The organism is Dietzia aerolata (assembly GCF_014144865.1).
Classification (GTDB): domain Bacteria; phylum Actinomycetota; class Actinomycetes; order Mycobacteriales; family Mycobacteriaceae; genus Dietzia; species Dietzia aerolata.
Genome location: NZ_JAALDM010000067.1, coordinates 1 through 42,293, shown reverse-complemented (window position 1 = coordinate 42,293; position 42,293 = coordinate 1). Strand labels below are relative to the sequence as shown.

General features: G+C 66.8%; 39 protein-coding genes, 1 tRNA gene and 2 pseudogenes. 20 read left to right on the top strand and 22 right to left on the bottom strand.

Annotation, left to right across the window (positions count from 1 at the left end; all coding sequences use genetic code 11):
* Positions 1-352: pseudogene (locus tag G6016_RS05295) on the top strand (hypothetical protein); the annotation flags it as partial.
* Positions 353-484: 132 nt separating this feature from the next.
* Here the strand turns inward: G6016_RS05295 and G6016_RS05290 are convergent.
* Entirely contained in the window at positions 485-1,726 is a 1,242-nt protein-coding gene (locus G6016_RS05290) for an amidohydrolase (protein ID WP_182631646.1), read from the bottom strand.
* Positions 1,726-2,808, bottom strand: a complete 1,083-nt coding sequence (ku, locus tag G6016_RS05285) for a non-homologous end joining protein Ku (protein WP_182631645.1) — start codon at positions 2,806-2,808, stop codon at positions 1,726-1,728. The genes G6016_RS05290 and ku overlap by 1 nt, the downstream gene beginning before the upstream one ends.
* A 186-nt stretch (positions 2,809-2,994) precedes the next feature.
* Here ku and G6016_RS05280 point away from each other — a divergent pair, with 186 nt between their 5' ends.
* From G6016_RS05280 to G6016_RS05270, 3 genes are read left to right on the top strand one after another with little or no spacing between them, the layout of a single operon-like run.
* Complete coding sequence (locus G6016_RS05280) at positions 2,995-4,203, top strand: Ig-like domain-containing protein (RefSeq protein ID WP_182631644.1); 1,209 nt, start codon at positions 2,995-2,997, stop codon at positions 4,201-4,203.
* 26 nt (positions 4,204-4,229) lie between these two features.
* On the top strand, positions 4,230-5,480 hold the full coding sequence (locus G6016_RS05275; protein WP_182631643.1) for an Ig-like domain-containing protein: 1,251 nt from the start codon (positions 4,230-4,232) through the stop codon (positions 5,478-5,480).
* A 43-nt stretch (positions 5,481-5,523) separates the two neighbouring features.
* A complete protein-coding gene (locus G6016_RS05270) occupies positions 5,524-7,680 on the top strand; it encodes an Ig-like domain repeat protein (RefSeq protein ID WP_182631642.1) in 2,157 nt (718 codons plus the stop codon).
* Between the two features lie 74 nt (positions 7,681-7,754).
* Here G6016_RS05270 and cynS (G6016_RS05265) read toward each other — a convergent pair whose 3' ends face one another.
* Positions 7,755-8,204, bottom strand: coding sequence for a cyanase (cynS, locus tag G6016_RS05265; RefSeq protein ID WP_182631641.1), 450 nt, complete (start codon positions 8,202-8,204; stop codon positions 7,755-7,757).
* Positions 8,205-8,427: 223 nt separating this feature from the next.
* Here cynS (G6016_RS05265) and G6016_RS05260 point away from each other — a divergent pair, with 223 nt between their 5' ends.
* The 3 genes and pseudogenes from G6016_RS05260 (at position 8,428) to G6016_RS05255 (ending at position 10,419) form a co-directional block, all read left to right on the top strand.
* Positions 8,428-9,318 (top strand): excalibur calcium-binding domain-containing protein, encoded by an 891-nt coding sequence (locus G6016_RS05260; protein ID WP_338403523.1) that lies wholly within the window; start codon positions 8,428-8,430, stop codon positions 9,316-9,318.
* A 169-nt stretch (positions 9,319-9,487) separates the two neighbouring features.
* Positions 9,488-9,760, top strand: a pseudogene (locus G6016_RS17660) (NADP-dependent oxidoreductase); the annotation flags it as partial.
* Positions 9,761-9,861: 101 nt separating this feature from the next.
* Positions 9,862-10,419, top strand: coding sequence for a hypothetical protein (locus G6016_RS05255; protein ID WP_241729777.1), 558 nt, complete (start codon positions 9,862-9,864; stop codon positions 10,417-10,419).
* A gap of 45 nt (positions 10,420-10,464) precedes the next feature.
* Here G6016_RS05255 and cynS (G6016_RS05250) read toward each other — a convergent pair whose 3' ends face one another.
* Positions 10,465-10,914 carry a cyanase gene (gene cynS / locus G6016_RS05250; protein WP_182631638.1) on the bottom strand — a complete coding sequence of 150 codons (450 nt, stop codon included), beginning with the start codon at positions 10,912-10,914 and terminating at the stop codon, positions 10,465-10,467.
* 40 nt (positions 10,915-10,954) lie between these two features.
* Positions 10,955-11,842, bottom strand: a complete 888-nt coding sequence (locus G6016_RS05245; protein ID WP_182631637.1) for a formate/nitrite transporter family protein — start codon at positions 11,840-11,842, stop codon at positions 10,955-10,957.
* A 378-nt stretch (positions 11,843-12,220) separates the two neighbouring features.
* Here G6016_RS05245 and G6016_RS05240 point away from each other — a divergent pair, with 378 nt between their 5' ends.
* Positions 12,221-14,971, top strand: coding sequence for an ATP-dependent DNA ligase (locus tag G6016_RS05240; RefSeq protein ID WP_182631636.1), 2,751 nt, complete (start codon positions 12,221-12,223; stop codon positions 14,969-14,971).
* 185 nt (positions 14,972-15,156) lie between these two features.
* On the opposite strand, the gene G6016_RS05235 is transcribed toward G6016_RS05240, so the two are convergent.
* From G6016_RS05235 to G6016_RS05215, 5 genes are all read right to left on the bottom strand, one after another.
* Complete coding sequence (locus G6016_RS05235; RefSeq protein WP_182631635.1) at positions 15,157-15,705, bottom strand: hypothetical protein; 549 nt, start codon at positions 15,703-15,705, stop codon at positions 15,157-15,159.
* A gap of 49 nt (positions 15,706-15,754) precedes the next feature.
* Positions 15,755-16,111 carry a hypothetical protein gene (locus G6016_RS05230; protein ID WP_182631634.1) on the bottom strand — a complete coding sequence of 119 codons (357 nt, stop codon included), beginning with the start codon at positions 16,109-16,111 and terminating at the stop codon, positions 15,755-15,757.
* Between the two features lie 334 nt (positions 16,112-16,445).
* Positions 16,446-17,150: an EcsC family protein gene (locus G6016_RS05225; protein ID WP_182631633.1), complete on the bottom strand. Its 705-nt coding sequence runs from the start codon at positions 17,148-17,150 to the stop codon at positions 16,446-16,448.
* Between the two features lie 129 nt (positions 17,151-17,279).
* The gene (locus tag G6016_RS05220; RefSeq protein ID WP_182631632.1) at positions 17,280-18,263 is read right to left on the bottom strand and encodes an SRPBCC family protein; all 984 of its coding nucleotides are present in this window, start codon (positions 18,261-18,263) and stop codon (positions 17,280-17,282) included.
* 68 nt (positions 18,264-18,331) lie between these two features.
* On the bottom strand, positions 18,332-18,679 hold the full coding sequence (locus G6016_RS05215; RefSeq protein ID WP_182631631.1) for an ArsR/SmtB family transcription factor: 348 nt from the start codon (positions 18,677-18,679) through the stop codon (positions 18,332-18,334).
* Positions 18,680-18,786: 107 nt separating this feature from the next.
* Between G6016_RS05215 and G6016_RS05210 the strand changes: the two genes are divergently transcribed.
* Positions 18,787-19,332, top strand: a complete 546-nt coding sequence (locus tag G6016_RS05210; RefSeq protein WP_182631630.1) for a hypothetical protein — start codon at positions 18,787-18,789, stop codon at positions 19,330-19,332.
* Between the two features lie 67 nt (positions 19,333-19,399).
* Here G6016_RS05210 and G6016_RS05205 read toward each other — a convergent pair whose 3' ends face one another.
* Positions 19,400-19,825, bottom strand: a complete 426-nt coding sequence (locus tag G6016_RS05205) for a winged helix-turn-helix transcriptional regulator (protein WP_187354334.1) — start codon at positions 19,823-19,825, stop codon at positions 19,400-19,402.
* A gap of 122 nt (positions 19,826-19,947) precedes the next feature.
* On the opposite strand from G6016_RS05205, the gene G6016_RS05200 reads away from it, so the two are divergent.
* From G6016_RS05200 to G6016_RS05170, 8 genes are all read left to right on the top strand, one after another.
* Positions 19,948-20,943, top strand: a complete 996-nt coding sequence (locus G6016_RS05200; RefSeq protein WP_182631629.1) for a zinc-binding dehydrogenase — start codon at positions 19,948-19,950, stop codon at positions 20,941-20,943.
* Positions 20,940-21,836 carry an alpha/beta fold hydrolase gene (locus G6016_RS05195; protein WP_182631628.1) on the top strand — a complete coding sequence of 299 codons (897 nt, stop codon included), beginning with the start codon at positions 20,940-20,942 and terminating at the stop codon, positions 21,834-21,836. The genes G6016_RS05200 and G6016_RS05195 overlap by 4 nt, the downstream gene beginning before the upstream one ends.
* Positions 21,833-22,687, top strand: coding sequence for an alpha/beta fold hydrolase (locus G6016_RS05190; protein WP_338403522.1), 855 nt, complete (start codon positions 21,833-21,835; stop codon positions 22,685-22,687). The genes G6016_RS05195 and G6016_RS05190 overlap by 4 nt, the downstream gene beginning before the upstream one ends.
* Before the next feature lie 115 nt (positions 22,688-22,802).
* Positions 22,803-23,132: a PaaI family thioesterase gene (locus G6016_RS17160; protein ID WP_241729785.1), complete on the top strand. Its 330-nt coding sequence runs from the start codon at positions 22,803-22,805 to the stop codon at positions 23,130-23,132.
* Positions 23,039-23,302, top strand: coding sequence for a PaaI family thioesterase (locus G6016_RS16960; RefSeq protein WP_241729781.1), 264 nt, complete (start codon positions 23,039-23,041; stop codon positions 23,300-23,302). Before G6016_RS17160 ends, G6016_RS16960 begins: the two co-directional genes overlap by 94 nt.
* A gap of 76 nt (positions 23,303-23,378) precedes the next feature.
* Positions 23,379-24,644 (top strand): MFS transporter, encoded by a 1,266-nt coding sequence (locus tag G6016_RS05180; RefSeq protein ID WP_182631627.1) that lies wholly within the window; start codon positions 23,379-23,381, stop codon positions 24,642-24,644.
* Positions 24,645-24,949: 305 nt separating this feature from the next.
* Positions 24,950-26,560, top strand: coding sequence for a carboxylesterase family protein (locus tag G6016_RS05175; protein ID WP_206682285.1), 1,611 nt, complete (start codon positions 24,950-24,952; stop codon positions 26,558-26,560).
* 49 nt (positions 26,561-26,609) lie between these two features.
* A complete protein-coding gene (locus G6016_RS05170) occupies positions 26,610-27,314 on the top strand; it encodes a TetR/AcrR family transcriptional regulator (protein WP_182631625.1) in 705 nt (234 codons plus the stop codon).
* A 120-nt stretch (positions 27,315-27,434) separates the two neighbouring features.
* Here the strand turns inward: G6016_RS05170 and G6016_RS05165 are convergent, their stop codons facing one another.
* From G6016_RS05165 to G6016_RS05145, 5 genes are all read right to left on the bottom strand, one after another.
* A complete protein-coding gene (locus G6016_RS05165; protein ID WP_182631624.1) occupies positions 27,435-28,070 on the bottom strand; it encodes a TetR/AcrR family transcriptional regulator in 636 nt (211 codons plus the stop codon).
* An 88-nt stretch (positions 28,071-28,158) separates the two neighbouring features.
* Complete coding sequence (locus G6016_RS05160; RefSeq protein WP_182631623.1) at positions 28,159-29,346, bottom strand: acetyl-CoA C-acyltransferase; 1,188 nt, start codon at positions 29,344-29,346, stop codon at positions 28,159-28,161.
* A gap of 4 nt (positions 29,347-29,350) precedes the next feature.
* A complete protein-coding gene (locus tag G6016_RS05155) occupies positions 29,351-30,157 on the bottom strand; it encodes an SDR family oxidoreductase (RefSeq protein WP_182631622.1) in 807 nt (268 codons plus the stop codon).
* Positions 30,154-31,686 (bottom strand): AMP-binding protein, encoded by a 1,533-nt coding sequence (locus tag G6016_RS05150; RefSeq protein ID WP_182631621.1) that lies wholly within the window; start codon positions 31,684-31,686, stop codon positions 30,154-30,156. Before G6016_RS05150 ends, G6016_RS05155 begins: the two co-directional genes overlap by 4 nt.
* The gene (locus G6016_RS05145; protein ID WP_182631620.1) at positions 31,683-32,573 is read right to left on the bottom strand and encodes an SDR family NAD(P)-dependent oxidoreductase; all 891 of its coding nucleotides are present in this window, start codon (positions 32,571-32,573) and stop codon (positions 31,683-31,685) included. The genes G6016_RS05150 and G6016_RS05145 overlap by 4 nt, the downstream gene beginning before the upstream one ends.
* Before the next feature lie 285 nt (positions 32,574-32,858).
* On the opposite strand from G6016_RS05145, the gene G6016_RS05140 reads away from it, so the two are divergent.
* Together G6016_RS05140 and G6016_RS05135 are read left to right on the top strand one after the other, a co-directional pair.
* Positions 32,859-34,370: a sodium:solute symporter family transporter gene (locus G6016_RS05140; protein ID WP_182631619.1), complete on the top strand. Its 1,512-nt coding sequence runs from the start codon at positions 32,859-32,861 to the stop codon at positions 34,368-34,370.
* 30 nt (positions 34,371-34,400) lie between these two features.
* The gene (locus G6016_RS05135) at positions 34,401-34,805 is read left to right on the top strand and encodes a hypothetical protein (RefSeq protein WP_182631618.1); all 405 of its coding nucleotides are present in this window, start codon (positions 34,401-34,403) and stop codon (positions 34,803-34,805) included.
* A 302-nt stretch (positions 34,806-35,107) separates the two neighbouring features.
* On the opposite strand, the gene ccsB is transcribed toward G6016_RS05135, so the two are convergent.
* Together ccsB and resB are read right to left on the bottom strand one after the other, a co-directional pair.
* Positions 35,108-36,106 (bottom strand): c-type cytochrome biogenesis protein CcsB, encoded by a 999-nt coding sequence (gene ccsB / locus G6016_RS05130; protein ID WP_338403521.1) that lies wholly within the window; start codon positions 36,104-36,106, stop codon positions 35,108-35,110.
* Complete coding sequence (resB, locus tag G6016_RS05125) at positions 36,103-37,767, bottom strand: cytochrome c biogenesis protein ResB (protein ID WP_241729776.1); 1,665 nt, start codon at positions 37,765-37,767, stop codon at positions 36,103-36,105. The genes ccsB and resB overlap by 4 nt, the downstream gene beginning before the upstream one ends.
* A gap of 392 nt (positions 37,768-38,159) precedes the next feature.
* Between resB and G6016_RS05120 the strand changes: the two genes are divergently transcribed.
* Positions 38,160-38,232: transfer RNA gene (locus tag G6016_RS05120), tRNA-Gly, on the top strand.
* Between the two features lie 94 nt (positions 38,233-38,326).
* Here G6016_RS05120 and G6016_RS05115 read toward each other — a convergent pair.
* The 4 genes from G6016_RS05115 to hemL are packed head-to-tail and all read right to left on the bottom strand — an operon-like array spanning position 38,327 to position 42,020.
* Entirely contained in the window at positions 38,327-39,187 is an 861-nt protein-coding gene (locus tag G6016_RS05115; protein ID WP_182631617.1) for a cytochrome c biogenesis protein CcdA, read from the bottom strand.
* A complete protein-coding gene (locus G6016_RS05110; RefSeq protein ID WP_182631616.1) occupies positions 39,184-39,795 on the bottom strand; it encodes a TlpA family protein disulfide reductase in 612 nt (203 codons plus the stop codon). Before G6016_RS05110 ends, G6016_RS05115 begins: the two co-directional genes overlap by 4 nt.
* A 9-nt stretch (positions 39,796-39,804) precedes the next feature.
* Positions 39,805-40,713, bottom strand: coding sequence for a histidine phosphatase family protein (locus tag G6016_RS05105; RefSeq protein WP_241729775.1), 909 nt, complete (start codon positions 40,711-40,713; stop codon positions 39,805-39,807).
* Complete coding sequence (gene hemL, locus G6016_RS05100) at positions 40,710-42,020, bottom strand: glutamate-1-semialdehyde 2,1-aminomutase (RefSeq protein ID WP_182631647.1); 1,311 nt, start codon at positions 42,018-42,020, stop codon at positions 40,710-40,712. The genes G6016_RS05105 and hemL overlap by 4 nt, the downstream gene beginning before the upstream one ends.
* Between the last annotated feature and the right edge of the window lie 273 nt (positions 42,021-42,293).

Below are 42,293 nucleotides of genomic sequence, written 5' to 3'. Positions count from 1 at the left end.
GCCGGATCAGGCCCGGCCAGGACCGTGGGCAGCGCCGACCGACGGACCGTCAGGCGGACCCGCCGCCGGCGCCCCGCCGCCTCGGACCGGACCGCTGCGCACCAACGTCCTGGGCGCGATCTCCCTGGTCCTCGCCCCGATCGGGACCGGATTGTCCCTGCGCATAGAGATCTTCCCCCTGGGCTGGTTGACGCTGGCGATTGCGTTGATTCTCGGCGTGATCGCCCTGTTCATCCCCGAGCGACAGCGGGGGTTGGCGATAGCGGGGCTCATCGCGTCCGGGCTGGGCATGGTCGTGGCAGCGGTTGTTGCTCTGATCTATGTGTTTGCCACGGTGTTCGGCCTCTACTAGTTCACCTCGTGAGGCCTCACGGATCGAGACGTGGGCACCTACAGACGAGCCCTCGCCAGCCATGTTCTTGCTGCGCGCGGCGCCGATCATCGCCACCGCCGACTGGTCGCTCCCGCTTGCCGGGAGGCCGTCTTATTCATGCGCGCCGAGGAAGGCCATCGCTGCCACCAGCTGGGCGCGGGCCGCTGTGAGCAGGGTCGGGTCCTCCAGTGGGGCGAACTGCGGCGAGTGGTTGGCGGGAATCTCCTGCGCGACGGCCCCGCGCGAGAGGGCGTCGCGGTAGCGGGCCGGATCGACCGAACCGACGGTCCAGTACGTATACGGCACCCCGAACGCGTCGGGGATATAGGAGAAGTCCTCCGACGCGGTTACCCGATCCGTCTCGAACACCGACCCCTGCCCAAAGTGATCGGCGAATGCCTGAGCGACTTCCTCGGTGACCTGCGGATCGTTCCGGGTGAGCGGGTACTGGTCGTAATACTCGAACTGCGGCTCCGCCGGCGCTCCGGCTGCCACGCACTCGGCGCGGACGATGCGTTCGATCGCCGTGAGGACCCGGTCTCGCACATCCAGGTCGTAGGTGCGGATGTTGAGCAACAGCTCGGCGTGGTCCGGGATGATGTTCGCCGTAGTCCCTGCGGTGAGCGAGCCGACCGTCACCACCGCGAACCTCCCCGGCTCCACCTCGCGGGAGACGACGGTCTGCAACCGCAGAACGATGGACGACGCCAACACCACCGGATCGACCGACGTGTGCGGCATCGAACCATGCGCCCCGCGGCCGTGGATCGTGATGCGGAGCGAATCTCCAGCCGACAGGACCGGGCCCGTCACGGTGCCGATCATTCCCGCCGGAGTGGGCATGACGTGCTGCGACAGTGCCACGTCCGGCTTGGGCACCTTCTCCCGCAATCCGTCGTCGATCATCGCGCGGGCGCCGGCAGCGGTCTCCTCCCCCGGCTGGAACACCGCGATATAGGTGCCGCTCCACGCATGGCGGTGCTCTGCCAAAATGCGGGTGGCGCCCAGCAGCGCCGCCGCGTGGGCGTCGTGGCCGCACGCGTGCATGACGCCCGCGGTTTGGGAGGCGTACTCCAGGCCGGTGCACTCCTGGATAGGTAGCGCGTCGATGTCAGCGCGGGCCAACACAGCGGGCCCAGCGCCGTTCTCGATCACCGTCACCACGCCCGTCCCAGCCAGACGCAGCGGAGTGAGGCCCAGCGCCGCGAGCTCCTGCTCGATCCGCTCGGCCGTCGCGTGCTCGGCCATGCTCAGTTCCGGATGGCGGTGGAAGTGACGGTAGAGGTCACGGATCCACTCCAGGTGCCCCTCGACGTAGCCGGCCACCTCGGCCGCGAATGCCTTGCCGGACATCAGGCGGACTTCTTTACCGGGGTCTTGCGAGCGGTGGACTTCTTCGCAGCTGTCTCCTTGGCCGGGGCCTTCTTGGTGGTCGACTTGGAGGCCGATTTCTTCGCTGGCTGCTTCTTTTCGGTGGACTTCTTTGCCGCAGGCTTCTTGGCTGGCTCCTTTTTCGCGGCAGCCTTCTTCGCAGGAGACTTCTTGGTGGACGACTTGGTTCTCTTCTTCGCGGTCGACTTCTTTTTTGAGCGCGAGCCCTTGTCGTCGTCGTTGTCGTCGTCGTCATCGGAATCGGATTCGCCCACCTCGCCGCCACGATCCTTCACGCTCGCGCGGAGGGCGGCCAAGAGGTCGGCAACCTCGTCGTCACCATCGTCGTCGCCGGAATCCTCCTTCTCCTCCACCGTGAACGCCTCACCGCCAGCAGCCGTTGCCTCGATCAGTTCCTTGAGCTGATTCTGGTAATCGTCCTCGTACTTCTCCGGCTCGAAGTCAGCGGCCATGGTCTCGATGAGCGACGCGGCCATCTTCACCTCCTGCGGCCGGACCTTCGCCTCCTTGTCCAACCCGTCCAGGATCGCCGGGCGGATCTCGTCCGGCCACAACAACGTCTGCAGCATCAGCACGTCCTTATACACCCGTAGAGCACACAGTCGCGTGCGGTTACGGAGTGTGAACGTGCAGATCGCCAGCCGGTCCGTCGACTGCAGTGCCTCCCGCATCAGCACGTACGCCCGGTTCGAGCGCGACGCCGGCTCCAGGAAGTAGGCGCTGTCAAAGGCCACCGGATCCACCTGGTCCGCCGGGACGAACTCGGTCACCTCGATCTCGTGGGACTGCTCCACCGGCAGGCTCGCCAGGTCCTCCTTGGTGAGGATGACCATCTCGCCGTCCTCGGACTCGTACGCCTTGGCGATGTCGGAGAACTCGACCTCCTCGCCATTGTCGTCCCGCACCTTCTTGTAGCGGATGCGCACGCCGTCCTTCTTATCGACCTGCCGCGCGTGCAGATCGTGGTCCTCCGTCGCCGAATACACCTTGACCGGCACGTTCACCAGACCAAAGGAGAGCTCGCCCTTCCAGATAGATCGCATGAGATGAGTATGCGACAGACGGGGGCTCGGGGAAGCCGGACGCCGGTGCCCACGGCCGCTGTCACTTGGACCTACCTGTCGGACAAAGGTGACAGATGCAACACCAGGATGGTGCGGATGCGATGTTCTCAGTGTTCCTATAAGCTCTTACTTAGCTTTCGGCCGACAACATTCGCGGAGACCACCATGAAGTCCTACCTCAAGCCAGCCGGCGTGCTCGCCAGCGTGCTACTCATCCCCGCCCTGGTACCTGCGGTGTCCACCGCGGCCACGATGCCCGTCACCTCCACGAAGTCCTTCGACATCACCTGCGAAGTAACGCCCTCCGCCTCCATCGTCGACCCGCTCACGGTGACGACGGAGGCAGCGATTCAGGTCACCGCTCCGGAATCGGTCGAGACCGGAGAGGTCTTCACCGTGGACCTCCAAGTCGACGGTGTCACCGTCCCGACATCGTTCGAGGGAATCAGCGCCACCGACGTCTCGCGGATCAAGCTCGACCTCGACGTACCCGACAACGCCGAGTTCATCAGCGCCCAGATTCTCGACCCGGGCTCGTTCACGGCGGGCGTGGCACCGAGCATCATCCGAATCGATGAGAACGGTGTCCCATCGACGACCGGTGACTACCTCCGACTGTCGGGGGCCAACCAGACCATCGGCAACGGGCCGAACGTGTCACGGACCTCCCCCGCGGGAATGGCGGTTCGGCCGTCCGGCGGCGACGAAACCACACTGAGTTTCCCCCGACTTCGGCTCGTGCTCGAGGCCGGTGAGCCGGGCGTCGTCGAGCCGGGCATCCGCACCGATGGACAAGCCGGCGTGTTCGGCTCGGACGAGTCGTTCGTCAGCCTTCTCGCCCGCGCCAACGCGCCGATCATCGGAACCGTCTCAGCTCCGGTGACCTGTCAGCCGCGCAGCTCGGCAACGGCTCCACTCAACGAGGGCGCGGGACCGCTCACGACGATCGACGTGCTCGAGCCCGGCCCGGTCGACCCCGGCTCCGTGATCACACGCCTCGAGGGCCCCGGCTCGACCGACGTCGGCCAGTCGGCGTCCTTCGCCGCGAATGTCGGGGTCGCGGAGGACGAAGACACCATCGCCGATGTCGACGGCGGCTCCATCCAGTTCTTTGCCGACGGCGCCCCCATCGGCGCCCCTCGGCCGGTCGTCCGCGGGATCGCACGCCTCGACATGACCTTCAACGTGGCCGGGACCAAACTCGTCACCGCCGAGTACACCGACGCCGACGGCAACAGCGCCCGAGTCTCCAGCCCGCACGTCCTCACGGTTGTCGGACCAGAGCCGGACCCCACCGACCCCGTGGACCCGGAGCCCTCCGAGCCTGCCAACGGTTCATTGGGCGCCATCTTCGGCAGCCTCTCCGCATCCTGACACCCAGACTTTCAAAGGAGTCACCGATGACAACTCGTCGATTCGGTACCGCACTTGCAATCCCGGTGCTCGCAGCCGGCCTACTCACCACCCTCTCCCCCGCAGCGTCCGCGCAGGAGGGGCAAACCCGCGAAGTTCCGGTGACGCATGCCTGCGTGGGGGTGCCGTACCCCAACCCGGATGAGGTGCTCCAGGATCCGCCGAGCTGGATTCCGACGGAGCTACTCGGCATTTTGCGCCCTCTCATCCAGACGGCAACCTTCAACACGAGCGAGATCTCCGACAACGTCACGGTGACCGCGCCGGAGCGCGTGGAACCGGGTGAAGAGTTCACCGTTCGTCTGCAGCCGGGGGCAATGTCGCGGGATCGCGAGGTTTCCCGTCTCAGTTACGACTTCCGAGTTCCGACCGACGCCACCCTGATCGATTACCAGATCGTCTCCGGCACCGCCCAGGGGCTCAGAGGCACTCCCACACTGACGCGGGTCAATGCGGCCGGTCAGCAGTCGGAGACCGGCGAGTTCCTCCGGCTCTCCGGAGGCGACGCGACGGTGAATAACCGGCCGGCATGGGACCGGACGCTCGACGGTGGTGGGTGGGGCGACGGTCTCGGAGCTCCCGAAAATGGTCAGTTCCGGCTGCCCGCCATCGATCTGACCCTCACCGCCGAGGACGGCGCTACGGTCACTACCGGACTGCGCACCGGGCCCGCAGCCCCCGCGGCGGGCCCGGACGCGAGCATGGGGTTCCTCACCGAATACCGCACCTACTCGATCAACGAGTCATTCTGGATCTGGAGCATCGACCTCGAGGCCACCGTCGGCCACGCGAACTACTGCTCGGCCACCGGCCTGGGCCGGCAGGCCCTGTCCACGACTCAGGTGCACGGGGTCTACCAGACCGCCACCGAGATCGACGTGCAACTCGAAGCCCTCACCGGCGACGAGGTCCGCATCACCGCCGACGTGACGCCGAACCCTGGTCGGGGCACGGTCGAGTTCTACGACGGCGAGGACCTGATCGGCACCTCCACGGTCGGCGAGGACGGCACCGCCGAACTCGTCTGGCGGTTCCGTGACCCGGGTACGCACCCGATCACGGCGCGGTATGTCGGAGACGCGGAGTACCTTTCGTCCGAATCCGATACGCGCACCGTCGGGGTGACTGTTCCCGGCGAGCTCGTCATCGAACCCGAACCCGAGGAGCCGGTCGACCCGGACTTCCCCGAACCGGATACCGGTCTGCTCGGCAGCCTCATGGGAAGCCTCGGCAGCTGATCCGTCGATCTGGCCCTTGGGCCCCAAGTTCTAGGAGCAATTCATGTCTCGCACCCATTCAGGCGCCCTGGCGGCGCCCCAAGCGGCGCCCACGTGGTGGGGTCGCGCTGCCCTCGTGATGGCGGCAACCTTCGCCCTCGTCCTGGGAGTCGTCCCGGGGCTCAGCACCCCCGCCGCTGACGCCGGAACGGCCACCCTCGGCAATTTCCGCACCACCGTCACGGTGAACCAAGGCCAGAGCGACCTGCGTCCCGGCGGGCACGTTCGGTACGACATCACGGCGACGAATACGCAGAGCCGCTCAGGCGGATGGGGTGGTTTGATTCCGTACTACACTGCGCTCGTCCTCTACGGCATCGATGCACCAGCCGGACTGACTTACCGCAGTTCGGGAGGACAAATCTACTCCCCGGGGAACTGGGAGCAGGGTGGAAACTTCACCGGCGGAACCTCGGGCGACGTCGGAAACATCAGCGGAATTGGGGACCTCTTCAGCCGTGTGGGGGATCTAACGGTGCGGGGCCAGGACTCCCGCACCGGCTGGATCTCTTTCGATATCCCGGCGAACGCCCAGGGCGGAACCACCTACCAGGCGGGTCTTCGCCTGATCGACGCGGAAGTCGCCCCGTCGCCTTCGACCCCCTCCACGCGCACATCAGCCAACATCGCCGCGTTCACACTCGGCGCGGTCAGCTCGCAGACGCAGGTGACCGTCCCGCCGACAGTCGCTCGAGTGGGCGAGCCGGTCGACCTCACCGCGACCGTCGCCGCTGCGGCCGGCTCCAACACCCCAGCCGGCACGATGACCTTCACCGCGGATGGCCAGACGCAAACAGCCCCGGTCGTCAACGGCGTCGCCAATACGACCATGACGTTCGACACGACCGGCCCCAAGCCGGTCACGGTGACCTTTACGCCTACGAACACCACGCAGTGGCAGGGGTCGACTGGTAACGGCACGGTCCAGGTTGAGTCCGAGGCAACCCAGACGAACCTCGAGCTCGATGCGGTGGAGATCATCTCTGGTGACACCATCTCGGCTACCGCCACCGTGACGCCTGCCGACGCCAATGGCGACGTCCAGTTCACCGTTGGTGACCAGTCGCAGACAGTGCCCGTCACTGCCGGGACTGCCAGCACCGAGTTCACGCTCGACGTCCCAGAGAACGCCACCGTGACCGCGACGTTCCTGCCCGCGAACCCGCAGCGCTACACCAGCTCGACGGACACTGAGACCGTCATGGTGAGCAGCGAGCAGACCGAGACGGCAGTGGAGGTCTCCCCCGAGATCACTCGCGTCGGCGAGGACTCAACCCTGCAGGCGAATGTCACACCAGCTGACGCTGCAGGCACCGTGACCTTCGCCGTCGAAGGCGAGACCTACGCCGTCGAGGTCGTCGACGGAGTGGCCACTACGGCCCACCAGTTCGGCACCACAGGAGAAATCCTGGTGACCGCGGAGTTCACCCCGGCCGACACCAACCGGTATGCACCCAGCACCGGTCAGACCACCGCGAACGTACAGACTGAGGCCACCGAGACCAACCTGGAACTCGACGCGGTGCAGATCATCTCCGGCGACACGATCTCAGCCACTGCGCGCGTCACCCCTGCAGACGCAGAGGGTGACGTCGAGTTCGCCGTCAGCGGTCAAACTGAGACGGTTCCAGTAGTTGGAGGGGTCGCCACCGCCGAGTTCACGCTCGACGCGCTCGGCGACGCGACCGTAACCGCGACCTTCCTCCCGGCCAACCCGGAGCGGTACACCACTAGCACCGACACCGAGAGCGTCTCCGTGGCCACCGCGGACACACAACTGGCGATCACGGCGGCCGACGGCATCGTCCTGGACGAGCCCACGACGATCACCGCCACCGTCGCCTCAACCGACGCGGAGGGGACCGTGACGTTCACCGTGGACGGGAAGGAGTACGTGGTGGATGTGGTCGACGGCGTGGCGGTTGCCGAGCACACCTTCACCGAGTACGGCGAGTACCCGGTGACCGCAGTGTTCGCCCCAACGAACCCGGATCGGTACTCAGCCAGCGAAGCCGAGACGACGATTGTGATCGACCCGGTCACGGGCTCGCTCGACCTCGGCTCGCTCGAGATTGGTGGCGGCTCTGCCGAATGGTTCGCAGCCCTCGACCTGGGCAGCCTCGACGCCCTGGTCGGTAGCGCCGCTCAGCTCCCCAACTAACGGCTACACCACCAGCGCACAACGCCGCCGGCCCTTTCCGGGTCGGCGGCGTTTGCCGTCTCAGTCGCTTCCCGTCACCACTGGTAGTCGAGGAACTTCCCGTCGAGTGTGATCACTACGCGGTCCCCGTCGGGATCTTCGCGGCGCTGGAAGTCGACCTGGAAGTTGATCGCACTCATGATGCCGTCGCCGAACTCGTCGTGGATAAGCGCCTTGAGGGCCGGCCCATAGACCGCAAGCGCCTCGGTGAAGCGGTAGATTGTCGGGTCTGCCATCTCCTCGGCTGACGTGCCCCGGCTCGGCTGCATGGTCAGACCCTCGGAGACGTCCTCGCCCAGGCCGAGCAGCTCGCACACCGACCGGGCCTGCTCCGCCGACATCGGGTGCTGACCGAGCAGCGCTGCGGTGGTCCAGACCAAGGGCGTACCGAGGTGGTCGGCCAGCTCCGCCCAGGTGCGACCCTGACGGATCCGGGCCGAATCAACGTGGGCGGCGGCGTCGCTCTTGGACATGATGGGCTTCATCGTGGTTCCTCTCGCGTTTGTGTTCGGGGCGGACAGCCATCGCGGCCCTGCGGCCGGACAGTCTCCTTCCCCTGCTGACCTCGCATTGGATCAACTCGCGCAGAGGCCTGCAACCATGGCCTAAAGTAAGCACTTGTTAAGTCTGCCGGAGCCGGGGCCAATCGAATCGGACGACCGAGGCAGGATTCAGCGGCCACGAAAAACGTGCTGGCAGAGGAGCAATGTGAGCAAGTTCGCGCGGTTGAGCAACCCGTTCCGCAAGTACGGATCTGATTCCAAGCGCGGTAAGGAACCGCTGCCGCCCGCCCCGTATCCAACTCCGCCGAGCCCGCTCCCCGAGCCCGCGCCGCGCAGATCTCTGAGGGCGCTGCTGCGAAAGAGCTCGCCAGTCGCCCAGTTGGCCGAACGTGTGGGCCTCTCCCCGACCGACCACACCTCTTCGGTCACCGAGCTCGCCGGGGACGAACCCCGAACGTGGCGCGACTGGCGGCCCGGTTTCGCGCTCAGAGGGCGAGGATCAACCCGTCCGGCTGAGCCGATCCTGATCCCGGAGCCAGAGCCCGAGCCAAAGCTGACGTTCGCGACCAAGCACGCGGTGGTCGCAGCTGTGGGCGCGGTTGCCGTGGCGGCGCTGGGCGTAGTGGGATTCGTCCAGCTCGGCGGTCCCGATGAGCCAGCGCCGCAGCCAGCCGCTGCGTACACCGAGGCCGACCCGGCGCCCCGCGAACCGGCCCGCGAGCCCGCACCGCTCCCGGCCGAGGACGTCGAACCTGCGCCGGACTCCGCGATCGCCCCCGAGGCCGCCGACCTTGTAGAGCCGGGACCTGCGCTGCCCGATGAGGCCCTCCCGGACACGCCCGCCGGTGAACCAGCCCCCGCAGCAGTGCCCCCACCCGCTCCGATCGCCGAACCGGCGCCTGCTGCCAACCCGGTGCCCGCCCCTGCACCCGACCCCGCGCAAGCTCCCGCTCCGGTACCTGCGCCGGCCGGGTTCATGTACAAGAATTGCGCCGAGGCCCGAGCCGCCGGCGCGACACCGATTCTGGCTGGAACTCCGGGCTTCGGGCCGCACCTGGACAAAGACGGAGACGGGGTCGGCTGCCAGTCGGGCTGACCCGGCACGGTGCGGTGGTTCTGGGGCTGAGGTCGTTGTCGTCGTCGTCAAATAAACACAGCGGCCGTCGCGGGGGCTCGTGGTCGTTTCGGGGTTGTGCGGCACGGGCCGGTAGTTTCCGTGCGGGAGAGCAGGCAATCGTGTCACCGACCACGTGGGAAGAGAAACCATGAACGCCCCCGCTGGCACCGTTCGCGCCGTCGGAGTGACCACCTACGGAGGGCCCGACGCGCTGCAGGTCGCCCACGTCCCCACCCAGAAACTCGGGCCGACCGACGCCCGCGTGCGCGTCTCAGCCGCCACCACCAACCCCACCGGCACCTACACCCGCAACGGATCCCGCTCCAAGACCGGCACCCCGCGCGGAGCTGCAGATGTGCCGGGCATGGATATCGCGGGAACGCTTCTGGAGATCGGCGAGGACGCGGCCACGGCCCTGGCTGTCGGTGACCGGGTGATGGGGATCGCCATACCCCGCGACGAGCACGGGGCGTATTGCGACGCGCCGCGGGGCCGTTCAGCTCGAGCAGACACAATGGAGCCATGGTTTCCCCGGAACAGCGCGCACGGTTCGAGCGTTTCGCGCCGCTCTTGGTCCGCGAGGGCGTCGATATACGCACTGCGGGCATCGCCGACCTCGAGGCCGGAATGCAGCGCGCACAGCAGCGCCACCGAGTTGCCGTCGAGCAGGTCCGGGCCGTCCTGGCCGCCCACGCGCGGGGCGACACCTCGGCCGCCGGCGAGCTCCTCGAGGCCCTGGAGATGACTGCCGATGCCTCTCCCCCGCCGATCCCCGACGCCCTGACCGTGGCCTCCCGCTTCGCCCAGCTCGCACAGTCGCTGGCGCCGCAGCTGCCCGCCGCAGTCATCGCCCAGACCCGCGACAGTGCCGGGCTCCCTGACGCCCCTGACGGCATGGCAGGCCTTTTCGATGCGGTCCTGCTCGACTGCGACGCCTCCACCGGCATGCGCACCGTGATCAGCGAGCACGGGCTGGCGTCCGCCCTCTACGCGGCCGCGGCCATGACCAGCGCGGTGTTCAGCCTGTGGTCGAAGCAGTCCGGCGAGTCGATGGACGAACTCATCAGCAGCCACGCCTGAGAGGGCTTCCCGCAGGGCGAGCGGCGGGCTCGTCTCTGTTCCCCCTCACCACTTGTAGTCGAGGAACTTCCCGTCCAGCGTGATCACGACGCGGTCGCCGTCCGGGTCGGGGCGGCGCGCGAAGTCGATCCGGAAGTTGATCGCGGACATGATGCCGTCGCCGAACTCCTCATGGATCAGTGCCTTGAGCGCCGGCCCGTAGACCGACAGCGCCTCGGTGAAGCGGTAGATCGTCGGATCCGCCATCAGCTCCGCGGGCGTGCCCCGACCGGGCTGGCGGACGAGCCCCTCCGCGACGTCCTCGCCGAGGCCCAGCAGTTCACACACCGACCGCGCTTGCTCCGTCGTCAACGGGTGCTGGCCGAGCAATGCCGAGGTGGTCCACACCAGCGGCGCGCCCAGGTGCTCGGCCAGCTCGGCCCACGTGCGGCCCTGGCGGATGCGGGCGGAATCGATATGCGCGGCGGCCTCGGACTTGGACATGATCGGGGACATCAACGACTCCTTGGAATATGAGGGCGGGGTGCTGACAACGTCAGGCCGCGGGGACCTTCGCGGCGGCTGCGGCGTCGCCACCGTTGTCGACTCCGGGGGCGCCACCAGCGGGGATCTCCTCGCACAGGCGCGGGGCCTTGGTGCGCGCGTGCGTGACGTACAGCGATAGTCCCACGAACACCAGACCTCCGACGACGTTCCCGACAACCGTCGGGATCTCGTTCCACACCAGGTAGTCGCCGATAGAGAAGTCTCCGCCCAGCATGAGCCCGGTCGGGAACAGGAACATGTTGACCACCGAGTGCTCGAACCCCATGTAGAAGAACAGCATCACGGGCATCCACATGGCCAGAGCCTTGCCGCTCACGCTGGTGGACATCATCGCGCCCACCACGCCGGTGGAGACCATCCAGTTGCACAGCACGCAGCGGAAGAACAGGGTCGCCATCCCGGCCGCCCCGTGCTCGGCGTAGCCCAGGGTCCGTGCTTCGCCGATCTCCCCGAGCCGCTGCCCCACCTCGTCCGGTGCGACGTTGAATCCGTAGGTGGTGATGAACGAGATGAGGAACGCCACGGTGAGGGCGCCGGCGAAGTTGCCCAGAAAGACCAGGCCCCAGTTGCGCAGAACCCCGCCAACCGTGGCTCCCCGACGCTTGTCGATCAGTGCCAGCGGCACCAGCGTGAATACACCGGTCAGCAGGTCGAAGCCCAGGAGATACAGCAGGATGAATCCGATCGGGAACAGCACCGCCCCGAGCAGTGCGCTGCCGGTCTGCACCGTGACAGTGACCGCGAACGCCGCCGACAGCGCCAGGATCGCTCCGGCCATGAAGCCGCGGATCAGGGTGTCGCGGGTGGACATGTGGACCTTCTTCTCCCCGGCGTCGATCATCGCGCGGGTGAAGTCCTGGGGTTGAACGTAGGACACGTGGCTTCCTCCATGTTGACCAAGGCCGCGGTGGCGACCTGGCCCAGAGTCTGGACCTGCTTCATGACGTGGTCGTTTCGTTCAAGCAGCGTGTGGTTACCGAAGACGCACAGCGCGGATGGGCAGCAGTGAGAGCGGACGGGCATCTGCGAGCGCTGATCTGATGAGACGGGCGACAGGTCGTGCGCAGGTGGCACCGACCGGGGGTTACGCGTCCGAAATGGTCCTTACATGACGCATAGGTGCGCTTCGAGCGGGCAGAGAGGACGCGCAAGCCGAAGCGGGCGCGTAACCCGTGGGCGTTCAGCGCTGCGGACGGCGCAGGGGCCTCGATTCGGGCCGGTCGCCGGTGTCGTACCCGAGTGACAGAGTGGGGGCATGGCGAGCAAGGGCAGCAAGGAGTCGGTCAAGGTCGACGGGCAGTCGGTGCGGTTCACGCATCCGGACAAGGTGCTGTACGACGCCACGGGCACCACCAAGGCCGACGTGCTCGAGTACTACCGGGCCGTCGCGCCCCTGCTCATCGAGTACGCAGGGAACCGGCCCGTCACCCGCAAGCGTTGGCCCGACGGCACCACCGACAAGTCCTTCTTCGAGAAGAACCTGCCGCAGCACGCGCCCGACTGGGTGCCGCAGGTGACAATCGAACACTCCAAACGCGACGTCACCTATCCCGTGCTCGACTCCCCCGCGACGCTCGCGTGGTTCGCCCAACAGGCCGCGCTCGAGCTGCACGTGCCGCAGTGGACCCTGTCGAACGGCGAGCCGGGGCGGACGCGGCGCATCATCATTGACCTGGACCCCGGCGAGGAAGTCGATTTGGATACGACGGCGAGGGTGGCCCTCCGCGTCCGCGACCTGCTGGACGAGACAGGACTCGAATCGTTCCCGGTCACCAGTGGCTCCAAGGGGATCCATCTCTACGCCCGCCTGGACAAGGCCGTCACTTCCAAAGGCGCCTCCGCGGTGGCCAAGCAGATCGCGCAGTCACTGGAAAAGCAGACGCCCGACCTGGTCACGGCCACCATGAAGCGCTCCATCCGCTCGGGCAAGGTGTTCGTGGACTGGAGCCAGAACAGTGGCGCCAAGACCACCGTCGCGCCGTACTCCCTGCGCGGGCGGGCCGAACCCTGGGTCGCGGCGCCCAGGTCGTGGGAAGAACTCGGCGACGGCGACCTCAAGCACCTGCACTGGGACGCGGTGCTCAAGCGCCTGGACTCCGACGGCGATCTGCTCGACGGCCTCGAAACATCCGGTTCTGGCTCTGGCTCTGGCTCCGCCAAGAAGAAGCCAGCCAAGAAGGCCGCGTCGAAAAAGGCACCCGCCAAGAAGACGGCTTCCTCTGCCGGTTCCGCCTCACGGACCAAGCAATCTGGGGGCGGCAAGAAGAGCTCGTCGTCGTCCTCGTCGTCTTCGTCGTCGTCCGATGACGAGGACCCCGAGCCCGCCGACGCCAGCTCCGTCGACGCCAGCTCAGCCGACACCTCCACCACCGACGCCTCCTCTAGCGACGCCGACCGCGCCGCCACGGATCCCGGCTGCGACGCCGAACCCGCCAGCGCGGAAGCTGTGGTCACCAGCCTGGCGGAATACCGGCGTAAGCGGGATCGTCGCAATACGCCGGAGCCGTTCGAAGGCGAGGTCGAGACTGATCGCGACGACGTCGACGGCCCGATCTTCGTGATTCAGGAGCACCACGCCCGGCGGTTGCATTTCGACCTGCGGCTCGAGCATCACGGGGTGTTGGCGTCGTGGGCCGTGCCCAAGAATCTGCCGACCGAGCCCAAGGACCGGCGGCTGGCCGTGAACACCGAGGACCATCCGCTCGGGTACGAGACGTTCGAGGGCACCATCCCCAAGGGCGAATACGGCGCTGGCCACATGACCATCTGGGATCACGGCTGGTACGAATGCGAGAAATGGCGGGCCGACGAGATCATCGTGTGGCTGCACGGTGAGAAGGTCTCCGGTCGGTACGTCCTCGTGCGTACGAGCGCGGAGAAGAATCAGTGGATCGTGCAGTACATGAAGGACCAGTCGCCGGACTCCTTCTATGGCGGGCGGGACAATCCGAAGTCGTCGTATCCGGCTGATCGCGCGGCTGCCGGCTCTGCGCCAGCCGACGCCGATTCCCCTGCGGACACCGGCCACGCCGCGCCTGTCATCGACGGCCCCGGCTCCGACCGGCCCGCCGCTCCCCTGCTTCCGATGATCCCCACCTCCGCCGACGTGACCGCGCTGCCCGAGGACAAGTGGGCATTCGAAGGCAAGTGGGACGGCTACCGGGTGACTGTCGCGTCGAACGGCGAGCAATCGCGCATGGTCAGCCGCAACGGCAACGCCATGGACTGGCTGACCGACGGCTTCCCCGGCCTCGCGCAGGCATTCGGCACATCGGCGGTCATCGACGCCGAACTCGTGGTGCTCGACTCCACCGGTGTCCCCGACTTCGCTGCACTAGCCAAGCAGGCCGGTGCCGGCGGCTCGGATGAGTCGATCGCGCCGGTGCACCTGTTCGTCTTTGACGTGCTGCAGTTCGACGGCGTGGACCTGCGGTCGCAGTCGTGGGAGCGGCGCCGCGAAGTGCTGGACCTGATCACCCCGCGGCTGGCCGACGTCCCGCGCGTGCAGGTGCCGGGTGTTCTCGACGGCCCCGGCGACCGCGCCCTGGCCGAGGCGGAGGAGTTCGGCTGGGAAGGCATCGTGGCCAAGCGCCGTGACTCCCGGTACGAGTCGGGGCAGCGGTCGCGGTCGTGGCTCAAGCACAAGCTGCTCACCACCACCGATGCCGTGGTGGGGGGCTGGAGACCCGGCAAGGGCGGACGCTCCGGCGGATTGGGCTCACTACTACTGGGCCTGCCGGCGGAGACCGGGCTGACCTACATCGGCCGCGTGGGCACCGGCTTCACGGACAAGCAGGCGCGTGCGCTACTCGACGAGCTCGAGCCGCTGAGCCGCAAGACCAGCCCTTTCGTGGCCGAACTCCCTTCCGACGCCCGCCGCGACGCGAAGTGGGTGCTGCCCAAACTCGTGGTGGAGGTCCGCCACCAGGGTTTCACCGACGACGGCCACATGCGCCAACCCTCCTGGCGCGACATCCGGCGGGACAAACTCCCCGGCGACCTGTAGTCCCCACCCGCAAGCCCGCCGTCGCAAGCCCACTGCCGCTCGCGGAATTCATCGTCGGAGCCCCCACCGATTTGGAAGCAACCACGGCGAAGTTGGCAGCAACCATGGCGCCGAAGTCGCCCGACTGTCGAACTGTGTGCTTCCAATTCAAGGTGCGCCGCCGCAGTCCCAGCCTGACCCGTCGACTACCTCTGGAACATGCGTCCGAACTTCCGGACACCCGGCGTCCGGTACTCGTAAATTTTCCGCCGGAGCTGCAGCGTCAGCGCGTCCACGGATGCCGTCCGCTCCACCAGCTCGCCCGCGGTCACCGCGGAGTCGGCGGCGGGGTCGGCCACAGCGCTTTGGGCGATGGCAAGAGCGGACTGAGATTGCTCGAGGGCGAGGTGAGCGCTCTCGAGCGCGTCGAGGAACTCAGAGTCGCGGGCGGCCTTGGCTTCGATCTCCGGAAACTCGCTGGCAAGCCGAGTCCCCACCGCGCGACTTTCCCGCAGTTCGTACCACTGCTCAACCGTCATCGAGAGAGCGGAGAGGGCCGCAGAGTGGGCGGCTTCTGCAGCGGAGCGCGTCTTCGCGGTCGTCGCCTGGAGCGGATCCACCCCGGCGACGAGCCGACGGCGGCGCGCGAGGTCCTCAATACCGGAGCGCACCAGCCAACTCGTGTAGCCCAGCCACCCCGCCACCACTGCGAGCAGCACCAACGCCACCACGAGCAGCGCGACCAGACGAATCATCAGTGTCCCCGCCCCGGGCCACGGGCGTGACAGTGGCTGCGCTCGGGCCTCACCGCCACTCCCCCACCACCAGCGACACGAGCAGTGCGAGAGGAATCCCCACCGAGACGGCGGCGCCGAGGAGCTTGGCGACCCCCGACCACCACAGTCGCGACACCTCCGCCCGCGCGCCGGCGGCGTCGAGCACCGCGGCGTGCTCGGCCTCGATCATCAGTCGCGCCGCGGTGACATCTGGCCACCCGCGCGGCACCCGGCGAAAAGGGTTGGCCCCGAGCTCGTCCGCGCCCAGGGCGTCGCGCTGCGCGGACCAGTCCCGCAGTCCCGAGTTCAGCGCGGTCCGAGCACGCTCCGCGGCTGCATATTGCTGCTGCCCAGAAGTGCGGACAACTAGCCCATCTGACGACATTCGGCACCCCTCCTGCGCAGTAGGTTTCCACTGTCGCACGTTCAGCGCCCGACTGTAGAGCACCCATCTGTCACTCCACGCCGCGCGCGGAGTTCGTCATCGCCGCTGCGAACCCTCCCGGCGTGACTTCGCGGCCGAATGACTCCCTCACAGATCGGCAACAAGTCAGCAGCAGAGCCCGCCCCCAGTGATTTGGAAGCAACCACGCCGCACTTGGCAGCAGCCATGGCGCCGAAATCGCCCGACTTGCGACCTGAGTGCTTCCAATTCGAGGGCCAGTGCACCAGAGAACGCGTGTGCCTCCGGAGACAGCGTGAGACCGGGCCAGCAACTGCTAGAGCACAGCGGCGGGTGCGTCTACCTGATCAATCGTCGGAAAGTTCCGCTTGGCGTAGCCAGCGATGGACCGGATCGCAGCAACATTGATCGTGCCGCCCACAGCGCCGCCGGCAACGGGAACAACCTTCACGAGGTTTATCGTGCCTTTTGTGCCGAACTTGGTGACGAGTCGGAACCCGACTGCCTTGTTTATTTTGGTCAGCGCCGAGCCTGGAACTTTCTTGAGCGCTGAGAGCGCGGTCTTGGTCCCTATCTCGACGCCCGCCTTGGACATCGCTTCGACTCCGGCCGAGCCGATCAGCGAGACCGCTATGACGCTGCGAACTTCCTCGCTGTCGACGTCATAGCCCTGAATGTGAGCGATTGCGGCGATCATCCTTGTCGCCCGCGTGTAAAGCACAGTGACGTCTGCAGGGATCGCGACGACCATCGTCGCCAAGCCACCGAGACCCGAGACAAAACCTGAGGCACCCACAACGCGAGTGTGCGTGGCAATAACCTTTTTGACCGCTTTGTCCCGATCATTTCCAGCATGTTTCAGTGCTTCTTCCGCGACGGTCTTGGCGCTCTTGACCGGGCCGAAGCCGTTGACGCCCGCGTCCAGAATGAGATTAATCGTGGCGGCCGAGGCGGCTTCAATATCCCCATCGGACAGGGATTGCTGGATCTCTTTTAACCGCGCACGGTTCTCTTCTGCCATGACCAGAGGCCCTTCTCCGTAGCCGCGGGAGCCGAAAATTCTCACCTCGGCTGCCGATGAGTTCGGTGCCTCGTGCCGCAGACGAGACTGATAAGAATTATCACACCAGACCGGCGGTATTCAGAAAATTCAGGCCCCAGCCAACACCCCCGCTTCGAGGCGCTCGTATCCGGCTTCCATGCCGTAGGTCATGCCGGTGCCCAGGATCATGTCGCGCTGTTCGAGGCTGTCATAGGTGATCACCAGCGAGATCAGAGTCCCGCCCTCGACCGGCGTGAGTGTCTGCTCGTTGTGGGTCGGCGGGCCGTCGACGCCTTCCATGGTTTCCAGGAACACCTCGCGGTGCGGCGGGTCGGTCTCCAACAGCTCGCCGGTCAGAGCGAACTCCTGCCCCTCGACTCCGTCCCGCGGCGCGTAGGCATAACGGTGGCGATCTCCGGGAGCCGTGGCCACCGTGCATTCGACAAAGTCCCAGCCGTCGGGGCCGTAGCACCACTGTCGCAGCAGCTCCGGCTGGTGATGCGCCGCCCAGACCTGCTCCGGCGTTCCCCGCACCACGCGACTGATCCGCACCCGCGTGTCGCTGAGCATCTGCGCCTGCGTGGCCCGGTCAGCGGCAAAGGTGCGGAGATCGGCCAGCACGTCGTCGATCTGCCCCATCGCCAGGACCGTGCCCTCCTCCATGCCCATGCTGACCAGCTGCTCGAGTTCGGTGAGGCTGTTGAAGTACGTGGTGGTGCGCAAGCGGGATCCGGTGTCGGTCTCCTCGAAGAGGAATACAGCGCGCATCCGCGGCAGGTCGGTGTTCGGGGTGCCGTCGTCGTGGGTGAATCCGTCGATCACCTCGAACGAGCGCCCCTCTTCCACCGCGAGGAACTCCCAGTAGCCGCCGGCGCGGCTGCCGTCGGGGCCGGTCATGTAGTAGTTCGACAGGCCTCCGGGGGTCAGGTCGTGGCGGTCGAAGGTCGCGGGCCAGGTGGGCGGGCCCCAGAATTTTTCGAGTTGGCGGGGGTCGGCGTAGGCGTCCCACAGGCGCCTGACGGAGACCGGAAAGTCGGCGACGATCTCCATCGTCAGCTTCTCGAGATCCTTGTCGACGGACGTGACTGGCATGGTGTGCCTCCCTGGGTTGCCGAGCGCTGACGGCTCGGGGCGTGCTGTCCGGTTGGGGTTCGGGGGATTCAGTCCTCGGCCAGGAGTGCGTCGAGGCGATCGATGCGACTGCGCCACAGGCGTTCGTAGCTGTCGAGCAGGCGCTGCGCTTGTCGGATGGCGTCGGGATTGCCGCGGATCCGGCGCTCGCGGCCGGCGCGGTGATGGCTGACCAGTCCCGCTTCCGCCAGCACGTTGACGTGTTTGCGGACCGCGGCGAACGACATGTCGTACCGGTCGGCGAGTTCGGAGACCGACGCCTCCTCGGCGAGGGTGCGGCGAACGATGTCGCGGCGCGTGGCATCGGCGAGTGCCCGGAAGATCCTGTCGACGTCGGCATCGCTGAAGTCCGTCTCGTGCGCCTGATGTGAAACCATTTGGTATCACGTTACGCCTGTCGCGGCCCAGGATCAATGGGTGGTGGCGACGAATCTCCGGCCGTGGTTCCCCGACCTCCGCTCCCCCGCTGCGGCACCATTGGGCCATGGTCAAGCCTTCCAACACCGTCGGCATCGCCAACGCCACCGGCCGCCCGTGGGATGAATGGGTCTCATTGCTGGACGCCGCGGGAGCTCGCGAGCTGGCCCACGCTGCGATTGCCAAACTGACGCTGGAGCACATGCCCGACTCGGTCGAGCGCGCCGAGTGGTGGGCCCAGGGCACAGCCATCGCCTATGAGCAGCACACCGGCGTGCGAGTTCCGGGACAGTCCTGCACCGGCGACTTCCAACTCTCCGCCTCGCGAACCATCGCAGGCGACAAGGACGCAGCGCTGGAAGCCTGGTTGACAGTGATCGCCGGGAGTGAGGAGTTCGGCGGTGTCCCCATCGACGCCGACGCCACCACGTCGAGCTCCGAGAAGTGGCGCTACTGGCGGGTCCCGATGGCCGACGGCACCCGGGTCGCGGTCAACATCAGCGACAGGCCGAACGGCAAGGCCTCGGTCGGGCTGACGCACACCAAGCTCGATTCGGCCGAGGCCATCGAGTTCTGGCGGCCCATCTGGAAACAACTACTCGCTCAGCTCTGACGCCCCAGCCCTGAGGGAACCAGGGAGATGCAGAGAGCGGCTTGTCCGGTCGACCGGCAGCAGCACGTCAGTTGAGATGCAGGCTGCGGAGTCGGTCCATGTACGACTCGATGCTGGCGCGACTCCTGTCGCCGGCCACTGTCACCGCGGGGACGGTCGTGGGGTCCAGCTTTGCGCCGAGTCGACCAAGTTCGAACATGAGCGGAACGGTCTGTATCCCGTCCTCCGTGAGCGAGTAGCGGCCAGCTCTTCCCCGTTCCACTTCCATCTTGGTCAAGAAGCCGGCCCTGACGAGGTCCGCTAGGCGTCGTGACAGGACGGGGGCGCTGATGCCCTCGGCGTTTCCGGTGAGCAGTTCGCGAAAGCCTCGACGGTCGTGCAGGGCGATATCCCGCAGAATGACCACACTCCAGCGGTCACCGAGCAGTTCGATCGACCGGCTGATCGGGCAGCTGGAGCGTGGCGTCTCGATCACCGTAAAGGCCTCCCCCATGGATGAGTGGTTGCCTTAGGTTACCACTCCACGTAGGTTCGACTGATAACACAGTGCAACCAGTTGGCGGAACGTGGCGACGGCCCCATCGCGAGCAGATGGAGGCCCACAAAGGAGTAGTAGTGAAGGCTTTTGCGGTCCGAAAGTATGGCGAGCCCGTGGTCCAGATCCAGGCTCCCGAGCCCGCGGTAGGCGCCGGTGACGTATTGGTGGAGATGGTCGCGGCGGGGGTGAACCAGACTGATGAGCGGCTGCGTTCGGGAGGGTTCAAGCAGATCCTCCCGTTTGACCTTCCGTTGATTCTGGGCAGTGACATAGCGGGCCGTGTCGTGGCGGTCGGCGAGAAGGTCAGTGGCTTCACTGCCGGAGACGAGGTGTTCGCCTTTCCCGGCATGGACCGGGTCGGGACGTTCGCCGACCGGGTCGCGGTCAATGCCGACAGCGTCGCCCGCATGCCCACGTCCCTTTCTTTTGCCGAAGCCGCATCGCTGCCGGTGGTGGCGTTGACCGCCTGGCAGATCCTGGCTGAGCGTGGCCGGATCGGCCCGGGCCACACCGTGCTCATCCACGGCGGTGCTGGCGGGGTCGGGTCGATAGCCATCCAGGTGGCCAAGCATCTGGGAGCCACCGTGGCGACCACGGCCAGCGCCTCCAGCGCCGACTTCGTGCGTGAACTCGGCGCCGATATCGTGATCGACTACCGCGATCAGGACTTCGAGCAGCTACTGGGTGATGTCGACCTCGTTCTGGACAATCAAGGCGGCCAGACCCTCATGAAGTCGCTGCGGGTCCTACGGCGCGGCGGCAAGGTGTTCGGCATCGCCGATCCACCTGACCCGGCGTTCGCCGACCGGATCGGTGCCAACCCGGTGGTGGCGCTGACGATCAGAGCGATGAGCAGCAAAGTCCGCCGACAAGCCCGCCGCCAGGGGGTGTCCTACGAGTTCTACTTCGTGCATCCCGACGGTGGGCAACTCCGGCAGATCGGCGAGCTGATCGATGACGGTGCCCTGCGGCCGATCGTGGACCGGGTGCTGCCTTTCGATCAGACCCCACACGCGCTGCAAGCGCTGACCGCTGGTGGGGTGCACGGGAAGATCGTGGTGAGCCGGCAATGACCCCCGCACCCGAGCTCCGCACCACCGAGGAGAGGCCGTCGTATGCGTCCACGCCCACTCGAACCGTCCAGGCGGGCGGCAAGGACTTCGCCTACCGGGAGCTAGGAACCGGGTCCGGGGTGCCTGTCGTGTTCTTCCATCACCTGGCAGCCACACTGGACAACTGGGACCCACGCGTCATCGACGCCCTCGCCCTCCGACATCGCGTGATCGCCTTTGACCAGCCCGGCGTGGGCGCATCCACGGGGACCGCGCAGAGAACTGTGCACGCCATGGCAGAGGACGCCCACGATTTCCTCCGCGCACTCGGGCTCGAGCAGGTCGACGTCGTCGGTTTCTCCCTCGGCGGCATGGTCGCCCAGGTCCTCGCGCTGACCCGCCCCACAGTGGTGCGCCGACTCGTCCTGGCCGGTACCGGCCCTGCCGGGGGTCGCGGAATCGATGCCGTCCCACAGGTGACCTACCGTGCCATGCTCCGCGGCGCGCTGGCCCGCACCGACCCCAAGGAATACCTGTTCTTCAACCGCGATGCCGCGGGAAGGCAGGCAGCCCGCGAGTTCACCACCCGCCTGAAGGAACGGACCACCGACCGCGACACACCGATCACGGTGACAGTATTCCGGGCCCAGCTCGCCGCCATCAAGGCCTGGAGCAGGGCCGCGCCGTCCGATCTCTCCCGTCTCACCCACCCCACCCTGGTGGTCAACGGTGACCACGACAAGATGGTGGCATCGATCCTGTCCGAGGACCTTCACCGGCGGGTGCCCGACAGTCGACTCGTGATCTACCCGAACTCCGGGCACGGCGCGATCTTCCAACACAACGACCAGTTCGCCCGCGAAGTACTCACACACCTCGCCAATCCGACGACCTCTCCCGGGAGGACTCCGTGACCGCCGACGCGCCTGGTCTGCCCAGCACGTACCGATCCACGCCGACGTCCGTGATCGATGTCGAGGGAACCCATTTCGCCTACCGTGAACTCGGCATACGCGGCGGCGTGCCCGTGGTGTTCCTCAACCACCTCACCGGGGTCCTCGACGACTGGGATCTACAAGTCATCGACGCGATCGCCGAGCATCATCACGTCATCACCTTCGACAACCGTGGCGTCGGCACCTCGCACGGCACCACGCCTGCCCGAGCAGAACAGATGGCTCACGATGCGGTCGACTTCATCCGCGCACTCGGCTACGACACCGTCGATCTGATCGGGTTCTCCCTCGGCGGCGGACTCGCCCAGATCATCGCACTCGAGCACCCGGGGCTCGTACGGCGTGCGGTATTCGCCGGAACAGGGCCACGCGGGGGCTACCTCATCGAGAAGGTCCCGACGCTGGTGTTCAGAACTCTCGCCAAAGCGATGATCCTGCGTAAGGACCCGAGGAACTGGCTCTTCTTCACCCGAACCGCGGACGGCAAACGCAGTGCCCGGCAGTTCTTGGCACGCCTGCAGGAACGCACCGAAGGCAGGGGCGAGCCGATCTCACTCTCTTCGCTGCTCGCCCAGCTCCGAGCGATCCGCCGCTGGGGGCTCCAGGAACCGGACGACCTGAGCCGACTGGACTTGCCCGTACTGGTCTCCAACGGCATCGACGACGTCATGGTCCCCACCACCAACTCTCTCGACATGGCCAGACGCATTCCGGGCGCGCAACTGCAGCTGTTCCCCGACGCCGGCCACGGCGGAATCTTCCAGTACCACCAGGAATTCTCCGCGCGAGTGCTCGACTTCCTCGCCTAATCACCGCTGTCGCCTGCACCACTCATCGAAGGAGGGCCCCCGTGGCCCCTAGAACCCTCGCCCGTGGCCAACTGCGACTACGGAACATTCCACTCCCCCAGGAAGGACACTGACAATGACCGAGCGCGAAACCACCATCCACTGGCGTGACCCCGCTGAGGGCCTCACCGCACTGCCCGAACTCGACGGCATCGACTTCATGACCAAGATGCGCGACGGGGAACTCCCCGGAGCGCCGATGGCCAGCCACCTCGGAATGACACTCACCGAGGTAGGCCCCGGCACCGTCACCTTCCAGTGCCACCCCGACGAATCCCACTACAACCCCATCGGCATGGTCCACGGCGGGCTCTGGTCGCCACCCTCCTCGACTCCGCCCTCGGATGCGCCACCCACACCACTCTCCCCGCCGGCACCGGCTACACCTCCATCGAGATCAAGGTGAACTTCCTGCGCCCGGTCACCTCCCAAAGCGGCCCCCTCACCTGCACCGGAACCGGCACCAAGACCGGACGACGAGTCGCCTTCGCCGAAGGAGAAGTGCTCGACAACCAGGACAAGGCAGTCGCCACCGCAACCGGAAGCCTGCTGATCTTCCCCCTGCCAACGACGTGAACAGCGAACCCGCGGTCTCTGTCGCGGAGCGTCCACCCGCCCCACTGCTGCCGCACACTCAGGAGATCCCCTCGCGATGACACGGCACGACACAGCCGCTGCGCACGATAGAACCGTCCCGGGCACCACCGCGCACCCCGGTCAGCGTTCCAGGCGCCGCGTCTTCTGGGCCTCGGCATCAGTACTGGCGCTGGCACTGTGGTCCAGCGGGGCGCCGAGCGTGCTCTACCCGATGTACGCCGACCTCTGGGGGCTCACACCTGCGGTCATCACCGCGGTGTTCGCCACGTATCAGCTCGCCATCATCATCGTTCTCCCCCTGTTCGGAGGCCTATCCGACCAACTCGGCAGACGCCGGGTCATGATCATCGGCCTCACCCTCATCGCCGGCTCCGCCGTCCTGTTCGCCCTCGCACCGAATGTCGGATTCTTGTTCGCCGGACGAGTGCTGCAGGGCGCAGGTACCGGACTGGCGATGGGGGCCGCGACCGCCTCGCTGGTGGAGAACAACGTCTCCGCCAATCCCCGGTTCGCCAGCACACTGGCCACCATCTCCACCGCCACCGGGCTCACCCTCGCCCTGGTACTCAGCGGCGTGTTTGCCCGATTCCTCCCCATGCCGATGTTCTGGAGCTACATCGTCCTCCTCGGCCTGACGATCTTCTCGGTCATCGCGCTCGCACTCTCACCCGACGACCGTCCCGCACACGCTCCGCGATGGCGACCCCAGCCACTGCGTCTGGTCCCCGGAGTACGACCGACCTTCGCGATCGCAACGCTCTCGGTGGCCCTCGCCTACTGCGTGGGCGCGATCATGCTCTCCCTCGGCGCGCACATGGTCCGCCAATTCACCCAAACAGAAGACGCGATGGTGACCGGTCTACTTCTGGGCTGTTCCTCCGCTGCGATCGGCCTCACAGCACTGTTCCTGTCGCGGCTGCCAGTGCAGGCGGCAGTAGTGATCGGCGCACTGCTCTCCGTGGGCAGCCTGACCCTCATGGTGCTGGCCGCCGCATCCGGGTCCATCAAACTCTTCTTCGCCTGGAGCCTGGTCGGTGGCATCGCGTACTCGTTCGCGTTCTCCGGCGGCCTGGGGGTCATGAACCGAACTGCTCCCGACGAGCATCGTGGTGCGATCCTGTCGCTGCTGTATCTCGTCGCGTATTTCCTACAAGGTGCAGTCGCGATCGGTGTCGGACTCCTTGCCACAACCAAATCTCTGAGTACCGCCGTAACCGCGTCCGCACTATTCCTCGGCTGCCTGTGCGTCGTCGTCCTGGTGCTCCTGATGATCGCCCGGCGAACACACAAGGCATTCCCCCGCCCGGCTGATTGCCCGTAGGGAGGGGCGTGCGGCCCGATGCACGGCCGCTCTCGCCGACCGTCGCAACCCAGTATCCGAATCAACCTGCCCGCCGAGACCTCAGCGGCGGCACAGTGCTAGCCCATTGCCGCCAATGGTGATCTATGCCACACTACTGGCACGGAGTGCCTCCGTATGTCGAATTCTCTGGCACTTAGTGCCACCTGGATGGAGCGATGGGCATGAACTTCAGAAGTCGGACCGACCACACAGCCGGGACACAACACGTTCGAAGATTCCGCCGCAATTTCAGTGCGGCGAGCTTGGCGGTGGGCCTCACAATCGTGACCGCTACGACAGCGGTCGCCGCGTCGGGGTCACTCGGCAGCCTCAGCGGCTCTATCGAAGACAGCGCTGCCCAGACCCTGCGAAAAACGACCCTCGGCGACATGACAGGGCTCGACCAATCCACAGAGTCGGGGACGTACTCGTGGCTCGGCATACCGTTTGCAGAGCCGCCGGTAGAGAACCTGCGATGGAAGGCCCCCGTCCCGCGCGCACCATGGTCTCAGCCCTTCGCGGCAACTGAATACGGGGAAGGCTGTGCGCAACCCGGCCGCACATTCAGCCCGGCACCCGAGGGCCCCGTATGGAACCTCAACGTGCGCGATGGCCTCGGCACACCCGTTGGTGACGAAGACTGCCTTACGCTGAACATTCACCGCCCGGCGACGGACAAAAAGGACCTACCAGTCCTCGTGTTTGTCCACGGAGGAAGCAACGTCGTCGGATTCTCGGGAGATCCGATGTACGACGGGCGTGCCCTCGCCGACAAGGCAGATGCGGTTGTCGTGACGGTCAACTACAGACTCGGAATCTTCGGCTGGCTCGATCAGTTGGGAACCGAATCCGGTGGCGGCTTATCCGACTCTGGAAACTACGGTCTTTTGGACCAGATCGAGGCCCTGCGTTTCGTCCAGGACAACGCCGCCGAGTTCGGCGGAAATGCTGACAATGTCACGATAATGGGAGAGTCTGCCGGCGCCGTCAATGTATGGGCGCTCATGGCCTCCCCCCTCTCGGAAGGTCTGTTCGACAAGGCGATCCCGATGAGCGGTGGACTCCAGACCACCAGCCCGCAGGCCGCAGAAACCTACGCCCGCGCCCTCGGAGAGGCCGCTGCAGAAGAGGCTGGGGTTGACGGCGCAGACGAAGGCCTGCGGTTGCTGAGAGATATGCCCGCCAACGACGTCATCGCACTTTCCCTACGTCATAAGCTCGACGCGACGCCTGCTGTGATCGTTGATGATGTCGTCATCCCCGCGGACCCGCATGCGGCACTCGCTGCTCGAGCGAAAGACATCCCGGTCCTCGCCGGCAACACGTTTGAAGAGGGAAAGCTGTTCGGCTCAGCAATCGCGGCGCATCCGCAAAGCGAATACGACCGATTCACGATGCAGTACGAATTCGACCCGAACCAGCCGTCACCGTACGCGGTGGAAGATTTCATCGCCTCGCAATACCTGCCGATCGATGGGCCGGGAGGCTGGAACGAGGCATCCGACGCACTCACCGAGCAGGTCTTCATGGGCATCGTGGAAGATTCGATGTCCACGTTGCAGCGCGCAGGCAATGACCGCCTCTACTACTACCAATTCGCCTGGAACAACCAACCGAAGCCGTTCGACGATGTCTATGGAGCAGTCCACGCCATCGACCTGCCGTTCATCTTCGGCAACTTTGGACGGAACGTGTTTTCTTACGCATTCAGTGAGGCGAACGAGCCCGGGCGGTTGGAATTGTCAGCGCAGATGATGACCGCTGTGCACAACTTCGTCCGTACAGGCAGCCCACAGACCGAATCCCTCGGCGTCGTGTGGCAGCAGTGGCCGGAGAGTGTGGTTCTGGATGCGAACGACACCCAGTCCGAAATTTCTACTGGACACTTCGAGTAGAGAGGCTCTGGGGCAGCGGGAGCTCATACAATCGAGCCCTGGTCCTTCAATGGCAATCGAGGTGTTCATGCCGGGGCAGTCTCGCGAATCGCGCGAAACGAAGTACCGCATCGCAGAGACCGCCATGGGCATGTTCCTCGATCAGGGCTACGACTCCGTCACGGTGGAGGCGGTCGCTGAAGCCTCGGAAGTATCGCGGCGCACTGTGTTCCGTCTTTACCGGAGCAAAGACGAGCTCCCGTTCCCAGACCATCCCGAGCGGCTCGCCCGCTTGGAGCAGCTCTTAGAATCAGCAGACCAGTCAGATGATCCCATCGAGGTCGTCATCGCCGCGACCGAGGATTCGCTCCGTGGTTTTCTTTCTCGGCCGCAGATCGTCCTAGCCCGGTACCAGCTGACTCGCGTCGTTCCTGAGCTAAGAGAGCGCGAAATTGTCGAGCATGAACGCTACATACGACTCACATCGGCTTTCCTTCGTAGCCGCTTGCCGCTGGATTCCCGGCCCTTTCAGGCTCCTGGACTAGCAGCACTTGTCGACGCTATGCACCGGACGGCTCTTGGCAATTGGGCTCGGAGCGGGGGAGAGTCCGACGCTATGTCCGAGATCTCCGAGGGGATGGCATGGGTGCGGAACCTGGTCGGTGCTATGCACTCTCCCCCAGCTCCTGACCGCTTGTTCGCTGTGTTGCCCGATACCCCGGCAACGCGGAAATCTCTGCGCGCACTCCGCGAACAATCCGCCGAACTTGAGTAGCACTGTTCCTCGGTTGTGATCGGCGAATCTGACAGCCCAGTGCCGGCCGTGGACTGACACACAAACAGACCCGGTCGGAGAACTTTCTCTCCGGCCGAGCCTGGTGCGTGCTCCAAGGGTCTATCTGGCCGCCAGTCCCCCGATGTACAGCCCGGTAACCCGTGCGGCCAGCCCCTCCACCTCGGCGAGAGGTTGATCGGGCCGGGTCCGGAACCACGAGTCGATCGAGTTGAGGCTGCTCAGCAGTGCCCGAGCGACCAGCTTGGGGTCCTCGGGCAGGAGGCTGCCGTCGGCCATGCCCTCCTCCACCACCTGGCGGAACATGACCTCGTAGCTCTCTCGGATCTTGTTGAGTTCCGCGAGCTGGTCGGTCTGCCGATCTTTGAGAGCCAGCGCCGACCGACGATGGATCCCCTGGTGAATGGTGTCGTGGTAACTCAGGTTGGTCATCAGGTTCACGGCGTGCGCGATGGACATCGCCGTCAGCCGGTCCCGAGCCGAACCAGGCCCATCCACATGTGGTTCCACGGCCTCCCGGACGAGCCGCATCCCGTACTCGTACACGGAGAGGTAGATGTCGAACTTCGACCGGAAGTAGTAGTAGACGCGACCTTTGGTGGCGCCGATTTTCCGGGCGATGTCGTCGATCGTCGTCCCGTTGAATCCCTGACTGTGAAAGACGTGGGCGGCGGCGTCGAGAATCGCGGTCCGCGCAGCATCGTGTGCGGCCTCATCCACTCCGAACGTCTCCGTCATATCGACCTCAGCATATCGGTCAACGGGGCCCACAGCGACGGCGCCAGCGAGTTCACCCGGTGCGCTGATCGCGCCTCGCCCAGGTTGGTCACAGCTCGAACAGGCCGGCCGCGCCCATCCCTCCGCCGACACACATCGTGACGACCGCATAGCGGGCCGACCGACGCCGCCCCTCCCTCAACACGTGCCCGACCATCCGGGCGCCACTCATGCCGTAAGGGTGCCCTATCGAGATGGCACCGCCGTTGACGTTGTACTTCTCCGGATCGATGCCCAGCTGATCGCGGCAGTACACGGCCTGGGAGGCGAACGCTTCGTTGAGTTCCCACAGGTCGATGTCGTCCACGCCCAGTCCGTGCTGGGCGAGCAACTTCGGGATCGCGTACACGGGGCCGATGCCCATCTCGCCGGGCTCGCAGCCCGCCACCGCCATCCCGCGGTATGTCCCGAGCGGCTCGAGACCACGACGCTGCGCCTCGGCTCGCTCCATCAGCACCACAGCGGCCGCGCCGTCGGACAGTTGCGAGGAGTTTCCCGCAGAGACGGTGGCGGCGTGCCCGTCCCGGTCCTGGAGGACCGACCGCAACCCCGCCAGGCCTGCCAGCGTGGTGGAGGGTCGATTGCCTTCGTCCCGGGCCAGGGTGAACTCCTCGGAGACCGGGCCGTCAGCGCCGGCCACCAGCTTCGTGCCCGAGAACGGCGCGATCTCGTCGTCGAACAACCCAGCCTCCTGGGCGGCTGCGGTGCGGAGCTGCGAGGTCAGGGCGTAGTGGTCCTGCGCCTCGCGGGTGACGCCGTACCGCTGGGCCACGTTCTCAGCGGTCTCCAACATCGAGACGTACACGTCGTGGCCGTGCTCGGTCAGCCACGGGTCCGCGGTGCGGTGGGTGTTGCGGTGCTCATTCTGCACCAGGCTGATCGACTCCACTCCGCCGCCCACGGCAACGCGCATGCCGTCCGCCACGATCTGCTTGGCCGCGGTGGCTATGGCCATCAGCCCGGACGCGCACTGCCTGTCCACGGACATCCCGGAGACAGTGACGGGAAGTCCCGCGCGGAGCGCCGCCTGCCGGGCCACGTTGTAGCCGGTGCTGCCCTCCTGCATGGCGCACCCGAGGATCACGTCCTCGATCTCGCCCGGATCGACCGCGGCGCGGGCCACCGCCTGGGCGATCGCATGCCCGGCCAGCGTCTGGCCCTGGGTGTCGTTGAACGCGCCCTTGTAGGCGCGACCAATCGGGGTGCGGGCGGTGGACACGATAACTGCTTCACGCATGAGTTCAGGCCTCCTCGGCGAACAGTGCGGCGGATGCGGTGGAGGTGAGCCCACCGTCGAGAGGGATCACGCTGCCGGTGATGTAGCAACTGGCGTCCGACAGCAGAAAGGTGACCAGACCGTCCATGTCTTCGGTCCGTCCGAGCCGCTTGAGCGGGTTGGAGCCGGTGATCTCGTCACCTCGCTCGTCGAGGACCCACTCCATCATCTTGGTGGGGAACGGTCCGGGCGCGATCGCGTTGACCAGAACCGAAGGAGCCAGGGTGGCCGCCATGTGCCGGGTCAGATGGTGGATCGCCGCCTTGGCCGCCGAATAGGAGTAGTTCTCGTAGTTCGGCACCAGCAAGCCGTCGATGGATCCGATGTTGATGATCCGCGCCGGGCCGCCATTGCTGCTGCCCTGCGCGGCGGCTTCGAGGAGCGGCCGGGCGGCTTTGGCCAACGTGAACGGCGTCTTGACGTTCACGCTGAGGACCTTGTCCCAGGCTGCGTCCGGGAAGTCGTCGAAGGTCGCTCCCCACGTCGCACCGGCGTTGTTGATCAGCCCGTGCAGTTGGTCGGTGTGCTCGGACACCTTCTCGATCAGCTCGCGGCAACCTGCTTCCGTGCCGATGTCCACGGCGAACGCGTGCACGCTGCCGAGTCCACCGAGCTCGCGCGCCGCCTGGCTCGCCGCGTCCTCTTTGCGGGTGGACAGGTAGACGGTCACGCCGCGTCGCAGCAGACTCTCGGCGATCATCCGTCCGATCCCGCGCGCGCCTCCGGTCACCAGGACGTGCCGGCCGGTGAGGTCAAAAAGGTCGGTGCTCATCGCGCTTCTCCTTCCAGTCGCTCCGCGCGTAGGGCGGAGCGTCGGATCTTGCCCGCGTCATCGCGCAGGGAATGGGACACGAGCTCAATGCTCCTGGGCACCTTCTGCCTGGAGAGTCGCTCGGTGAGGTACTCGCGGAGCTCGTCCTCTCTTACCAGCGAGCCGTCCCGGGGTTGGACGATCGCGTGGAGACGGTTGCCCATGTCCTCGTCGGGCAGCCCGATCACGGCGGTGGTCTGCACATCCGGGTGCTCGATCAGTGCCGCCTCGATCTCCGCCGGGTACACGTTCATCCCGCCGACGGTCACCATGTCGCCTCGACGGTCGTGGAGGTAGAGGTACCCGTCGGCGTCGAACCTGCCCATGTCGCCGAGCGAGGACCATCCGTCCAGCTCGTTGGGCTCGGCGCCGATGTAGCGGTACGTCGCCGGATTGCCCTGCGGCACGCGGGTGAAAATCTCGCCGGATGCCCCGGGCTCGGTCACCTCCGCGCCGTCACAGTCGACCAGGCGGATCTCGCCCCACGTCACCTTGCCCACCGAGCCGGGGTGCTCGAGCCACTCGTCCCCGCGGATCGTGCAGCCGGCCTCGGCCTCGGTTCCGGCGTAGAGCTCCCAGATCCGTTCGGCTCCCAGCCACTCGATCCAGTTGCGTTTGAGCCACGCCGGGCATGGTTCGGCGCAGTGCCAGAACGACTGCACCGAGGCCAGCGAGTACGACGCGCGGACGTCGGCGGGCAGGGCCCAGATGCGTCGCATCATCGTGGGCACCAGGTACACCCAGGTCGCGCCCACGGCGTCGATCTCGGCGAGGGTGCGTTCGGCGTCGAACCTGCGAAGCATGGTCACCGTGCCGCCGCCGAAGATGGCGCTCAGCGCCGTGGAGTAGGGGGCGTTGTGGTGCATGGGTGCGGTGATCAGGACCTGCTCGCCGGGGTTGATCCGCCAGAACGACGGGTCGAACGACGACGTCACGCCCGGCCTGCCCGAGAGGATGATCTTGGGCCGGCCGGTCGAACCGCCGGAGGTCGGTGCCTTCCACGACGTGGGGACGCGGGTCTCCTCCAGGTCCGCCTCCGACTGCCCCTCCGCGAGCGCCGCGAGGGTCACCGTGTCGGCCCTGCCACCTGGCACGCGGTCACGGGGCTCGCGCTCGTCCAGTTCGACGACGACGACGGGGTCGCCCAACTCGATGATCGCCTGCAGTTCCGAGGGGGTCATGGTGGGCGAGAGCACCTGGGGCGTGGCTCCGGCCTTATAGCAGGCAAAGGTCGCCACGATCAGGTCCGTGGAGTTGGGGATCAGCAGCGTGACGATCCTGCCGGGTTCCGCACCGCGCTCGATAAGTCCGCGGGCCACGGCACTACTGCGCTCGTGCAGCCCTCGCCAGGTCAGCGTAGTGCCGTCCGCGCGAGCGACCACGTCATTGCCCCTGTCCTTCGCGTAGTAACCCGGAATCGCGGCGAGCGGAAAACCTTCTTCCGGTGTGGGCGTTGTCGTCGTCGTCGTTGTCGTCGCTTTCGTTGTCATACCTTCGCCCCCTTCGCAGCCGAGGCGACCTGCACGTAGTGGCTCGTCTGCTCGAAGGCCGAAGTGTGCGAGCGCAGGCCGCCGAAGTCGTCGAGTTCCGCCCAGCGCGCGGCGATCTCTTCAGCCGATCGCGCCTCGTCAGGTAGGTGGATCGCCGGCCCCTCGACCATCTTCGAGAGGGCAAACACCCCGGCGCCCGCGCCCAGGATCACGCCGGTGGGCGCATCGTCAGAGACAAGAAAAACGGCACCCGGGGCGATGGTCCCAGGACCCAACTTCGCGGCCGCCTCGGCGTCCAGCAGCCCGTCCGTCATCTGCGTGGCAGCGGTGGGGGCGAGAGCGTTGACGCGGATCCCCTTGCGCTCCCCCTCGATCGCCAGCACGTTGGTCAATCCCACCAGCGCGGACTTGGCCGCGCCGTAGTTGGACTGGCCGAAGTTGCCGTAGATGCCCGACGCCGACGTGGTCATGAGGATGCGGCCGTAGCCCTGTTCCACCATGTGCGGCCACACGGCGTTGGTGCAGTGAACCGAGCCCATGAGGTGAACGTCCATTACCGCACGGAAGTCCGTGAGCTCCATCTTGGCGAAGCTCTTGTCGCGGAGGATCCCCGCGTTGTTTATCAGGATGTCGACCCGGCCCCACCGCTCGATGGTCGCCGTGACCATGTTCTCCACGGCCACCAAGTCGGTGATGTCGGTGCTGTCCGGCACCGCCGTACCGCCTGCGGACGTGATCTCGTCGACCACCGCCCGGGCTCCGGCGACACCGCCGACGTCGTTGATCACCACCTTGACGCCCCGCTCGGCCAGCGCGAGAGCGTGCGCGCGGCCCAAACCGCCACCCGCCCCGGTGACAATCGCGACTCGATCCTCGAAATTGAACATGCCTTCTCCGTTCTGAACAGCAATACTACCGAGTATGATGTGATGGGAGCCACGCAAAGTCAAGAACCCGGCCGCGGCCGGGACAGTGCACGAGCTTGAGGCCTTGACGACCGAGAATCGTGCGCTATAGTGTGGCGCGTCCCACAATTTAGTGGGAGATACTCGGTAGTATGGCTGTTCACAGGGCTACGCAGGTCTCTGTGGATCCAGCCACGGTTCACTCACCTCTCTCCGGCCAGCCCAACTCGGTGCGGCCACCCACCCATCCAGATTGGGGATCGGATAATGACAACAGTCCTGGCGATCGTGATCGTCTACTTCATCGCGATGTTCGCGATCGGCTACTGGGCCAACAGACGGGTGAAGAGTTCCAAGGACTTCCTCGTCGCAGGCCAGACGCTTGGCTTCTTCGTCATGGCCATCGCCTCCTTCTCGTCCATCCAGAGTGGCTTCGGGATGATCGGTCACACGTCCAACACCAACGCGTGGGGAATCCAGGCGATCATCGCGGCCGCACTCCTCGTCCCCCTGGCGTTTGCGCTGGCCTGGTTCCTCCTGGGTGCGCGCCTCTACAAGATCGCCCGGGCACACGACGTGCACTCAATCCCCGACATCATTCGCATCCGCTACAAGAGTCGCGGCGCCCACTTCGCCATGTCCGTAGCGATCTTCATCGGCTCGGTCGCCTACATGACCTCCCAGATCACCGCGATGGGCGTCATCATGGGCCTGATCTTCGACATCGAACTGGCTACCGGCGCGATGATCGGAGCCGGGATCGTCGCCGCTTACACGATCGCCGGCGGCATGTTGGCCGCAATCTGGACCGATCTCATCCAGGGCCTGCTCATGATCGGCATGTCGCTCATCGCGTTCTTCGTGGCGATCAACACCGTGGGCGGGTGGGGCAGCATGCTCAACACCATCGCGCAGAGCGACCCCGGCTTCCTGCAGATCAACGGAACGCAGAGCATGGGGTGGATCTTCGGATTCGTCTACCTCGCGATCCTCGGTGGCGCCGCCCAGCCGCAGCTGGCCACAAAGTTCCTCATGCTCCGCAATGCCAGCGAGCTGCGTTGGGGCGCACTCGTCGCAGCGATCGGCTACTCGATCACCGCACTGTTCGCCCTCGGAATCGGCCTCGCCACACGCGCTCTGACCGTCGAGGGCCGCGCTCCGGGATTCGACAACTACGACAACACAACCACGTGGTTCCTCGACAACATGACCAACACGACCTTCGCCGGTTTCGCCCTGGCCGGGTTGCTCGCCGCGATTATGTCCTCGGCCTCGAGCTTCATCACAATCGGCGCCTCCGCTCTCACCCGTGACCTGATGGGTTCGCTCGGCAAGGCCCTTCAGCGTGAGCTCCTCTGGTACCGGCTCGCCAGCGCCTTCGTGGTGGTGTGCTCGCTAGTGTTCGCCCTCTACCTGACCCAGGTCGTGTTCCTGCTCGGCGCGATCGGCTGGGCCGCGTTCGCCTCCGCAATCTTTGCCCCGGTCGTGATCGGCATCTTCTGGAAGCGAGCAACCGGCTTGGCCACCACGATTGCAGTGACCTTCGGCATCCTCGGAAACCTTGCGCTGACCATCCTGGCCCGCGAGGAACTCATCACCATCCCGGAGTACATGCAGGACGGCGCAACCATCATCTCGCTCTCCGTGGTGCTGTTCCTCATCATCTCGGTGCTGGTCCCCTCCAAGCAGGATCAAAAGCAGTTCGTCACGGCCTACACCCCCGAGCCCGGCCGGTCCGCGGACACCACCGAGCACACCGCCTCCCCGGCGACTCACTGACTCCGACGAGAAGAATCACGAGGTATCGACATGAAGCTCGACAAAACCGACGTCCTGGTGCTCGTCATCGGCATAGCGTCACTGGGGACCGCGCTCGGCTCCATCTTCGACATCTGGCACGCCGTCTATTACGCGATCCCGCTACTCACGGTCGCGTTCATGCTCATGGGCGCGCTCAACCTCGCCGGGGCGTGGCACCGGGCCAACCTGACACTCATCGGGGTCTTCTGCACCGCGCTGACGGCACTGTTCGTCGCAGCCCAGGTCACCCTCAACTCCGGCGGAATGCTGGGTGGACTACCCACAGCCACCGCGATCTTCGTCTACATGATTTGGCCGCTCACAGCGGTCGGCGCGCCTCTCGTGTACGCGGCGGTCCACCAGTCGTGGCTGATGAAGGACCTCACCGACGACACGGCTGTCGTGGCGGCCTGATCCCGTAGACGTCCGCGCGTCAGGCCGTCAAGGCAGGCGACCCGATCACACCCTGAACGCACGATTGCCCCACCGCAGCAGCGGTGGGGCAATCGTTGTTTCTGCGCCGACCCCACGACTGAGCCGCGCCGACCTCACGGCCGAGCCGCGCAGAGCTCTGATCCGGCCTCGCGTCCACCGGAAGGGATGTGCGAGATTCTCGATCAGAACACGAATCCTGTCGAGCGAATGGGACGACGGGGCAGCGCGGGGCCGAACAGCGCAGGCCGAACAGTCAGCGGCGGGCCGCCCGGCCGGAGCGACTAGTTCAGCCCTGCGTAGGAGTGCAGGCCGGAGACAACCATGTTGATGAAGAACAGGTTGAACACGTGCACCGAGAACGCGGCGATGTTGATCCAGGCCGCCCGCTTGGGACCCCAACCCGAGGTCGCGCGCGCATGCAGGTAGACGGCGTACAAGACCCAGGTGATGAAGCTGACGGTCTCCTTGGGGTCCCAGCCCCAGAACCGGCCCCATGCGGACTCGGCCCACACGGCGCCGAGCAGGATGCCCACGCCGAAGATCGGAAAACCCACCACCGTGATCCGGTACGCGAGTCGGTCGAGGGTCTCGGCCGCGGGCAGCGGACGGGCGAGCCACGCGCCCCAGCCGGACTCGTGACCCTGCGGCTGCCACACGCGGATGAGGTACATGATCGACACCACGCCGGCCACCAGCAGGATGCCCGCGCCGAGGGTGATGATCGAGACGTGGATCGGCAGCCAGAACGAGCGCAGTGCCGGCACCACCGGGGCGGCCTCGGAGTACAGGTGCGTGCCGCCGAAGAACATCAGGACGAGGACCGGCAGCAGCACGTACGGCCACGCCGTCTGCAGTGCGGGCTTGCGCAGGAACACCAGGCCGGCGCCCACCGCGAGCACCGTGGTGCCCAGGATGTACTCGTACATGTTGCCCAGCGGGAACCGGTCGGTGGCGAGTCCGCGGAGCACCCAGGTGGCCACCGCGAACAGGAATCCGATCACCACGAACAAGTGCGCGATCTTCGCCCACCGCGTGTTCCCGGCGGACGCGCGGTCCTCGTCGCCGGTGTCGGTGATCGAGGTAGATTCGGTCAGCCCGGTACCCCCGGCGGTGACGAGTTCCTTCTGTGTGAACTTGGCCGCGCGGAATCCGCCGTAATAGATCATGGACGCCAGCAGCGCCAACACATAGATGGCGAACGAGGTCCGAAACGCCATGTCTGAGTAGTTGGACAGGGTCTCGTTGACAGGCAGGGCCTGCGCGAGAATCACGGTGTTCACCTGGTGTCGTCCTTCCGCACGTCGTCGCCGGCCGCGCCGGGACTGGTTGAAGTGTGTCCCGAATCCGCCTCATCAGGCAAGACGGGTGTGACGGTCGATTCGGCTACCAGCCGGTCCCGGAGCCTGTCGAACTCCGCGCCCCAGCCCGATCGGTCGGTGCGGGCCAGGCCTCCCAGGTCGACGCGGGTCACGTTGTCGTCGTCGACACTCACCCGGGCCCAGATCCGGCGGCGCGGCACCATCAGGCTCAACACCAGCCCGCCCATCATCACCGCGGCGGACACTCCCACCCAGATCTGCGTGGGGTCCTCGGAGACCTGGATGTTGATGAACTCCTCGGCGCCGTCGAAGCGGACCTCGGTGCCGTCGGCGAGGGTCGTGGATTCGCCCGGGCGCAGGTTGACGCGCGCCTCACGGTTGAGCAGCCCCGACTCGATGAGGTCGGGCTCGAGCGCGAAGACCGACTGCGGGCGCCCGGTGTCGAGACCGGCGTCGCCGCGGTAGACGTCGACCGCCACGGCCGGGTCATCCATGCGCGGGAACCGCGAGCTGAGCAGGGTGCCGTCGAACTGCGCGGTCGGCGCGAAGAGCCCCTGGATCGCTATCTGCTGCTCACGCCGCTCGAGAAGGTCCGGGTACATGCCGGCCGGCGGGTCGAAGCGCATGATCCCCGAAGACAGGAAGGTCTGCAGTTCGGTGGGCTGCCAGTGCTGGGTGTCGGTGCGGGTCTCACCGTTGGGGTAGGTCACGGTGAACGTGGGCGCGAAGCCGTGTCCCTGCAGGTAGACGCGGGTGGAGCCGATGCGCAACGGGTGGTTGACCCGCATCTCGTAGTGCTCCCAGGTGTCCGGGTCGGTGGTGGCGACCTCCTCGGTGTACCGCACGTTGGAGGTGAACATCTCGGCCTGGCCGTTGGGCAGGTAGTCGGCGCGGAAGTCCTCGATCTTGATGCAGAACTGCTCGAGATCGGTGCCGTCGACCAGCAGCCCGGCGCGGAACGAGTCGTACGCGCTCGGCGTGGTGTTGCAGAACGCCGGCGACTCCTCGTTGGCGATCACCACCCGCATCCCCTCGGCGTACACGAACTTGCCGGCCGCGAACATGATGAGCAGCGCCAGCAGCCCGAAGTGGAAGACGATGTTGCCGACCTCGCGGATGTACCCCCGCTCCGACGAGAGCTCGATCGTGTCGGCCACCCGGCCGTCGCCGTCGTTGCGCCGCACCCGCCAGCCGCGCAGGGCCTTCTGCACCTGGCCGGCGGCCTGCTCCGGTGTGGCGGTGGTCCGGTACGCGGCGTGGTGCGGCATCCGGCTGAGGTTGCGGGGCGCGAGCGGCGGCGGGGTGCGCAGCTGCTTGACCAGGTCTATCGAGCGCGGGGTGAGGCAGCCGACAAGCGAGATGAACAGCAGCACGTAGATGGCGGTAAACCACCAGCTGCTGAACACGTCGAACAGCTGCAGCTTGTCGTAGAACTCCCCGAGCCAGCCGTGTTCGGCGATGTACTCGTTGACGTTGCCCTCGTTGAGGCTGCGCTGCGGCAGGAGGGCGCCGGGCACGGCGGCAACAGCCAGCAGGAACAGCAGGATGAGGGCCGTGCGCATCGCCGTGAGGGTGCGCCATGTGTTGCGGAAAACGGCGGTGACGGCGGCGGTTCTGGGCATGGGGTCCATCTGCGGGTCGCGGTGCGTCGGGTCCGCCGTGGGCACCCGCGGGCGCCCCGGCAATACTCGACGCCGGTCGGTCCCAGGTTAGTCGGGCCAACCTGAGCGAAACCTGGCAGGGTAGCGCACCGCGCGTCGGATGTGTCGCCCGTCTCCCGCCCGTCCCCCGCCGGGGCTGCCGGGTCCCGCACGCCGGGGTCATGGTGGGGTCGCTCGGCCGGATCGTCACCCTCGGCCGGTGGCGGCGCGGAGATTTTTTACGACGACGACGAAGACACCACCCTCACTCCCCGTGTCACCATCTGCCGGGGACCCCGACTTGGGCCTCTGATCGTTGGTCCGCTATCGTTTCTTCTCGCACGATCAAGGGCTCCTTGAAGCCCGACGTTGATGCGGATGTGGCGCAGCTGGTAGCGCATCACCTTGCCAAGGTGAGGGTCGCGAGTTCGAATCTCGTCATCCGCTCGCAGGAGATGTCCCGGACCATCGGTTACCGACTGGTCCGGGACATCTGTCGTTTGGTCGCCCCCAGAGCCCCCCGCGCCCCCGCGCCCCCGCGTCAGATGGGCAGCGTGGTGTCGGAGATCGCGAAGTCGCGCAGCCAGTAGACGAACTCCGACCACAGGCCGGTGAGCAACGCCAGGCCCACGAGGATGAGCAGCACGCCGCCGAAGATCTGGATGCGGCGGGTGTTGCGCTGCAGCCAGCCGACGGTGCGCATGGCCCAGGTCGAGCCGAACGCCACCACCACGAACGGCAGGCCCAGTCCGAGGCAGTAGGCCACGATGAGCAGCACTCCGCGTGCCGCGTCGACGCCGGTTCCGGCGGCCACGGACAGTGCGGCGGCCAGGGTCGGGCCGAGACACGGGGTCCAGCCGAGGGCGAAGACGGCGCCGAGCATCGGTGCCCCGAGCCACGTGGACAGGGCCTTGGGCTGCATGCGGGTGTCGCGCTGCAGGGTGGGCACGAGGCCGATGAAGACCAGGCCCATGACGATGGTCACCACACCGCCGAGCCGCTGTAGGAGCGCCTCCTGGGGTGCCAGGTATTGCACGGTGCCGAGCACCATGGCGCTGAGCAGCACGAACACCACGGTGAAGCCGGCTACGAACAGTAGTGACGCCCCCACGACGCGAAGCCTCGAGGCGCGCCTGGTGCGGCGTTCCTCCAGGGTCAGCGTGGCGGTGGCGGCCCGCTGCTTCTCGGCGGCGGCCGCGGTGGCGGGGGGTCGTTCGGCGCCCACGACGCTGGCGAGGTAGGCCAGGTAGCCGGGCACGAGCGGGATCACGCAGGGCGAGGCGAACGACACGAGTCCGGCCAACAGGCACGCGCCGAGTGCCAGCAGGATCGGGCCACTGGCCACGGTCTGCTGGAAGGTCTCCCCGATCCCCTGCGCGAGGACGATCACCTCGGGATTCACACCGGCTCGCCCCCCTCGGCGAGGAGCTTCTCGATGGTGTCGGTGAGCTTGTCGTCGGTGATCTCGACGAGGAACACCGCCGCCACGCGGTGCTGCTTGTCGAGGATCAGGGTCGTGGGCACGACCGAGGTCGGGAATCCGCGCAGTGCGCCGACGGCGGCGTTGGAGGGGTCCCAGATCGACGGGTAGGTGACGTTGTTGTCGGTCACGAAGTCGACCGGCTTCTGCCGGTTGGGGTCACGCAGGTTGATGCCGAACACGGTGGCACCCTGCGGGCCGTACTCGTCCTGGATGCGCTGCAGGTCGTCGACCTCGGCCCGGCACGGTCCGCACCACTGGCCCCAGGTGTTGAGTACCACGACCTCGCCCGCGTGGTCTTCCTGCAGGTTGAGGGTGGTGTCGGGGTCGAGCAGGTCGGGGCCGACGATGTCGGCGATCGGCTTCCGCTCGGCCGGCGGGTCGTAGTAGATCTCGACCTGCCCGTCCGGGCTGATGAACTCGAACGTCTCGGGGCCGGCGATCACGGCGTCGTCGCCGGTCGCGCAGGCCCCGGTCGTCAGGACTGCCGCCATCAGCAGCGCGCCGAGCGCGATTCGGGTCGTACGCATTGTGGTGGTTCAGGCTCCGGTCTGTGACGGGTCGGATGCACCCGCCGGCTCCGAGTAGACGATGTCGCGCAGTGTGGTGCCCTCGAACACCAACGAGGTGATCGAGGCCAGCGAGCACTGCCGCTTCCGCGGATCGTGCCACAGCCGACGCCCTTCGAGAAAACGTCGGGTGGTGTAGACGGGCAGCTGGTGGCTGACGAGGACGGCCTCGTGCCCGCGCGCCACGTCGAGCGTCGAGTAGACGGCGCCGATCATGCGGTGCGCGATCTGCAGGTACGGCTCGCCCCACGAGGGTCGCAGCGGGTTGAGCAGGATGGGCCAGTACTGGGGGTCGCGCAGTGCGCCGCCGGGGCCACCGACCTTGTTGCCCTCGAACCGGTTGTCGGCCTCGATGATGTCCTCGTCGATCCCCACGGGCAGCCCGAGCCGTTCGGCGAGCGGGGCGGCCGTCTCCTGCGCGCGCTGCAGCGGCGACGCCACGATCGACACGATGTCGTGCCCCGAGCCGAGCACCCGACCGACGGTCTCCGCCTGACTCCGCCCCAGCTCGGACAGCCGGAACCCGGGCAGCCGCCCGTACAGGACGCCCTCGGGATTATGGACCTCGCCGTGCCGGACCAGGTGGACGATCGTCTGGGCCTCGGTGCCTCGCGCTGAGGAGTCACGAGAAGTCGACGACGACGAGGCCGGCTCCCCCGGCGCCGCGATCGTCCCGGGCTCGGCGCCATACGCCTCTGATCCCTCGGCCGGTGACGTCACGTGGCCCTGACCCGCGTCGGCCGCGGAGCCGGGTCCGCCCAGCGACGGCGGCGCCTCGGCGGGGGCGGGATGGTCTCCCCGCAGCGGGATCGGCAGTGAGGTGGGTCCGGTGGCCGGGACGGCGAGTTTGCCGCGCAGGCCGCGCTGGTTACTGCTCATCGGGCGTCCTCCGGGGCGGTGGCGGCTGCGGCGGCCTCGGCGGCGACGGGCAGCGCCTCGGCGATGTGCTGGAAGTCGTCGTCAGTGAGTGCGGTGGAGACGAACCAGGTCTCGAACGCGCTCGGCGGGGCATAGATTCCGCGGTCGAGCAGGGTGTTGAAGAACGGCGCGTACCGGAACGACTCGGCGGCCTTGGCTCCCGCGTAGTCGGTCACCTGGGCCTCGGTGAAGAAGGTGCTGAGCATGGTGCCGGCCCGCTGGACGGTGTGGGCGACCCCCGCGGCCTGCAGGGCATTGGTGATGAGCGCTTCGAGCCGGTCGGCGTTGGTCTGCAGCGTGTAGTAGCAGGAGTGATCCGCCAGGCGCAGCGAGGTGAGGCCGGCGGCCACCGCGACGGGATTCCCGGACAGGGTTCCGGCCTGGTAGACGGGGCCGGCGGGGGCGAGGTGACTCATCACGTCGGCGCGGCCACCGAAGGCGGCGGCCGGCAGTCCGCCGGACATGACCTTGCCGAAGGTGGTCAGGTCGCCGGCGACGCCGTCGATCCCCCACCATCCGCGGTCGCCGGCGCGGAAGCCGGTCATGACCTCGTCCATGATGAGCAGTGCGCCATTGTCCGAGCACAGACTGCGCAGTTCCTCGTTGAAGCCGGGCAATGGCGGGACGGTGCCCATGTTGCCGGCGGCGGCCTCGGTGATGACGCACGCGATCTGGTCGCCATGGGTGGCGAAGGCGAGGCGTACCGCGTCGAAGTCGTTGTACGGCAGCACGATCGTGTCGTGCGCGCTCGCCCCGGTGACGCCGGGCGAGTCCGGCAGGGAGAACGTCGCCACGCCCGAGCCGGCGTCGGCCAGGAGTGCGTCGACGTGCCCGTGGTAGCAGCCCGAGAACTTGATGATCTTGCTCCGGCCGGTGAACCCGCGGGCCAGGCGCACCGCGCTCATGGTGGCCTCGGTGCCGGAGTTGACCAGACGGACCTCCTCGACGGAGGTGCGGGAGATGATCTCGCGCGCCAGGTCGACCTCGCCCTCGGTGGGGGTGCCGAAGCTCAGGCCGCGGGAGGCCGCGTCGCGGACCGCGTCGACGATCTCGGGGTGGGCGTGGCCGTGGATCATCGGCCCCCACGAGCACACCAGGTCGATGTAGGTGTTGCCGTCCACATCCGTCATGCGAGAACCCCGCGCTTCACGGATGAAACGCGGGGTTCCGCCGACGGAGTTGAAGGCGCGGACCGGGGAGTTGACCCCACCGGGGATCAGCTCGCGGGCCTCGGCGAAGATCTCGGCCGATCGCGTGGTGCCGGACAGGCCGGTCGGGGTCGGGAAGGCATCACTCGAAGTCGTCACGACTCCAGTGTTCCAGAGACGTCCGACATCCACCCCCTCACGGTGTGGGCCTCCGCCGGTCCCCGACCCGACACGGGCGTTTGTCCTACTGCGCGGCCGGCGGGGCCAGCAGCGACTTCGCGGCGGCGTCGATCTGACCGGCCACGCCCTGCAGCGCCTGCTGTGCCTGGTCGTGCACCTGCTGCGGGGTGGGCAACGGGGCCGGAGCCGGCAGGACCGGGGCCGGAGCCGCCG

What these genes read in the sequence shown, in the direction of transcription:
- G6016_RS05180 (WP_182631627.1), top strand. Translation starts at nt 23,379, where the DNA reads ATGACACGGCACGACACAGCCGCTGCGCACGATAGAACCGTCCCGGGC.
- G6016_RS05225 (WP_182631633.1), bottom strand. Translation starts at nt 17,150, where the DNA reads ATGGCAGAAGAGAACCGTGCGCGGTTAAAAGAGATCCAGCAATCCCTG.
- G6016_RS05165 (WP_182631624.1), bottom strand. Translation starts at nt 28,070, where the DNA reads ATGACGGAGACGTTCGGAGTGGATGAGGCCGCACACGATGCTGCGCGG.
- G6016_RS05210 (WP_182631630.1), top strand. Translation starts at nt 18,787, where the DNA reads ATGGTCAAGCCTTCCAACACCGTCGGCATCGCCAACGCCACCGGCCGC.
- G6016_RS05275 (WP_182631643.1), top strand. Translation starts at nt 4,230, where the DNA reads ATGACAACTCGTCGATTCGGTACCGCACTTGCAATCCCGGTGCTCGCA.
- G6016_RS05290 (WP_182631646.1), bottom strand. Translation starts at nt 1,726, where the DNA reads ATGTCCGGCAAGGCATTCGCGGCCGAGGTGGCCGGCTACGTCGAGGGG.
- resB (WP_241729776.1), bottom strand. Translation starts at nt 37,767, where the DNA reads ATGCCCAGAACCGCCGCCGTCACCGCCGTTTTCCGCAACACATGGCGC.
- G6016_RS05220 (WP_182631632.1), bottom strand. Translation starts at nt 18,263, where the DNA reads ATGCCAGTCACGTCCGTCGACAAGGATCTCGAGAAGCTGACGATGGAG.
- G6016_RS05235 (WP_182631635.1), bottom strand. Translation starts at nt 15,705, where the DNA reads ATGATTCGTCTGGTCGCGCTGCTCGTGGTGGCGTTGGTGCTGCTCGCA.
- G6016_RS05145 (WP_182631620.1), bottom strand. Translation starts at nt 32,573, where the DNA reads ATGTTCAATTTCGAGGATCGAGTCGCGATTGTCACCGGGGCGGGTGGC.
- G6016_RS05150 (WP_182631621.1), bottom strand. Translation starts at nt 31,686, where the DNA reads ATGACAACGAAAGCGACGACAACGACGACGACGACAACGCCCACACCG.
- G6016_RS05205 (WP_187354334.1), bottom strand. Translation starts at nt 19,825, where the DNA reads ATGGGGGAGGCCTTTACGGTGATCGAGACGCCACGCTCCAGCTGCCCG.
- G6016_RS05135 (WP_182631618.1), top strand. Translation starts at nt 34,401, where the DNA reads ATGAAGCTCGACAAAACCGACGTCCTGGTGCTCGTCATCGGCATAGCG.
- G6016_RS17160 (WP_241729785.1), top strand. Translation starts at nt 22,803, where the DNA reads ATGACCGAGCGCGAAACCACCATCCACTGGCGTGACCCCGCTGAGGGC.
- G6016_RS05280 (WP_182631644.1), top strand. Translation starts at nt 2,995, where the DNA reads ATGAAGTCCTACCTCAAGCCAGCCGGCGTGCTCGCCAGCGTGCTACTC.
- G6016_RS05160 (WP_182631623.1), bottom strand. Translation starts at nt 29,346, where the DNA reads ATGCGTGAAGCAGTTATCGTGTCCACCGCCCGCACCCCGATTGGTCGC.
- ku (WP_182631645.1), bottom strand. Translation starts at nt 2,808, where the DNA reads ATGCGATCTATCTGGAAGGGCGAGCTCTCCTTTGGTCTGGTGAACGTG.
- G6016_RS05170 (WP_182631625.1), top strand. Translation starts at nt 26,610, where the DNA reads ATGGCAATCGAGGTGTTCATGCCGGGGCAGTCTCGCGAATCGCGCGAA.
- G6016_RS05230 (WP_182631634.1), bottom strand. Translation starts at nt 16,111, where the DNA reads ATGTCGTCAGATGGGCTAGTTGTCCGCACTTCTGGGCAGCAGCAATAT.
- G6016_RS05110 (WP_182631616.1), bottom strand. Translation starts at nt 39,795, where the DNA reads ATGCGTACGACCCGAATCGCGCTCGGCGCGCTGCTGATGGCGGCAGTC.
- G6016_RS05105 (WP_241729775.1), bottom strand. Translation starts at nt 40,713, where the DNA reads ATGAGCAGTAACCAGCGCGGCCTGCGCGGCAAACTCGCCGTCCCGGCC.
- G6016_RS05240 (WP_182631636.1), top strand. Translation starts at nt 12,221, where the DNA reads ATGGCGAGCAAGGGCAGCAAGGAGTCGGTCAAGGTCGACGGGCAGTCG.
- G6016_RS05195 (WP_182631628.1), top strand. Translation starts at nt 20,940, where the DNA reads ATGACCCCCGCACCCGAGCTCCGCACCACCGAGGAGAGGCCGTCGTAT.
- cynS (WP_182631638.1), bottom strand. Translation starts at nt 10,914, where the DNA reads ATGTCCCCGATCATGTCCAAGTCCGAGGCCGCCGCGCATATCGATTCC.
- G6016_RS05270 (WP_182631642.1), top strand. Translation starts at nt 5,524, where the DNA reads ATGTCTCGCACCCATTCAGGCGCCCTGGCGGCGCCCCAAGCGGCGCCC.
- G6016_RS05215 (WP_182631631.1), bottom strand. Translation starts at nt 18,679, where the DNA reads ATGGTTTCACATCAGGCGCACGAGACGGACTTCAGCGATGCCGACGTC.
- cynS (WP_182631641.1), bottom strand. Translation starts at nt 8,204, where the DNA reads ATGAAGCCCATCATGTCCAAGAGCGACGCCGCCGCCCACGTTGATTCG.
- G6016_RS05140 (WP_182631619.1), top strand. Translation starts at nt 32,859, where the DNA reads ATGACAACAGTCCTGGCGATCGTGATCGTCTACTTCATCGCGATGTTC.
- G6016_RS05255 (WP_241729777.1), top strand. Translation starts at nt 9,862, where the DNA reads ATGGTTTCCCCGGAACAGCGCGCACGGTTCGAGCGTTTCGCGCCGCTC.
- G6016_RS05155 (WP_182631622.1), bottom strand. Translation starts at nt 30,157, where the DNA reads ATGAGCACCGACCTTTTTGACCTCACCGGCCGGCACGTCCTGGTGACC.